This is a genomic window from Halomarina pelagica (assembly GCF_024228315.1).
In the GTDB taxonomy this organism is placed as follows: Archaea; Halobacteriota; Halobacteria; order Halobacteriales; family Haloarculaceae; genus Halomarina; species Halomarina pelagica.
In genome coordinates this window covers 1-57518 of the sequence record NZ_CP100455.1, presented here as the reverse complement: position 1 = coordinate 57518, position 57518 = coordinate 1, and the positions used below count along the sequence as shown (strand labels likewise).

The window sequence follows — 57518 nt, the reverse complement described above, 5'->3', positions numbered from 1 at the left end:
GGCGTGGCCGTCGTCGACGAGGTGAAGTACCCGCTCGCAGACGTCTACCGGCTGGCGCGGGCGACCGGCGGGACCGTGGTCGACGACCTCTCGGAACTCTCACCCGACCGGCTCGGGGTGGCCGGGTCGGTGACCGAACGCCGCGTCGGCGACGAGAAGTGGACCTTCTTCGACGACTGCGAGGGTGGCGTCTACACCCTCGTCGTCGACGTGGAGACGGAGACGGCGAGCGCCGAACACGAGCGACTGCTCGAGGACGCCCTCGAAGTGACCGCGACGGCCGCCACCGACCGACAGGTGCTCCCGGGAGCGGGCGCGCCCGCGATGGCCGTCGCGACCGACCTCCGCGAGTACGCCACCACCGTCGCCGACGTCGAACAGCTGGCCGTCGAGGCGTTCGCCGACGCGGTCGAGTCGGTGCCGACGGCGCTGGCGGAGAACGCGGGCGTCGACCCCCTCGACGCGGTGCCGGCGCTCCGGGCCGAACACGCCACCGGCGAGGGACCGCTCGACGTGGGGATCTCCGCCGCCGGCGAACCGTTCGACGCGTGGGACGCCGGCGTCGTCGAACCCCGCCGGCTGTTCTCGCAGGCGCTGGAGACGGCCAACGCCGTCACCGAACAGTTGCTGACCGTCGACGCGGTGGTCCACCCCGGCGTCGACCTCGGCCGCTTCAGCCCGAACCCCGAACGGGAGTGACGCCGGTCCCCGCCAACGCTGTCCCCGTCGACGCCGTCCTCGTCGACGCTGTCCCCGTCGACGCTGTCCCCGTCGACGCCGTCCCCGTCAACGCCGCTCCTCGCGACCTGCCGGTTCGTCGTCGCTCAGGTCCGACGCCGGGAGTTCGGCGTCCATGCGGACGAGGTGGACGGCGAGGTCCGTCGCCGCCGACCACACCTCCCGCTTGAGCCCCGTCGGTTCGGCGATGGGGTCCTCCGCGAGGACGTCCCGCGTCTCCCCGAACAGGCAGTCGACGCCCACCGCGTCGCGTCCCTCGTGGTGGGCGACCCGGAGGCGGACGAGGCCGCGCCAGCCGTCGATGCCGGCGTTGACCGCCAGTGCCCGCGGGACGACCGCGAGCGCGTCGCCGAACGCCTCGATCGCGAGCTGTTCGGTTCCCGGGACCGACCGGGCGTGCTCGCGGACCGCGAGCGTCGCCCCGGTCTCGGCCGCACCGCCGCCGGGGACGACGGTCCGCGTCCGGCAGGCGTGGTCGACGGCGGCAAGCGCGCTCTCGACGGAGCGCTCGAACGCCTCCACCGACCGCGCGTCCGGAGCCCGACAGAACAGCGTGTACACGGGCGCTCGCTCCTCGCCGACGGACTCGAAGGACGTCACGTCGCGGCCTGCCCGCCTGGTCACGCGGACGTTCGCGCGCCCCACCGCCTCCGTCGTCACCTGATCGAGTCCGGGGACGACCGTCGCGCCGGTGGCGCGGGCGATCCGCCGCAGGTCCCCCTCGTCGACGCGCTGGAGCGCGAGGATGCCCGCGTTCGCCAGCGTCCGCTCGACGCGCTCGTTGATGGAGCGACCGGTCACGACGACGCGACACCCGGCGTCGAGGGCGGCGTCGAGCCGTTCGCGGAAGCGCTCGCGCTCGGTCTCGCCGAGGGCGGCGCGGTCCTCGAAGGTCTCGGGCGTGATGCGGATTCCGGCGTTCAGCCGGCCGGTCGCGCCGCCGAGCCGCGGCACGTCCACCGTCGTCGAGAGCACCGCCACGCCGGCGTCGTCGAGCGTCCGCGGCATGTCGTCGGTCACCGGGTCGCGATCGAGGACGACGCCCGCGACGAGTTCCGTCTCGGCCTCGGCCCCGCCGAGCCGCGAGCGGACCGCCACCCGGTCGGCGTCGAAGCCGTCGTCGGCGTCGAGCGTCGCGGCGACGCGCTCGACGTACCCGCCCACCTGCGCGCGCGTGTTCGGGTTGCGCGTCCCCGTGAGCGCCGTTCGCGCGACGGCGTCGACGCCGACCGCCTCGAGCGGACGGGCGCTCCGTTCCAGTCGGTCGACGGCGACGCCGAGCGCCTCGCGGTACCCCCGCTCGATCGTCGTCGGGTGCAGTCCCAGTTCCGAGAGGCGGTCCGCCTCGTCGAGGAGCGCGCCCGTCAGCGCGACGACCGTGCTCGACCCGTCGCCGTGCGCGTTCCTGAAGTCGCTCGCGGCCCCCTTCAACAGCCGCACCGCCGGATTGTCGAGTTCGAGCGAGTCGAGAACGAGCGACCCAGACGCCGTCGTCGTCACCGTTCCGTCCGTGCCGATCACGAGTTTGTTCGCGCCGAACGGCCCGAGCGTGGTCCGGACGAGGTCACAGACGGTACGGGCGTCGGCCGTCAGGGTGGCGCGCGCGTTCTCGGCCATGCCGTCCGATGGTGCACAGGGCGTTATAGGTGTGTTGGACCGCGGGAGCCCCGTAAGGTTATACGCTCACCGCGTGCGTGCACCCACCGATGATCGAATACACCGTGGTCGCGACCGACCAGCGCTACGGGGAGTTCAGCGTCGAGCGGGAGATACTGGGGGACGTCGCGGAGATACGACGCCTCGACGAGGACGGGGTCTCGCTCGCGGACGCCGACGCCCTCATCAACCACGTCGACGTCGTCTCCGCCGCCGACGTCGACCGACTGGAGCGCTGTCGGGTCATCGCCCGCTACGGAATCGGCGTCGACAACATCGACGTCGAGGCGGCGACGGAGCGCGGCATCTACGTGGCGAACGTTCCCGACTACTGCACGGAGGAGGTGCCGACCCACGCGATCGCCCTGATCCTCGCGCTCGACCGCCAGCTCAAGCAGTACGGTACCGGGATGGCCGCCGGCGAGTGGAAGACCGACCGCGCCGCGGAGATACGTCGCTTCTCCGAGGAGACGGTGAGCGTCGTCGGCTTCGGGAGGCTCGGTCGCGGCGTCGGCGACCGGGCGGCGGCGCTCGGCGCGACGGTGCTCGCGGCCGACCCGTACCTCGGACCCGACGACGTCGCCGACCACGACGCCGAACTCGTCTCGTTCGAGGAGGCCGTCGAGCGCGCCGACTACCTCTCGGTCCACTCGCCGCTGACGCCGGAGACCGAGGGGATGATAGACGCCGACGTCTTCGCCCGCATGAAGGGGACGGCGTCCCTGATAAACGTCGCGCGCGGCCCCGTCGTCGACGAGGCGGCGCTGATCGAGGCGCTCTCCGCCGGCGAGATCGCCGGCGCGGGGCTCGACGTGTTCGAGACGGAACCGCCGGCGGTCGACAACCCCCTCCGGGACCACCCGCGGGTCGTCGCCACGCCCCACCAGGCGTGGTACTCCGAGGAGTCGGAGCGCGAGTGCCGCGAGGGCGTCGCGCGGGCGATCCGGCAGGCGCTCGAGGGCGAGCGCCCCGAGACGGCGGTGAACGACCCGTGACGCTCGTCGACTGCGAGACGTTCGCGGTCCCGCCGCGGTGGCTGCTCGTCCGCCTCGAGACCGACGAGGGCACCGTCGGGTGGGGCGAGCACGTGACCGGCGGCGGCGGGCCGGCTCCCGTCGCGTCGGCCGTCGACGTGCTCTTCGAGCAGCGACTGCGCGGGGCCGACGCCGCCCGGATCGAGGACCACTGGCAGACGATGTACCGCGGGGGGTTCTACCGCGGCGGCCCCGTCCTCATGAGCGCCATATCCGGCATCGACCAGGCGCTCTGGGACCTGAAGGGCAAACGCGCCGGTCTGCCCGTCCACGAGTTGCTCGGCGGGCGCGCGCGCGACCGCGTCAGAGTGTACCAGTGGATCGGCGGCGACCGGCCCTCGGACGTGGGCGAGGCGGCGAGCGAGAAGGTCGAGGAGGGCTTTACCGCGCTGAAGATGAACGCGACCGGGGAGTTCCGCCGCGTCGAATCGCCCGCCGCGGTCGCCGCCGCCGTCGCGCGCCTCCGGGAGGTCCGGGAGGCGGTCGGGCCGGACGTCGACGTCGCGGTCGACTTCCACGGGCGGGTGGCGAAGCCGATGGCGAAGAAGCTGGCGGCGGCGCTCGACCCCTACGACCCGATGTTCGTCGAGGAACCCGTCCTGTCCGAACAGGTCGAGGCGTTCGCGGAGGTCGCGGCGCACACCGACTCGCCCGTCGCCACGGGCGAGCGGCTGTTCACCCGCTGGGACTTCAAGCCGCTCCTCGAGTCCGGCGCGGTCGACGTCGTGCAACCGGACCTCTCGCACGCGGGCGGCATCACGGAGGTGCGAAAGATCGCGGCGATGGCGGAGGCGTACGACGTCGCGCTCGCGCCGCACTGCCCGCTGGGGCCGGTCGCGCTGGCGGCCTGCCTGCAGGTCGACGCCGCCACGCCGAACGCGCTCATCCAGGAACAGAGCCTCGACATCCACTACAACCGCGAGGCCGACCTGCTCGACTACCTCGCGGACTCGTCGATATTCGAGTACGAGGACGGCTACGTCGACGTTCCGGACGCCCCCGGCCTCGGCGTCGAACTCGACGAGTCGGCGGTTCGGGAGGCGGCGGAGGACCCCGCGGCCGTCGACTGGGGGGACGCGCTCTCCGTCTACCGCGACGTCTGGCGGCACGAGGACGGCAGCGTCGCCGAGTGGTGAGCGACGCGGGAACCTTTTTGAGGCCGCCCGACGACGAGCGCACCGATGCGAATCACTGGCACGATTCCGCCGATGGTGACGCCGACGCTCGGTCGAGACGGCGGCGTCGACGTTCCGACGCTCCGATCGTTCACCGCCTCGCTCGTCGCGGACGGCGTCCACGCGCTGTTTCCGAACGGGTCGACCGGCGAGTTCTCCAGCCTCACGCGGGCGGAGCGACGAACCGTCGTCGAGACGGTGGTCGAGTCGGCCGACGGGACGCCCGTCATCGCCGGCTGCGGGGGGACGAGCGTCGGATACGTGCTCGCCGCCGTCGACGACGCCGCGGGTGCGGGTGCCGACGCGGCGGTCGTCGTGACGCCCTACTACCTCTCGACGACGCAGGCGGGACTGCTCGAGTTCTACGAGACCGTGGCGGACCGCTCGCCGCTCCCGGTGGTGCTCTACACCATCCCCCAGTTGACCGGCGTCACCCTCGACGTCGAGACGGTGGCGACGCTGGCGGACCACGACAACGTCGTCGGCATCAAGGACTCCTCCGGACGGGCGAGCTACCACTTCCGACTCGTCGATGGCACGCCGGACGACTTCGCCGTCGTCCAGGGCATCACGGCGCTCGGGGCCGCATCGCTCGATGCGGGGGCCGACGGTATCGTCGCGGGGGCGGCAAACGTCTTCCCGGCGGCGATGGCCGAACTGTACGACGCCCACGTCGACGGCGACCGGGAGCGCGTCGCACGGCTGTGCAACGACGTGGCGATACCGATCAGCACCGCCCACGACGGCCTCCCGACGACGGCGGCGCTCAAGTTCCTCGTCCGGTGGAGCGGCGTCGAGGTGGGGCCGCCGCTGCTGCCGCTACCGGAGCTGTCGCCCGAGGAGGAACGGCGACTCGCCGACGCCTACGACGCCGTCGCCGCCCGTTCCGAGTCGACCTGATCCGAGTCGACCCGATGAACGGTCGACCGCTCCGCAGGTTTATGTGAGTCGGGGAGGCATACCGACCGAGTCATGCGAGACGACGAAGGAGACTACCGGATACCGCCGGGCGGCGGCGTCCCCTGGCGAGACCTGAGCGTCGAGGAGGCCCGCCGACCGCCGGAGCGCGACCTCGAGATCACCGACGTGAAGACGATGGCGGTCGCGGGGAACTTCACCTGGGGGCTCGTCAAGGTCGAGACGAACACCGAGCACTACGGCCTCGGCGAGACGTTCCGCGCCGAGGCGGCCCTCGACATGGCCGAGCGCCTCGTCGTCGACCTGAAGGGCGAGAACCCCCTCGACGTCGATCGCCTGCTCGAACTGATGAACCAGCGGTACACAGGGTGCGGTCGCGTGGGGCAGTCGGCCTTCACCGGCGTCGAGACGGCGCTGTGGGACATCAAGGGAAAGGTGCTGGACGTTCCCGTCTACGAACTCCTCGGCGGGAAGTACCGCGACGAGATAACGATCTACTGCGACACCCACGGCGGGGAGTCGCTCGGACAGGCCGCCTCCCGCGACCCGACGGACGTCTACACGCCGGAGTCGTACGCGCGGGCGGCCCGCGAGGTGGTCGACGAGGGGTTCGAGGCGCTGAAGTTCGACCTCGACGTGTTGACGAGCCGGGACGTGGACACGGCGGCGCGCCGACTCGACAACGAGTCGATCGAGCACAAGGTGTCGCTGGTGGAGGCGGTCCGCGACGAGATCGGCTACGACGTCGACCTCGGGATGGACCTCCACTGGAACTTCACGGTGGAGACGGCCCGGCGCATCGGGAAGAGACTCGAACCGTACGACCTCGCGTGGCTCGAGGACCCCGTCCCGCCCGAACAGGTGGAGGCGCACGCCCGGCTCGCCGAGGAGTTGCACCTCCCGATCCTGACCGGCGAGAACGTCGTGACGGCCGCCCGGTTCGACGACTACGCGCGGGCCGGGGCGATGGACATCGCCGCGCCCGACGTCAACAAGTGCGGCGGCCTCTGGGAACTCAGGAAGATCGCGACCGTCTGTGACCTCCGCGGGATCCCGCTGGCGCCGCACAACATCTCCAGCCCGGTCGGTACGATCGCGGGCGTGCACGTCTGCGCCGCGATCCCGAACTTCCTCGCGCTGGAGTGGCACGCCCGGGACGTACCGTGGTGGGGTGACCTGGTGCGTCGAACCGACGCCCCCGACGAACCGATCCTCGAAGACGGGTACGTCGAACTGCCCGAGGGACCGGGCCTCGGCGTCGAACTCGATCCCGACGTCGCGGCGGAACACCTCGTCGAGGGGTCGGAACTGTTCGTTTGAGGCTGTCGATGCAGTACCGCTTCGATCCCAGTACCGACGTGATTGAATTCTGACGCTGGTCCGATGGCTCTAACGAGGCCGACATCCTCGGGTTCTAAACAAGAACCATATATGAAATCAATCTGGTACTCACCCAAACTGTTATTACAGACTCGTCACAAGGCGGAAGCGGTATGTCAAAGCGTGACATCAGGGCAACCGATACCTCCGAAGACACGTCTCGACGTGACTTCCTGAAAGCGACCGCTGCCACGGGTGCGACCGGGGCGCTCGGAGCGCTCGCCGGCTGTGCCGGCGGCGGCGGTGGCGGTGGCGGCGGCAACGGCGGCGGTGGTGGCTCCGCGGACGTCACCATCAGTTACCTCTCGGCGGAGGCCGCCGAGAACTCCCTCACCAAACCGCACTTCCAGGAGTCGGTCAACCGATTCGGCGAACAGGCGGGAGTGAAGGTCAACCTGCAGACGACCTCCTACTCCGACGTCCGGCAGAAGATCGCGTCGACCGTCTCGGCGGGCAATCCGCCGACGCTGGCGGAGTCCGGCGGCGCGGGCATCGACTTCTGGCAGGACGGCAAGGTACCCGACCACGGCCAGTGGGTCGAGGGGAGCGACTACCCCGACCGCTGGAGCGTCGCGTCGAAGGCGACGGCCGATTTCCGCGGTAACTGGTGGAGCGGCGGCCCGCTCCGCCACAGCGTAAGTCACACGGGCATCCGGCCGAAGATGTTCAGCCAGGCCGGCGTCTCCAGCCCCGACGAACTCCAGACGTGGAGCGGGTTCCTCGACGCGCTCAACAAGGTACAGAAGGAGTTCCCCAACGCCAACGCGTTCGAGCAGACGGGTGCCGCAGCCGACCTCGAGGCCTACTGGGGCGAGGCCCGCACCGCTCACACCGAGGGGAAGGACCCGTGGATCCGGGGCGACCCGAAGGACCCCGACGTCATCATCAACGCCGACAGCGAGGACGGCAAGCGGACCGACGGGATGATGAAGAACACCGTCATGCTGGCGAGCAAGTTCTCCAGCGACAGCACCGCCCAGCGCAGCGACGAGGAGATCCCGTCGCTGATGCTGACCGACCGCGTCGGGTCGTTCAACTACATGACCCAGAACTTCACCCGCTGGACGACGGTCAAGGAGGACGTCAAATTCGGCTGGAACGGCGGCGACGGCGACGTGATGGCGATCCCGCACCCGAAGCTCGACGCCGACTACGGTGCCAAGATGGGCATCAGCGAACTCGAAGGGCTGGAGGGCGAACACGGCGGTCACGTGTGGGCGCTCGAGCAGGCCCACTCCATCTACGACGTCGGCGACCAGAAGAAGATGGACGCCGCGTGGGACCTCAACACCTTCCTCCACCAGGACGACCAGCACGTCCTCACGCTCTACGGCGAACTGTACCCCGCCATCCCGGCGGACACGCCGATGCAGGACAAACTGCTCGAGGAGTACCCAGATCTGCCCCAGAACTTCAAGATGGTCCTCCAGGACCTCAAGAAATACGGCACCCAGTACAACAACACGGGTGGCCCGTGGGACGTCAACGGCACCGACCAGATCCGCTGGACCGACATGAACGAGACGATCAGCAAGGCCATCGCGGGTCAGGTCGGCGTCGACCAGCTACCCCAGCAGGTCAGACAGAAGGTCGACAAGACGCTGAAGGAGCGGAACAGCTAACGGTTCGATAGCGCTCGAACGACCTCTCGAAGACACAAAAATGCCCACCGTTCAGATACTACTCGTATGACCCACAACGTTTTATGTACTGTGTTCGTGAAACGCCGTACGATGCTTGGAGGTGACTGGTAACGTGGCACAGGAACAACGGTCCGCAGAGGCCATCAGACAGCGATACGGGCTCGAAGAGGAGACGCTCGTAGACAGGATCAAGGAGAACTACGCCGGGTACCTGTTCATCCTCCCGACGTTCGTCATGTTCATCCTCCTGTTCTACATCCCCATCATCCAGGGGATCTACCTCACGTTCACGAACGCGACGCTCGGCGGGGCCAGCGCCCAGTTCGTCGGACTCGACAACTACGCGTGGCTGATCTCGAACGACCTGTTCGTGTTCGCGCTGGGGTGGACCATGGTGTTCGTCTTCAGCGTGACGACGCTACAGTTGGTGGTCGGCCTCCTGGTGGCGCTGCTGTTGAACGAGATCCGATCCGGTCTGAAGGGGACGTTCGCCGCCATCCTGATGTCGCCGTACTTCTCGGCCCCGCTGGCCGGCGGTGTCATCTGGTTCTGGTTCCTCGACAGCAACTTCGGGCTCATCGTCAAGGTTGCTTCCGACTTCGGGACGACCGTCCCGTCGTTCCTGGCGGAGGGGTTCTGGCCCTACGTCTCGCTCATCGTCGCCCAGGTGTGGCACGACTTCGCGTACGCGGCCATCATCTACGGGGCCGCGCTGGCGTCCGTCCCGAGCGAGCAGTACGAGGCCGCGGCCCTCGACGGTGCCGGACGGATCCGGCGGTTCCGCGACGTGACGCTCCCGCACCTGATGATCCCCACGGTGGTCATCCTTGCGCTCCGGACGGCGTGGAACGTCGCCGAGTTCGCACAACCGTTCGAACTGACCGCCGGAGGCCCGGGAACCCGGACGATGCTCCTGTCCATCCTGACGTACCGTACCGCGTTCGTGAACCTCTCGTTCGCGCGCGCGTTCACCATCGGCGTCGTGATGATTATCCTGGCGATGGCCGCCGGTATCATCTACGTCAACGCGATCAGACAGGAGGAGGAACTCTACGTATAACCCATGTTGAACGAAAACAGACGCTCGAAAGCGTTGCTGTGGGGTGGTATCGCCGTCTTCACGCTGTGGGCACTGCTCCCGTACCTGTGGGTCCTCAGGACGTCCGTGTTGACGAACTTCGCGGCCGTCGATCCGAACGCCCCGTACCTCCCGCTAGGGGAGGTATTCACCATCGAGCCGTTCCTCCGCATCTGGGGCCGCGCCGACTTCCCGATGTTCTTCCGCAACAGCATCATCGTCTCGCTGTCGGCGATGGTCATCTCGGTGCTGTTCTCCATCCCGGGCGCGTACGCGTTCGCCCGGCTCGACTTCCCGGGGCGACAGGTGCTGTTCTACACCGCCGTGTTCACCATCATGTTCCCCTGGATCGTCATCACCATCCCGGTGTACGAGATCTTCTACAATCTCGGTCTCGTGAACACGCTCGTCGGCGTCATCATCGCCATCGCGATCTTCACGCTGCCGCAGAACATCTGGCTGCTCCAGGGGTTCTTCCGACAGGGCATCCCGCCCAACATCGAGGAGGCGGCGCTGCTCGACGGGAACACGGAGATCACCGCGTTCCTCCGCATCGTGCTCCCGCTGAGCGCGCCCGCCATCGGCGCCGCCGCGCTGTTCTCGTTCCTCTCCGGGTGGAACAACTTCCTGTGGGTGTTCATCCTCACGAGCGACGAGGACGTCCGGACGGCGACGGTCGCCATCCACTACATCCTCGGGAGCGACGTGCTCCGGGAGTGGAACCTCCTGATGGCCGCGGTGGTGATCCTGGTGGCACCGCCGGTCATCTTCTACGGCCTCTCCCAGCGCTACGTCGGCGAAGGACTCGGCGGCAGCGGCGGATAGTTCCCATGACCAGACCCACCTTCGAGGACGACGTTCGCCCCGGCGCGCGCTCCACCGGCCGTCGACGGTCGGTCCGAGAGCGCCGCGTCCGAGCGGGGATCGTTCGACTCGTACCGTTAAATAGGCGTGAGCCGACAGTAACCCAACAATACGACACACCATGGCACAATTAGAACTCGACAACCTGACCAAAGTGTTCGATGGCGGTTCCGGCCCCATCGTGGCGGTCGAAGAGCTAGATCTCGAGATCCCCGACGGCGAGTTCATCGTCGTCGTCGGACCGTCCGGGTGCGGGAAGTCGACCACGCTGCGGATGGTCGCCGGCCTCGAGACGGTCACCGACGGCGAGATCCGCCTCGGCGGCGAGGTCATCAACGACCGCGCGCCGAAGGACCGGGACATCGCGATGGTCTTCCAGAGCTACGCGCTCTACCCGCACAAGACCGTCGCGGAGAACATGGCCTACGGGCTCCGCCTCTCGACCGACCTCACGGACGAGGAGATAGACAAGCGCGTCAGGGAGGCGGCGACGATGATGGGCATCGACGACCTCCTGGACAAGAAGCCGGGGTCGCTCTCGGGCGGCCAGCAGCAGCGCGTGGCGACCGGCCGCGCCATCGTCCGCGAGCCGGCGGTGTTCCTGTTCGACGAGCCGCTGTCGAACCTCGACGCGAAGCTCCGCCAGCACATGCGGACGGAACTCGCCCGGCTCCACACCGAACTCGGCATCACGACGCTGTACGTGACCCACGACCAGGAGGAGGCGATGACGATGGCCGACCGGATCGTCGTGCTCAACGACGGCCGACTCCAGCAGGTCGGGCCGCCGAAGGACGTCTACTACCGGCCGAACAACGTCTTCGTCGCCGACTTCATCGGTTCACCGAGCATGAACTTCTTCGACGTCGAGCTAGCGACGAACGCCGACGGCACCGGCGAACTCCGAAACGAGGCGTTCACCTACGAGGTGTCCGAACACATCGTCGGCAACCTCGACGACCGCGAGAGCGACGAGTTGGTGCTCGGCATCCGTCCCGAGGCCATCACGAAGGCCGACGAGACGACGCCCGAGGGGAAGATCGTCCGCGGCCGCGTCGACGTCGTCGAGGTCGTCGGGTCGGACAACTTCATCTACCTCGACCTCGATGGACAGGAGTGCCGGGTACGCACGCCGTCGTCCATCGAGCCCGAACTCGGCACCACCTTCGCGTTCACGTTCGCCGAGGACGACATCCACCTCTTCGACGCCCGCACCGAACAGGCGCTCACGCACGGTACGGAGAAACCCGGGGTCGAGCAGGAGGCCGAGGAGGCCACCATCGAGGGGTAGCGGGTCGAACGCGCCCGACCTCGTCTTCGTTCGTCGTCGACTACAAGGGGGGCGTCCCGGCGACGATCCCTCCGGCGTGTCGCTCACTCGTGACCGGAGACGCGGACCGGTTCGTACGGCTCTTCGAGGTAGTCCATATCGCGTCTCGACAGCGAGATATCGAGCGCCTCGACGGCGTCTTCGAGGTGTTCGACGCTCGTCGTTCCGACGATGGGTGCCGTCACCCAGTCCTTGTGGAGCAACCACGCGAGGGCGATCTGCGCCATCTTCACGCCCTTCTCGTCCGCGAGCGCTTCGACGCGTTCGTTCACCTCCCTCCCGCCGCCCTCCCGGTAGGGGTGTTCGTACATTCGCCGCTCCGATCCCCCGCGGGTCGTGGCGTCGATGGCCTCGGCCGGGCGCGTGAGGTATCCCCGGGCGAGCGGCGACCACGGAATGACGCCGACGTCCTCCTTCGCGCACAGCGGGAGCATCTCGCGTTCCTCCTCCCGGTACGCGAGGTTGTAGTGGTTCTGCATCGTCAGGAATCGGTCGAGACCCAGTCGGTCGCTCGTGGCGAGCGCCTCCGCGAACTGGTGGGCCCACATCGAACTCGCTCCCAGGTAGCGGACCTTCCCGCGTCGGACCGCGTCGTCGAGCGCCCGCAGGGTCTGCTCGATGGGCGTGTCGTCGTCCCAGCGGTGCGTCTGATAGAGATCGACAGTCTCCATCCCGAGGCGATCGAGCGAGGCGTCCAGTTCCTGCTCGATGGCCTTCCGCGACAGCCCCTTCGCGTTCGGGTCGTCCTCCCGCATCGGGTTGAACACCTTCGTCGCGACGACCGACTCCTCGCGTCGCCCCTCGAGTGCCTTCCCGAGGACGCGCTCTGACTCGCCCAGCGAGTACATGTTCGCCGTATCGAAGAAGTTGATACCGAGGTCGACCGCCCGGTCGATGATCTCGACGCTCTCGTCCTCGTCGAGCACCCACTCGCGCCAGTCGCTGGTTCCGAAGCTCATACAGCCGAGACAGATCCTCGATACTTCGAGTCCCGTGGTACCGAGCGTCGCGTACTCCATGGAGGACGCCTCGGCCGACGCGCTCAAAAAGGTATGCGTCGGAGCCAGCGACGACTACTCGTAGACGCGCCCGCCGAGCGCGTTCTCCTCGACGTAATCCCAGTCGTAGGTGACGCCGAGACCGGGACCGTCGGGCACTTCGACCGTCCCGTCGCCGTCGATCGCGTCGAGCATGTCGGCGTACCCGTCGAGGTACACCGGAGGTTGCGTGTTCGGGACGTCCGGGTGGACGAGGGCCATCTCGTAGTAGTTGGTGTTGCGGATGGCGGCGATACACTGGCGCTGGGCGGGCCCCGGCGCGTGAAACTCACAGTCCAGCCCGAACCCCTCCGCGATCCGGGCGCGCTTGATCGCGCCGGTGATGCCGCCGTCGTACTCGGGGTCCGCCCGCACGAAGTCGGTCGCCTCCGTCGCGACGAAGTCGGTGAACGGCTCCAGCCCTCGGACGTGTTCGGTCTGGAGGATGGGGGTGTCGAGGTGCTGTCTGAGTTTGCGGTGGGCGTGCTGGGAGATGCCGCCGTCGCGGTAGGGGTCCTCGTACCAGAGGAACCCCGCCTCGTCGCAGGCCTTCCCCACCCGCAACGCGTCGGCGAACGTCTCCAGTTCGCACGCGGGGTCGAGCATCAGGTCCATCTCGTCGCCGACGCGCTCGCCGACCGCGCGGACGGCCTCGACGAGTTCGTCGGCGTCGCGCCACTCGCCGCCCCAGACGTGCATCTTGTACGCGGGATACCCCATGTCGCGACACGTCTCGGCGAAGTCGGCGAACGCCGCCGGCGAGTCCAGCCCGCCGTTGCGGTCGCCCTGGTACGTCGAGGCGTAGGTCGGAATGCGCCGGCGGTAGGTGCCGAGCAGCTCGTGGATCGGCGCGTCGTAGTACTTCCCCGCGAAGTCCCACAGCGCGATGTCGAGCGGGCCGATCCCCATCCGGTCGTACTTGCGGAGGGCGCGTTTCATCTCCGACCAGTGTTTCTCGCGGTGGAGCGGGTTCTTCCCGACGAGGTAGTCCGCGACCAGGTTCACCTGCGCGAACGCGGGGGAGTTACCGCCGACGTACTCGCCGGTCACCCCCGCGTCGGTGTGCACCCGCAGCCCGAACAGCTTGCGCTCCAGCGTGTTCCCCGGTTCGTACACGAGGCTGAACCCGTTCGGCGAGTAGCCGAGGTCCTCGACGGGGTAGCTGAACTCCGTCGACTCGATTCGCGTGATGGTCGGCACCATTCTGCACGCCAGACGGAGGGCGAGGGTAAATAGGTCGCGGTCGCCCGACCGGACGGCGTCGACTCGCCCCGTCGCCGTCCGAACGGGTTCGCCCGGAGACGACGGCCAGTTCGCCCCGGCGATCACTCCCGGTCCAGCCAGAAGTCGAACGACCGCCCCGGCGCGAAGACGTCGACGCCGACGGCCCGCTCGTCGCCGGTGTTCTCGACGCGGTGGCGCTCCCACGGTTCGAGCCACACCGAGTCGTAGGGACCGAGCGTCACCTCGTCGTCCTCGGTGTGGATGGTGAGTTCGCCCGCGAGCACCATGCAGACCTGTTCGTTCTCGTGGTCGTGCATGGGAGAGGAGTGTCCCGGCGGCTTCTCGAACCACTCGAACGAGAACGCCTCGGAGCCGGCCATCTCGACGCGTCGCCAGCCCTCCTCGGGTTCGTAGGTCTCCGCCCGGTCGAAGTGCACTGATTCCATGACACCTCCGCCCACGTCGCACGGCGGTATGAATCTTGGCGTGCGGGCGATTTCTCTACAGGTTGCCCCGGCTCTGCCCGCCGTCGACGAGGACGGCCTCGCCGTTGATGTAGCCCGACCTGGGCGACGAGAGGAAGGCCACGGTGTCGCCCAGTTCCATCGGGTCGCCGATGCGCCCGAGCGGGTTGGCCTGCCCGCGCTCCCGCAGACCGGCCTCGTAGCTCTCGTACTCGCCGCGTTCGACGCCCTGCTCGACCAGTTCCCGGATGCGGGCCGTCTCGTGTGCCCCCGGCAGGACGGCGTTCGCGCGCACCTCGGGCGCGAGTTCCGTAGAGAGCGTCTTCTCCAGGCCGATGACGCCCATGCGGACCGAGTTCGACAGCACGAGCGAGTCGATGGCCTCCTTGACGCTCCGGGAGGTGATGGTGACGACGGTGCCGCCCTCGCCCGCACGGAGGTGCGGAGCCGCCTCGCGGACGAGTCGGACGACGCTCATCACGAGCAGGTCGTAGGCGTCGTACCAGTCCTCGTCGTCCGTCTCGAGGAACGGACCGCTCGGCGGGCCGCCCGCGGACGTGACGAGGTGATCGAGACCGCCGAACTCCTCGACCGTCCGCTCGACGAGGGTCGTGACGTCCGCCCCGCTGGTCAGGTCGCCGGCGACGCCGACGACGTCGCCCGTCGCCTCCGCCTCCACCTCCGCGACGGCGTCGGCGAGTCGATCCTCGTCGCGGCCGTTGAGGACGACGTTCGCCCCCTCCCGCGCGAGCGCGATGGCGGACGCCTTTCCGAGACCGCTGCTCGACGCCGACACGAGCGCCGCGTCACCTTCGATTTCGAGATCCATGTCGTTCGGTTCGTCGTCCGACGGGGCTAAAAGCGTTCGCTCGAGGCGACGCGAGTTCGCCCGGGCGACACGAGTTCGGAGGAACGTGACGCCGTCCCGCGCGGACGCGTCGGCCGCCACCCGTGACGGCGACGTCGAGCCCCCGGACCCGTTCGACCGTCCGAGGCCGTCGGTGCGGTACGACCGTCGCGCGGGATCGCTCAGTCGAACTGCGCACTGCCGCCGGGGAAGGACAGCGGCGCGGGGCCGACCACCTCGACGTGGTCCGGTTCCTCGGCCGCGAGCGCGGCCGACACCCGGAACGACGAGAGGTGTGACGTGTCGCGGATCCAGGCGATGCGGACCGTCTCGGGGTCGTACGGGCCGATCGTCGACACCGCCGCCAGCAGCGCGAGGCGGTCGTTCGGGAGCACGACCGGCAGTCGCGCCTTCGAGAGCGACCCGCTCGTGAGCGCGTTCGTGTAGACCTGGTGGAGGTCCAGTTCCTCGACGGCGGCGGCCGTCGTGACGTCCGCGAGGCCGATGCCGTTGCCGTTGCCGTGCGTCGCCTCGGTCAGCCCGCGGACGACGATGCGCTTCACGTCGGGCGACTCGGGTTCGTCGGCGTTGAGCACCCGGTAGCGACCGATGACGTTCGTGTCCATCCCGGCACCCGAGACGTCCTTGCCGATCTCGTCGACGACGAGCACGTCGAGTTCGTCGTACGGGAGCGTCGGCATGTACTCGTAGGCGCGTTCGAGCAGTCCCGTCTCCCGGTCCGGCAGCGCCGAGACGGGGACCCCCTCGACGAGCGCCGTCTCGTCGAAGAAGTTCTCGACGATGGCGACGCCGCCGACGACGGGCGAGTGCTCGGTGACGACGTCCAGCGCCGCCTCGATGGCCGCCTCGTAGCCCTCGACGAGCGCCGTCTCGTGGAACTCCTTCGCGCCGACCTGTTTGCCGAGACCGACGGTCAGCATCTTGCAGAGACCGCTCTCGAATCGGCCGTCGAAGTTCGTGTGGGCCTTCACGCGGTTGATCACGAGCACCGCGTCCGCGTCCAGGGCGGCCGTCGAGTGGTGGACCTCCCCGCCGACCGCCGAGGTTCCGAGGTGCTCGGTGTCCATCCGCGGGTCGATCGGACAGCCGAGCGACTCCTCGGTGAGGCCGATGCCCGCGAGCGTCCGCCGCTGGCCCTCGGCGGTCGCACCGCCGTGGCTCCCCATCGCCGGGACGACGATCGGTTCGAGGGCGCGCGCCCGCAGTTCCGCGACGACCGCCCGCGCGACGGGGACGACGTCCGTGATGCCGCGACTGCCGAGGCCGACGGCGACCGTCGCCCCCGCGTCGAGGCCCTCGAGCGGCAGGGCGTCGAGTTCGCGCCGGGCGGCCGCACCGACGTCGTCGAGCGTCGGCGCGGGCGGATCGTACCGCACCTCGTGGAACGACGGGAACGCCACGTCCGGAAGTGCCGCCTCGGCCGTGTCCGCGTCCGGAAATTCCATGTGGGGCGTCGCGCGCCGGAGGGCAAAACTGTTCGGTCGCGGCGACGCTGTTCGGTCGCGGCGACGACGGGGTTATTAAGAGGGCCGGGCGACAACCGACGGCCGAATGCCGATTCGAATCACCACCGTCGAGGGAGGCATCGATGGCTGACTCGCCGGACGTCGCGGTTCTGCGTCGGGCGGCCCACGGGCTGTCGACGGAGTCGCTGGCCGACGAACTCCGCGAACGGTTGCCCGGGTACGAGGTGGCCAGGGCGGCGACGCCCGCGGCGGAACGCGAACTCGTCGCCGGGGCACCGGTCGTCGTCGGTCACGGGCTGCGCGACGACCTGCTCGAGGCCGCCGAGGCGCTGGAGCTGTTCGCCTGCTGTTCGGCGGGCGTCGACCACCTCCCGCTCGCCGAACTCGAGGCGCGCGGCGTCGTCGTCACGAACGCCTCGGGGGTCCACGGCCCGAACATCGCCGAACACGTCGTCGGCACCGTCCTCGTCTTCGTGCGCAACCTCCACGTCGGCTGGGAGCGGCAGCGAAACCGCGAGTGGCGACACTACCAGGGGTTTCACCGCGAACTGAGCCAGAGCACCGTCACCGTCGTCGGTCTCGGTGCCATCGGGCGGGCCGTCGCCGAACGGCTCGAGCCGTTCGGCGCTCACACCATCGGGATCCGGTACACGCCGGAGAAGGGCGGGCCGACCGACGAGGTGCTCGGCTTCGGCGAGGAGGACTTCCACGACGCGCTGTCCCGCACGGACTACCTCGTCCTCGCCTGCCCGCTGACCGAGACGACCCGCGGCCTCGTCGACGACGCGGCGTTCGAGACGCTCCCCTCGGAGGCCGTCGTCGTCAACGTCGGCCGCGGCCCGATCGTCGACACGGAGGCGCTGACGGACGCGATCAAGGGCAACGCGCTCCGCGGGGCGGCGCTCGACGTGACCGACCCCGAACCGCTCCCGGCGGACCACGACCTCTGGCGGATGGGGAACGTCCACATCACGCCGCACAACTCCGGCTACACGCCGCAGTACTACCCCCGCGTCGCCGACATCCTCGCTCGAAACCTCGAGACGGTCGAGGAGACCGGGTCGTACGACGACGTCGAGAACCGGGTCGCGTAGGCGGCGACTCGGCGCCCGTACAACATTTATACCGTCGGGCTAACTACCTCGGATATGACCCACGGCGCGGACGCCATCCACGAACTCGTCGAAGACGCCGGGTGGAGCTACCCGGTGACGGCAAACCGGTTAGAGCGTCAGTACGCCCTCACGAACGTCCAGCTCGACGAGGACGGCAAGTACATGATAATGGTCTCCGAGCTGTTCCTCGACGCCGAGGTCGACCGCTTCGAGAGCCGCGAGGACCTCGAACGGAAGCTCGAACCGGTGATCGAAGCCGAGATCGAGTCGCGACGCGTCGGGATCGTCGGCCGGCTCAAACGGACGTTCTTCGGCGGCCGCTGACGATGGTGAACACGCTTCGCGCCGTCTCGTGGTCGTCCGGCACGCTGCTGATCGCGCTGAGCGTCTGGGCGGCCGTCGAGTACGGCGACCCCCTCCGGTTCCTCCCGGGCGTCGTCGTCGCGGCGACGATACTGGGGCTCCCGCCGGCGCTGGCGTACGCGAAGCTCTGGTCGCGCCGCGGGAGCAGGTACCTCAAGGCCCGCCGCCGCGGCAGCGTCGAGATGGACGCGACGTTCGTCTCGGACGACCCGGACCCGAATCCGGACGACGCGCTTGCGAGCATCGCCGAGGCGGTCGGTGCCGGCGACGGCTCCGACGCCGTCCGCTGGGAGCCGTTCCCGGAGGGCGAGGGCCTCATGGTCACCCACGGCGGCTTCCACAACTCGTTCGTCAGGCTCACCGAGGGGGGGCGACTCGTCGTCACCGGCGCGTCGAAGCGGACGCGGACGCTGGCGCAGTTCGTCGGCGACCTCCGGGAGGTGTCGATGCGGAACCGCTCGAACAACCCCCTGCTGGGGCCGATACCCGTCCGCGGCGCGCCGCGGTGGTTCCTCGCGCTCGCGCTCGTGGCGCTCCTCGGCGTCGGCGTCGGCGGCGTCGCGAACGCGGCGTACCCGACCGACGCCTACAACACGCCCGAGAAGACCGTCCTCGTCTCCTACGACGCCCGCGCCGACGTCGATCCCACGACCTCCCCCACCGAGGCCACCCTCGGGAAGGCCGCGTTCATGACCGGCGCGCTCTCCGAGGAGGCGGTCGAGGTCGCCTGGGAGAAGGACGGCTCGCCGTACGTCGTCCACGACGCCCGCCAGGCCATCGAGATAAGCCGTGACGTCCGGGCACAGCTTCGGACGGCTCGCGAGGGGTCGCTGACGCCCGCACAGGTCGACAGGGCCGCGCGCATCGAGGCCGACCTCCACGCGGCCGAGCGGGACGTGGCGGCCGCCCTCCGGGAACGGCTCGAGAACGACACCGCCGGACGGTACGCAGACGAGATCCGGCCGCTCAGACGGCACCTGCTGCGACTCGCCGAGCGACCGGTCCGAGGGTGAGGACGATCGGTGCCGGCCCCAGCCGGCGACTTTCGCAGCCATGCGAGCGTTTAAGCGACCGCGACGCCCCACACCAGCCACCCAATGCGAGACTATTCCAACCACGCCACGAACCGCGTGCCGGAGCGCGACGTACGGATAACCGACATCGAGACCTGCGTCGTCAAGGGTAACTTCGAGTGGAACCTCGTCAGAGTCCACACCGACGCCGGCGTCACCGGCATCGGCGAGTCCTACCGCGGCGGCGGGGTCACCGCCGTCGTGGAGTATATGAAGCGGTTCCTCGTCGGCGAGAACCCCCTGGACGTCGAGCGGCTCTTCCGGCGGATGGTCCAGGAGACCTCCGGCCACAGCGGCACCACGGGCAAGGTCGTCACCGCGGCGACCGGCATCGAGATCGCGCTGTGGGACATCGCCGGCAAGGTGCTCGACGTCCCCGTCTACCAGTTGCTCGGCGGCAAGTACCGCGACGAGGTCCGCATCTACTGCGACTGCCACGCCGGGGAGGCCTTCGCGACCGACGCCGGATACCACTCGCCGGCCTCCGAGGACGCCTACTCGGTCGAGGCGTACGCCGAGGAGGCCGCCCGGGTCGCCGACATGGGCTTTTCCGCCCTGAAGTTCGACCTCGACCAGCCGTTCGACAACCACCCCGACCCGTACAACGGGCGCGTCTCGAACGCCGCCGTCCAGCGGAAGGTCGACACCGTCGAGGCCATCCGCGACGAGATCGGCTACGAGATCGACCTCGCCTTCGACATCCACTGGGACTACTCGATGGACAGCGCGAAACGGATGTGCCGGAAGCTCGAACCGTTCGATCTGATGTGGCTCGAGGACCCCGTGCCGCCGGAGAACATGGAGGCTCAGCGCGAGATAACGCGGGCCTCCCGGGTCCCCATCGCCACGGGCGAGAACCGCTTCCGCGTCCACGAGTTCAAGCACCTGCTGTACGACTTCGGGGTCGACGTCATCACGCCCGACCCGTCGACGTGCGGCGGCCTCGCCGAGTCGAAGGCCATCGCCAACCGCGCCGAGGAGAACTACATCGTGTTCTCGCCGCACAACGTCTGCGGTCCCATCGGTACGATGGCGTGCGTCCACCTCGGCGCGTGCGTCCCCAACTTCGACGTCCTCGAGTACCACGCGCTCGAGGTCGACTGGTGGGACGACCTCCACGACCGCGAGGACCCCCTCATCGAGGACGGCTACATCGAGGTTCCCGAGGCCCCGGGCCTCGGTATCGAACTGAACGAGGAGGTCGCACGGGAACACCTCCACGACCCGGGCACGATGTTCGCGTAGGCGACACGACCACTCTCCACTCGCGTGAGCGACGCGAATCGACACCACCCCACAGGGTCATATGACCCTCGACCGAAGGGGGAACGTACACCGACGAACGAAACCATGTTCACGTTACCGGATAGCGACAGACTGGCGGACGTCAACGACGTATCGATAGACGACTTCCCGGGGTTCGTCCTCCTCGAACAGGAGCGGGACCAGCCGCGGGTGGCGGACGTGGCGGCGGCGACCGTCGAGGCGCTCGACGACATCCCCGGCCTCGACGACCTGGACGAGGGAGCCGAGGTCGGCGTCACCGGCGGCAGTCGCGGCATTCACGACATGCCGACCGTGCTCCGGGCCGTCGTCGAGACGCTCTCCGACCGCGGGTTCGAGCCGTTCGTCTTCCCGGCGATGGGGAGCCACGGCGGCGCGACCGCCGAGGGGCAGCGCCAGATGCTCGCCTCGCTCGGCATCACGGAGGAGACGATGGGCTGTGAGATACGCTCCTCGCTCGACGTCGAGCGGGTGGCGACCGACGCGGAGGGCCGGCCGATCTTCGCCGCGACGGACGTCCTGAACGCGGACGCCGTCGTGCTGGCGAACCGGGTGAAGGCGCACACCGACTTCAGGGGAGACATCGAGAGCGGGCTCTCGAAGATCGCCGTCATCGGCATCGGCAAACAGCGCGGGGCCGAGGTGACGCACAACGCCGGGCTCGCAAAGGGGCTCGACGAGGCGATCCCGGAACGCGCGGCCGCCCTGTTCGAGACCGTGCCGATCGTCGGCGGGGTCGCTCTCATCGAGAACGCAGACGATCGCGCCGCCCACATCGAGGGACTCCCCGTGGACGAGATCCTCGACAGGGAGCCGGAGCTACTCGCCCGCTCGAAGGAACTCCTCCCCACGCTCCCCGTCGACGACCTCGATCTGCTCGTCGTCGACGAGATCGGGAAGAACATCTCCGGGACGGGGATGGACACGAACGTCGTCGGGCGGATGCTCTATCACGGGCAGCCGGAGCCGGAGCGGCCCTCCTACAGCCGCATCTACATGCGCTCGCTCACGGAGGAGTCACACCACAACGGCATCGGGATGGGGCTTGCGGATTTCATCCACGCGGACGCGGTCGGCGGCCTCGACCTCACGGACACCTACATCAACGGCATCACCGGCGGGGAGCCCGCCCGCGCCCGGCTCCCGGTCGTCGCCCCGACGGACGAGGTCGCGTTCCTGCTCGCGTTCTCCTCGACGGGCACGCGCGACCCCGGCGACATGCGCGTCGCCCGCATCCGAAACACCCTCGAACTGGGTCGCTTCCTCGTCTCCGAACCCGTCGCCGCCGAACTCGAGGAACGCGACGACATCACCGTCGTCGAACGACGACCGCTCTCGCTCTCCGACGGAGACCTCCCCGAGGAGCCCTACGAGATCGAAGGATGAACGACGGACGAGACGCGGCCGGGGACGAGCCGTCCGCCATCGCGACGCGCGTCGTCGTCTCGTATCCGGCGGACCTCCCGCCGCACGGGCGGCGACGGATCGGCCAGGAGTACTACCGGAACTACCTCCGGAAGGTCAACGACGAGGTCCGCGAGGGCGACGAGTGGAACGAATTCACCGACGTCGGCTGCTGCGGCAGTCGAATGGACGTTCCGCTCAGGGTCGAACGGGTCGAGGGCGGCCCGACGATGGGTCCGGGGACGGAGATCGAGTACGTGACGCGGGAGGCCCGCGGCGGGGACCCCGGGTGGGCCGCGCAGCACGACGAACCGGTCTGATCCGGGGGACCGCGAACGAGCGTCGAGTCCGTCGAGCGGGAGCGAACGGACGCCGGAGCGAGCGGACGGCCCGGTCGGCGACGCTCAGTAGTTGAGGTAGACCGTCTTGGAGATCGTGTAGAAGTCGATGGCCGCGTCGCCCTGCTCGCGGTAGGTCTCGCTCGAAGAGCCCTTGAAGCCGCCGAAGGGGACGTGTAGCTCGAGCCCCGTCGTCTTCTCGTTGACCTTCACCACGCCGGCCTCGACGTCGTCGACGAAGCGGTTCGCCTCGGCGAGGTCGGTCGTGATCACGCTCGCGGAGAGCCCGTATTCGACGTCGTTGGCGACCCGGATCGCCTCCTCGAGGTCGCTCACCTTCACCACCGAGAGCACCGGCCCGAAGATCTCCTCCTGGGCGATGCGCATGTCGGGATCGACGTCCGCGAACACCGTCGGCTGGACGAAGTAACCGTTCGCCCGCGGCCCGTCGTCGAGCGCCTCGCCGCCGGTCACGAGCCGCGCGCCTTCCTCCCGTCCGACCTCGACGTAGTCGAGGGTGCTCTGCAGTTCGCTCTCGCTCACCTGCGGGCCCACGTCCGCGCCGTCGAGCCCGGGACCGACCTCGAGGGACTCGGCGTAATCGACGATGCGATCGACGAACTCGTCGTAGACCGCCTCGTGAACGACGGCGCGCGAGCACGCGGTGCACGCCTGCCCCGTCACGCCGAACGCGCCAGCGCCGACGGCCCGGACCGCCACGTCCACGTCGCCGCTCGGCATCACGACGGTCGGGTTCTTCCCGCCCATCTCCGTCTGCGCCCGCTTCTGGGCGTCCGTGGCGTCGGAGTAGACCGCGCTACCGACGACGGTGCTGCCGGTGAACGAGACCGCGTCCACGTCCTCGTGGGTGGTGAAGGCGTCGCCCACCTCGCTTCCGGGACCCGTCACGTAGTTGAGGACGCCGGCCGGCAGGCCGCTCTCGTCCAGGCACTCGACCAGCTTTCGGGCGACGTTCGGCGCGAGCGACGCGGGCTTGAAGAGGACCGCGTTCCCCGTCGCCAGGGCGGGGGCGATCTTCCACGCTGGGATCGCGATCGGGTAGTTCCACGGCGTGATGAGGCTGGCGACTCCGAGCGGCTCGCGCACGGTGTAGAGGTTCCTGTTCTGACCGCTCGCGGATTTCACCGTGCCGCCGAGGTCCCGCGCCTTCTCGGCGTAGTAGTAGAAGATGTCGACGGCCCGCCCCACCTCCGGTGCGGCTTCGGCGGTCGTCTTCCCCTCCTCGCGAACCAGCGTCTCGATCAACTCGTCCTCGCGCTCCGCGAGGCGCTCGGCCGTCCGGCGGAGGACCTTCCCGCGCTCCGGACCGGGCGTCTTGCCCCACGACTCCGAGGCGGCCTTCGCGGCCTCGACCGCCCGCCGTGCGTCCCCGCGTCCGGACCGCTGGAACCGGCCGACGACCTCCCCGGTGTTCGCCGGGTTGCGAACCTCGAACGTCTCGCCCGTCTCCGATGCGACCCACTCGCCGTCGATGTAGTTCTGGAACGTCTCTGGCATCACCGGTAGATTCGACGGCATCCTTACCGGCTTTTCGGTCGGGACGGGCGGGCGGCCTGGAACGAGCTTCGACGCCGCGCTCGCGATGGAACCCGCCGGAGTGGCGCGACGACCGACCGTCTCGGTACGTACCACAAATCCTTCACGACACGGGCACGAGGGTACCGGAACCGCGGTCGTCGAACGAACGCGTCGCGTCGGTCGTTTTTCTGATAGAGATGTTAGAGATATATTTATACAAATCTGTGGGAAAGCTCAGGTAACAGGCGTACGTGTATTATTCGAGAGAGGTTGTCACCCGTGACGGCTCGTCCCACGGCCCACTGGCGGACGGGCTATCGATGGCCCGTCACTCCCGTGGACCGGACACCACGGTAGTGGCAGCGTGTAGTGGTCCAGCACCGCCGGAGTCACCGCTCGGTCCGCGGCGTTCTAGCGGCGTTCGAGACGGCTTCGTACCGCCGTGAGGTCCCGGTAGAGCGAGACGGTGACGGTGAGCACGGGATACGTCCAGTCGCCCGGACCGGCCGCGTACAGGTAGGTGCAGAGGTCGTGGCCGTCGAGATACCGGGCGATCGACCGCTCCTGGACGTGCCGTTGGCGCGCGTCGATCAGTCGGCGACACCGCTCGAGCAGGTCGTCGACCGCCTCCGCGACCGCAACGCGCTCCGTCGACGTCGCGGTCTCCGAGTCGCCCAGCCGAGCGAGTCCGGCGGTGAGTTCGCGGCCTTCGTGGTGAGCCCCGGCGAGCGAGTCGCGCTCGGCCTCGAGGGCGTCGAGGAACGCCCGGCGATCGCGGATCGCGCGGTCTGCACCCGCGACGATCGCTCGTTGCACGGTCACGGTGAGCGGTCCGTCCTCGCGGACGACCGCCGCGAGTTCCGATCCCACCTCCGCAGCGAGGTTCGTCGCCAGCGACTCGTCGTACACGCGGTCGTAGTGCTCGACGCCCATCACCGTCTCCCGGTACGCCGTTCGAACCTCTCGCGTCGTAGACGCCGAACCGAGATCGGCCAGCGACCGATCGCGAGGAGACGGGACGGTACACAGCGCCCGTGACCGCTCCGGCTCGGGGTCGAGGGCGCGAATCCGCCCCGCGAAGGTCTCGAAGGCGGCCTGCTCGACGCGCACCTGCTCGTACTCCTCGTCGAGGAGGGTGCGTGCGGTCTCGATCGGCGCGAGCAGGTGGCGGTGCATGTACGGTCGTCGAACGGGGCGGAGCGACTTCGGGACGTACCGAGCGCTCGAAAGGCGTCCCACGCCCCACCCGACGATTGGTATACGTTATCCAGCGTCACGAACGTCAAGGTTTCCATACCATTAAATATCTCCTCGATCGGCGTGGACGAGTTCACACCTCGAATGGTGGTATCACCGAAGTGTCGGTGACGCTCGAACCGAGAGTCGCGAAGCACTTCGACGTCGGTCACGTCATCTGGAAGGAGGGCGACCCGGTCCAGCCCGGCACCGCGGCGGGGGAGTGAGTCCCGACCGGGTCGGTTATCCGATCACCGAATGAGCCACCGACCGCCGTCTTCGGACGCGACGATACCGTCGCGGGCGCTCGAATGGACGTCAACCTTTATGCGCCGCCGTGTGAAGGTACGCGTGACGTCTACGCCGTCAGCGAGTGACAGCGGTAGAGCGCGGTTCACCGAGAGATCACCGACAGAAGGACTCCACACATGGCCCAGACGCGAACCGAATCCGAGCTGACCGAACTGATCGCGGCCCTCGTCGCCATCGAGACCGAGAACCCGCCGGGGAACGAGGCGGCCTGCACCGACTACATCGTCGACTGGTTCGACGAACGCGGCATCGACGCCGATCGCGTCGAGCGGCCGTATCCCGATCGACCGCAGGTCGGGGCGCGGGTGGGCGACGGCGATCCGACGGTCGTGCTGAACGGTCACGTCGACGTCGTCCCGGCCGGCGACCTCGACCAGTGGTCGGTCGGCCCGTACGACGCCGTCGTCGAGGACGGCACTCTTTACGGCCGCGGAAGCGCCGACATGAAGACGGGCGTCGCCCTGGGCATGCTCGCGATGGCCGAGTTCGATCGAGCGTTCGAGGGCGCGGAGCTGGACGGCTCGCTCGTGTTCCACGCCGCCATCGGGGAGGAGACGGCGGAGCCGGGAACGAGGTCCCTGCTCGAGTCCGGGTACGACGGCGACTACGGCGTCGTCCTCGAACCGACGGGGCTGCGAACCGCAACTAGTGAGAAGGGACTCGCCTGGTACGAGATCGGCGTCGGGGGGGATCCGTCCCACGCGAGCCGACCGGATCAGGGAACGAACGCCATCCAGCACGCGCGCCCGGTGCTCGATGCCCTCGCCGACTACGACGCGGAGGTCCGCGAGCGCGAGGACGACCTCGTGGGGCGGGCGTACGCCACCGTCACGAAGTTCGAGGCGGGGACGAAGGAGAACGTCGTCCCGGAGCGCGCCGCGATCACGGTCGACCGCCGGTTTCTCCCCTCCGAGTCCGCCGACGAGATCGACGGCGAGATCGACGACCTGCTCGCCGAGGTCGCGGCCGACCACGGCGTCGAGATCACCTGGGAGCGCACCCGAACCTACGAGTCCGCCTCCGTTCCGAGCGACAGCGACCTCGCCGCGGTGTTCCGCGAGCACTCCGCCGCCGTCGCCGACGTCCCGACCGAACCGTGGGGTATCCAGGCCTCGACGGACGTCCGGAACTTCGTCAACGACGCCGGGATCGAGGCGATCACCTGGGGCCCGGGCGACATCTCGCAGGCGCACACGTACGACGAACACGTCGACCTCGCGCACGCCGCGGACGGCTACGAGGCGCTCGTCCGCGCGCTGACGGACCTCTTCGGCGGGGATCCGTGAGCGACGTCTCGGGACGCCCGTCCCCCTCGTCGACCGACGGTCGACCGCCGCCCACGTTCGAACGACGTGCCAGGTACCGAAACGATCGTGGACGGTGTCCGTATCGCGTCCGCTCACCCGGAACATTTATTATCCGTGGTGTGCCATAGCACCACACTGAGTTTTACCTATCTCCTCACAGGGGTACGAGCGTTACGCACCCTGTCGTACTCAGTCGTCGGTCGCAAGCGTCACCGCCGCCCGCGCGAGCGCGTTCGCGGCGTTGTAGCAGTCCTCCCAGCTCGTGAACTCCCGCTCGGTGTGGCTCTTGCCGTTCTCGCTGACGGCGAACACCATGCCCGTGTCGCAGAATGCCGCCAGGTGGGCGGCGTCGTGGCCGGCACCGCTGACGATCCGCCGGCTCTCGAGCCCGAGCGAATCGGCGGCAGACTGGACCGCTCCGACGCACGCCTCGGAGAACCGGACGGCCGGCGATCGCATGCGCCGCTCCCACTCCCACTCGACGCCCTCGCGCTCGGCGGCGGCCTCGGCTTCGAGCAACACCCGGTCGAGCGCCTCGTCGACGATCTCGTCGGAGGGGTCGCGGAAGTCGAAGGTGAACGTCACCTCCTCGGGGACGACGTTGATCGAGTTCGGTTCGACGTCGAGGTGACCGACGGTGCCGACGGTCCGCTCGCCGAGCGTGCTCGGGATGCGGCGCGCCCCGGTGACGACGTCCGCGGCGGCGACGAGCGCGTCCCTGCGGTAGTGCATCGGCGTCGGCCCGGAGTGGTCGGCCTCGCCGCGGTACGTGATCGCACCCCAGACGAACCCGACGACGCCCGTGACGACGCCCACCTCGTAGCCGCCGTCCTCCAGATACGGCCCCTGTTCGACGTGGAGTTCGAGGTACGCCTCGTACTCCTCCGGGGGTTCGGCCGGGCGGTCGCCACGGTAGCCGATCCGTTCGAGTTCGTCGACCAGACGCTCGCCGTTCGCGTCCGTCTTCTCGTACTCCTCCTCGACGTCGTGTTCGCCGACCCACACGCCGCTACCCTGCATCGCCGGCTGGAAGCGCGACCCCTCCTCGTTCGTCCAGTTCACGATCTCGATGGGGCGTGTCGTCTCCGCGTCGGCGTCGTTCAGCGCCCGGACGAGTTCGAGCGCGGCGACGACGCCGAGCGCGCCGTCGTAGATGCCGCCGTACGGCTGTGAGTCGAGGTGCGAGCCGACCAACACCGGCGCGGCGGCCGGATCGGTCCCCCCTCGTCGGCCGAACACGTTGCCGAACTCGTCGATTCGCACCGCGAGACCCGCCCGCTCCATCCGGTCGCGGAACCAGTCCCTGACGTCCCCGTCGGCGTCCGAGAGGGCGAGCCGATGGAGACCGCCGCCGGCGGTCGCACCGAACTCGGCCTGCTCTCTCATCGTCGCGACGAACCGGTCCCTGTCTATCGATACCTCCATACGCGCCTCTCACGCCCCCGGCCCGAGTAGGTTTCGTCTCGCGTGCGACGGTTCGATGCCCCGCGCCGGGGCGCTCGGGGGGTTCATTACGATCCCGGCAAAACGGAGGACATGGAGATCGACGTTCGACCGTTCGCGTCGTTCCGGGATGCGCTCGGGCGCGACGGCGTCGTCCGGGAACTCGAGGAGGGCGCGACCGTCGGGGACCTGCTCGCGTCGCTGGAGGCGACCCACCCCGGTCTGGAGGGACGGCTGCTCGCCCCCGACGGGTCGTTCCATCCGGCCGTGACGGTGCTCCTGAACGGCAGGCACGTCTCGCACTTCGAGGGCGTCGAGACGGCGCTCGCGCCGGGCGACCGCGTCACCCTCAGCCCGCCGGTCACCGGCGGATGAGCGAGCACCGATCCGTCGTCGCCGGCGGGCGTCTTCAGCAGGCCCGCCCGATCGTCCGCGTGGGTCGGGGTGGTAGTTATATATGACCGCGAATCGTCCCTCGCATTCATGCGAGGAGCACACACTGCACTCCGGAGTCCGGACCGCGAGGGCGACGCCGTCGAGTTCGCCCGAACGGTGGCGTGACCATGTCGGAGGACCTGCCGCCCGTGTACGGCGGCGAGATCCTGCACGTCCACCTCGACGCGGGCGAGTCAACCGTCGAGCCCGTCGATCCGGCGGACGCCCGCCGGTTCCTCGGCGGCAACGGGTTCGCGGCGAAGCTCGTCGCCGAACACGTTCCGACGGACGCTGACCCCTTCGACCCGGCGAACGTCGTCGTCTTCGCCGTCGGGCCGATGACCGCCACGCCGTTCCAGAGCACGAGCCGCGGCGTCGTCGGCTTCGTGAGCCCCATGACGAACGGCTTCTTCGACAGCACGTTCGGCGGCACCTTCCCGCGGGCGCAGAAGTCCACCGGCTTCGAGGCCATCGCGATCCACGGCGCGGCTGGGGAGGACTGCTACGTCCGCGTCGACGCGGACGGCGCGACGGTCGTCCCGGCGGACGACCTGGCCGGACTGGACACCTACGAGACCTGTGCGGCGATCCGGGAGCGCGAGGGGGAGGGGTACGACACGCACGTGATCGCGACCGGCCCCGCCGGCGAGAACCTGGTTCGGTACGCCTGCCTGCTCCACGAGGGGAAGCTTCGGGAGGGCGTCGCCGGTCGCGGCGGCGCGGGCGCGGTGCTCGGGTCGAAGAACGTGAAGGCGGTCGCGATCCGCGAGGGCGACTTCCAGCCGGAACCCGTCGACGAGGCCGACCTTCGCGACCTCGCCGTCGGCCGGATGGGGACGCTGATGGAGGAAACCGAGATGCTCACGGACTACGGCACGAGCGGTCTCGTCAACCCGATCAACGAGATGGGAAAGCTCGGCCGGCGCAACTACGCCGCCGAACGGACGAGCGAGGCGAACGCCGACGCGGTCAGCGGGGAGACGCTGGCGGCGTACGTCACCGAGGACACGACCTGCGCGAACTGCGCCGTGAAGTGCGGCAAGCACGTCTCGGTCGAGGCGGAGGGGGTGACGGAGGCGAAGATCCCCGAGTTCGAGAGCCTCTTCGCCACCGCGACGATGCAGGAAGTGTACGACGTGAAACGCGTGATGGCGGCCAACGATCGCTGCGATCGCCTCGGCATGGACACGATCAGCTGGGGCGTGACCGTGGCGTTCGCCCGGGAGTGCTACGCCGAGGGCCTGCTCCCCGAGGACGCGTCGCCGCACCTGGCGTTCGGGGACGCGGAGGGGCTGGTCGAACTGGCGAGACGGACCGCCCACCGGGAGGGGATCGGTGACGACCTCGCTGAGGGCTCGTTCCGGATGGCCGCGGGGCTGGGATCGGACGCGGAGCGCTACCTCCACGGAACGAAGGGCCTCGAGTACGCCGCCCACTCCCCCCGCGGGCTGAAGGGGATGAGCATCGGTTACGCCACCTCGACCCGGGGCGGGTCGCACCACGACACCCGCCCGACGCTGCAGTACGCCGGCGAGCACGACGAGACGACCGACGGCACCCCCGAGTTCGCCGCCAGGAGCCAGCACTTCACGGCCCTCGGCGACTCGCTCACCCAGTGTCGGTTCGTGAGCGAGGCCGGGTGGGGCAAACGCGTCGACGACCGCTACCGGGACGCGATCAACCTCGCGACCGGGTGGGATCTCACGACCGCGGAGGTGGAGGCCGTCGGCGAGCGGATCTACAACCTCGAACGGCTCGTCAACGTCGCCCGCGGGGTGGCGAACCGCGAGACGGACGCGCTCTCCTACCGCGTCACCCACGAGCCGATCCCCGACGGTCCCGCCGCCGGGATGTACTGTCCCCCCGACGAACTCGACGCGATGCTCGAGGAGTACTACGCGTTCCGGGGCTGGGACGACGACGGCCGTCCGACCGAGGCGACCGTCGAGCGCCTTGACCTGACGGCTCTCGCGGACGCCGTGAACTGACAGGGAGTATCGTAGTGTCCGATGTTACCCGCGAGGTTTCGAAGCCGGGCGGTAGAGGGAGTAATAGTAAGTACTCGGTCGATCGCTCTAACCGATAGACACCGAAGCCATCTCGTTCAGCCCGTCCAGTGCAACAGAGCCGTTTCGGACGTCAGCAACGGACGAGTAACGACTCGAAACCGGAATGCCAAGGGTTAACCCGAAGAGACGCACGACCGCGTTCATGCCGCCCGATGAGAGTCCCACTGTAGAGGACGCATACGATAGATTGGCGAAGACGTACGAGACGCGAGAGGAGGACCCGTACTGCGCGGACCTGGAATTCCCCGCGATGACAGAACTCATTCCGGACGTAGAGGGCAAACGGGTCCTCGATGCGGGGTGTGGACACGGTCGGTACGCAGAGTGGTTGATCGAGCGGGGAGCGGATGTCCTCGCTGTCGACGAGAACGCCGAGATGCTCGAACGGGCGAGACGACGGATCGGCGACCGAGCAGAGATTCGCCGGGCCGATATGACGGAGCCGCTCGCGTTCGTCGACGACGGTGCGTTCGACGGCGTCGTTTGCGGCCTCTCGCTCCACTACGTCGAAGACTGGCGACAGCCCTTCACGGAGTTCGCTCGTATCCTCCGGCCGGGGGGATTCCTCGCGTTTTCGGCCCAACATCCGGTCGATGAGTACATCGCGTTCGAGGCCGAGAACTACTTCGAAATCGAGCGGCAACGGATGACGTGGTCGGCCTCCGGCGAGGAGATCGACGTCCCGTTCTATCGCCGGCCGTTTTCTGCGGTCATCAACCCACTCATCGAAGCGGGATTTCAACTGGACGAACTGGTCGAACCGAAGCCGAGGGAGACGTTCAAAGAGAAGAAGCCGGAGTCCTACGAGAAGCGATCGAAATACCCGACGTTCCTGTGTGTCAAAGCGTCGAAATCCGGATAGCGACCGAGTGTGGAGGTACATCGGGTGAAGCGTTTGTGAACTACCCTACCCTACTCGCTCACGGCTGACGCCGTTCGCTCCTTGAGGGTAGGGCTTCCTGTTTCCACGACGCGCTTTGCAGATACAGGTGCATCCACAGGGAGCGCAGTCTCCACACGCGTTGATTCGGAGTGTCCCACTCCTATTTGATCGAGGCCGCGAGAAAGAATATTCCACGCCGCGTTCGCGTCCCTGTCAGCCTCGAACCCGCAGGCAGGACAGGAGTGCTCACGGACCCACAATGGCTTGTCCGTCGAAACGCCACACGCCGCGCATTCCTTGGTCGTCCCTCTCGGGCTGACCGCCACGAAGTGCGTTCCCTCCTGTTTGCACTTGTATTCGAGCAACGAAAGGAACGTCCGCCACGCGGCAGACGCCGTATTTCGGCTGTTCGACGGTGATTCGAGCATTCCCTTCACGTTCAGGTCTTCGACCGCCACGAGGTCGTACTCCCGAGCGTAGTAGTTCGAGAGCTTGTGCAAGAAGTCACGGCGCTTTCGCTTCAGGTCAGCGTAGCACTCGGCCACGCGCTTTCGCTGGCGCTCATAGTTGTTCGACCCGTGCTCCCGACGCGACAGTCGTCGTTGCTCACGTTCAAGCCGCCTGCGCTCGACCGACAAGTCAAGCGATCCGACCGCGTGACCGTCAGTATCGTGGGCGTACGTGAGAATCCCCACGTCGATACCGACACACCGATCGGGATTCTCGGGTGACTCAGGTGGTTCACAGTCCATTTGGACGCCGAAGGTGGCGAGCCACTCGCCGGTCGGTTCCTTCTTGAGCGTGACCTGCTTGAGTGTCGCGTCGTCGGGGATCGCGCGGTGGAGCCGAATCGGTATGTCCGCGAGTTTCGAGAGTGACAGGACAGTCTGGCCGCTCTTCTTGTCGAGCTTGAAGCCAGACTGACTGTACGTGAAACTGCGGAACTCCCGTGGTGGCTTCCACTTGAGTTGACCGACGCCGTAGCCGTTCTCCTTGAGTTTGGAGAGTCCTTTGAGGTTGTCAAACAGGCGTTCTACGACGGTTTGGAGAACCTTCGAGTACACGTCCGAGAGGCCGTCCCACCACGTCTTGAGGTTAGGTAGCTCTGACCGGAGGGTGGTCATAGACGGCAGTTCGTCGTGCTCGTCTTGGTACTCGTTGAGGCGGTAGAGCGTGTGGTTGTACAGTTGCCTGCAAATATCGCGGTGGCGGTCCAACTCCTCGCGGTGGGCGTCGGACGGCTTGAGTCGATACTTGTAGGCGTAGTACATAACGCTACTCGCGTTCCCCGATGAGTTCGTCCAATTTGTCTTGGACGAAACGAGAGAGATTCAGGTGGTTCTCCTGAATCCACTCCTCTTGGTCGTCGCGGACGGTGATGTTCTTGCGCGTTACCACACAAGTATGATACACACGATACTCGATAAAGATACCGATAGAATGTTGTGGGCCAGTGGGCCTGCCATCGTAGAGTGTATGAGAACCGTGCGGCGTTGACGAGACGTTCCGCGTCTCGTCCGCACACCAGAACGCGAAGCGTTCTGGGGACGCTGTATCCCCTCCCTGCTCGCGCCTCCCGTTCGGTCGGCGCTCGCTGAGGAAGGGGGCTTAGCGCCTCAATTCAGCTAATTGCCCACGTTCTCATCCGAGTCGTGTGACGTACGTGCTCGAAGTTCATCCCCGCGTGTTCGATAGATTCGCACACCGACGTAACGGCTGTTCCAGCGACGAGGCGTCGACTGATAGGGTTTCAACAGCGCCTCAAGAATTACATCCCCCCCGATGAGTCACGGTTCACCGTCGATCCTTCCAGGGTAACGGACACCACGTCGCTCGACTTCGCGTACACAGCGAGTAGTTACTTCTGACACTCGTGTACTACTAACGCGGCTCGAGGGCGAAACAGGAACCAGGCGGACACTGAGACGGGCCGCCACGGGTTACCTGTCGCTCGACGAGAGTCGGTAGCCAGGTCCGTGTCGAGGTCGTCGCCTCGCGCTCCACGGAGTCTCTCCCCGAGAAGTCGCCTCTCGGAGCGAGATGGGCGAAGAGTTATCCGTCCGCTCCGAGCGATACCAGCATGGAAACGCGCCCGCTCGGGAACACCGGTCACGACAGTTCCGTCCTCACGTTCGGCGCTATCGCGCTGAACTACGTCGAACAGGACGAGGCGAACGCGATGGTCGAGGACCTCCTCGACGAGGGCGTCAACCACGTCGACGTCGCGCCCACGTACGGCGACGCGGAACTGAAGCTCGCGCCGTCGCTCGACGCGCATCGCGACGAGATCTTCCTCGGCTGTAAGACCCAGGAGCGTACGTACAACGGTGCCTGGGGCGAACTCCACCGGTCGCTCGATCGTCTCGGGACCGACTCGATCGATCTCTACCAGTTCCACGCGGTCACGCGATACGACGAACTGGAGACCATCGTCGGCGAGGGCGAGGGTGCGAACGGACCCGATCCGGGTGCCCTCGCGGCGTTCAGGGACGCCAAGCGGGAGGGGCTCATCGACCACATCGGCCTCACCAGTCACGGCGATCCGAGCCTCATCCGGACCGCGATGAAACGCATCGACGAACTCGAGACGGTGATGTTCCCGCTGAACTACACCCTGCTGAGCAAGGACGGTCCCGAGTACGATTACGGGGCCGTCCTCGACCTCGCCCGGGAGCAGGGGGTCGGTACGCTCGGCATCAAGGCGTTCGCGAAAGCGCCGTGGCCCGCGAATCTCCCCGAATCCGAACGGCCCTACGACACGTGGTACGAACCCTACGACACGCGCGAGGAGATCGAGGCGTGCCTGCGGTTCGCGCTCTCGCGGGGGCTGACCACCGTCACGAACGCGGGCGACCCCGAACTGGTGCCCGCGATCGCGGCGGCCGCGTCGAACTACGAGGAGATGAGCGACGAAGAGCAGCGGGCGCTCGTCGAGGCGGCTCGCGAGCGGGACACGCCGGTCCCGAGCCCCTGAGGCGGCTCCGACCGGAACGTCGACGCCTAACGATCAGCCGTCGACCTCTTCGACACCGGTCCCCGCGCGCGAGCGAGACCCCCTCGAGAAGACGTACAGGCCGACGCCGAGGACGGTCCAGAGGAGGACGATGCCCCACTCGAAGGGCCACGAGAGCGCCGACGGCGCGCCGGGGAGATAGAGTCCGACGAAGAACAGCGTCAACGCGAGCGCGAGCGCGCCGAGAGCGCGGCCGAAGGGGAGTTCGAGCGGCCGGTCCATGTCGGGTTCGCGCCGGCGGAGCACGAAGAACGAGACGACGACCAGGACCCAGGCGGAGACGAGCCCGAACCCGCCCGCGTTCACGATCCAGATCAACATCTGTTCGCCGAACATCGGCGAGAACACCGAGATCCCCCCGATGAGGAGGAGGGCGTTCGCGGGCGTGTTGTACTCGGGGTGGAGTTCGCTCAGCGGCCGGGGCAGCATCTCCGACTCGGCGAGCGCGTACACGGCGCGGCTCGCGCCGAGCATGAACGAGTTCCAGCTCGTGAGGATCCCCGCGATGCCCGCAATCGCCATGACGCGGCCGACGAGCCGACTGCCGAACAGGCTCTCCATCGCCGCGGCGGCCGGCAGTGGGCTCTCGACGAGTTGCGAGCCCGTCATCGACTGGCCGGACGCCCAGATGACGCCGATGTAAAACAGCGCGGCGAAGCCGACCGCGATCGGGATCAGGAGTCCGAGCGTCCGCGGCGAGACGTCGGCCTCGCCCGCCGCCTGCGGGATCACGTCGAAGCCGACGAACATGAACGGCGTCATGATGGCGACCGTGAACACGCCGGCCATCCCGGCCCCGCCGAACGGCGGCCCGGACGGCGAGGTACCGTTCAGGACCGCGCCGGCGACCAGCGTGACCCCCGCCAGCCCGATCACGACCGCGAGTAGCGTCTGGAACTGCGCCGCAGGGCGAACGCCGCGATAGTTCAGATACGTCATCACGATCGCCCCGACGCCTCCGACGAGCACCCAGGTCGCGTAGACGGGGTTCCCGGCGACGGTCCAGAGGTGGACCGCGTTGAAACCCGGGACGACGTACGCGAGCGCGGACGGCAACGCGACGACCTCGAAGACGACGACCCCGACGTACCCCAGTACGAGCGCCCAGGTACACGCGAACGAGCCGATCGGCCCGAGCGCCCGCAGGCTGTAGACGTGTTCGCCGCCGACGTACGGCATCGCGGACGCCAGTTCGCCGTAGATGAGGCCGACCACGGACACCATCACCCCGCCCAGGACGAAGGCGAGTATCGATCCGCCGACGCCCCCCTCGTCGATCCAGTAGCCGGACTGGATGATCCATCCCCAACCGATCATCGCTCCGAACGCCAGGACGAAGACGTCCCGTTTCGTCAGTACCCGTTCCAGGTTGCCACGTGATCCCTCACCACTCATACGTACGGAACCAACCCCCGTGCAATATAAATTTAATCAAGTTCGACTGGTTCGATAAAAGTTGGACGTGGTCCGAACCGTTTCGTACCGGTTCCTCGGAATCAGAGACGAGGACGGCGGAATCCCGTTCAGCGGGAGGTTCTCTTCCGGCGTCCTGACCGGTGTACGTAACAGCAACAACGCTTTTCTACCGGAGAACGAACGACACGAGGAGGATCGAACTGTGTCCATCGACGAGAAAGATATCCGGATTCTGAGCGCGATCGCGAAGCAGAAAACGGGGAGTCCGGACGCGATCGCCGAGGTGTCCGGCATTCCGAAATCGACGGTTCACTACCGGATACAGCGGCTCGAGGAGAAGGGGGTAATAACGAACGACCTGCTCGACGTCGATCTGGATAAGATCGGGCTCTCGATAACGCTCATCTCGGAGGTGTGGGCCGAGTTTAAGGAGGGGTATCACGAGTCAGTCGGCGAAAAGCTCAGCGAGATCGAAGGGGTGAACCAGGTGTACTTCACGCTCGGCGATACCGACTTCGTCGTCGTCTCCCACCTCTCCTCGCGACAGCAAGTGGAACGCTTGGTCGAACGGTTCGAGGCGACCGACGAGATCCAGCGAACTAGCTCCACGTTCGTCATCAGTACCGTGAAGAGCGAGTCGAACGCGGTGGCCGACTACGAGCTAGAGACGCTCCTCGACCTGCTACTCTGAGCGGTTCATCGACCATCGTCGTTCCCCGAACGCGGGAACGACGTCCGCCCGCGCTGACTCCGGACGGCGTCCCCCTGGACTAAATCGAAGGACTTCGAGGAGACTTGGACACAGTCCAATCAACACTTATGTGCTCGGAGGCGGACTATCGCCCCATGTCACGACAGGAACCGACGGCGCGGGCCGAGGTGACGAGCATTCCCCACTGGTACGACCCGAAGAGCGACGGTATGACCGTGACGGAGGGTGAGGGCGTGCGGGTGTGGGACGACGAGGGGCGCGAATACCTCGACTTCTGCTCGCAGTTGTACTGTGCGAACCTCGGCCACGACAACGAGGCCGTGATCGAGGCGATGGCCGAGCAGGCGCGGCGAATCCCCTACGTCTCCTCCGCCAAACAGTCGCCCATCCGCGAGAAACTCGCCGACCGATTGGCCGACATTACGCCGGGGGACCTCTCTCACACCTTCTTCTCCGTCTCGGGGAGCGAAGCCAACGAGATCGCGATCCAACTCGCCCGGGCCTACCAGGACGCCCCGAAAGTACTCACCCGGTGGCGCTCCTACCACGGCGGCACCTACGGCGCGGGGAGCCTGACGGGCGATCCGGCGACGCGCGCGACGCTCGAGCGCCACGCGGCGACCTCCGGCGTGGGCAAGTTCCTCCCCCCGCTCCCGCGGGCGTTCGACACCGACGACCCGGAGGAACTCGCCCGTCGGGCGGGCGAACACCTCGAGTTCGTCGTCCGCAACGAGGGCCCGGAGTCGATCGCCGCGATCCTCACCGAACCGATCGCCGGGACCAGCGGGGCGTTTCCCGCCCCGCCGGGGTACTTCGAGCGCGTCCGGGACCTCTGCGACGAGTACGAGATCCTGCTGATCTCGGATGAGGTCATCACCGGCTTCGGTCGGTGCGGCGACTGGTTCGGCATCGGCACCGAGGGCGTCGAACCGGACCTGCTGACGTTCGCGAAGGGCGTTACGGGCGCGTACTCGCCGCTGGCCGGCGTAGCCATCAGTCCCGAACTGGCGGCGTTCGTCGAGCGGGAGGGGTTCGACCTCGGCCAGACCTTCGCCGGCCACCCGATCGCCTGTGCTGCGGGCGTCGCCGCCATCGACGAGTACGCCGACGGCGTCATCGAGAACGTCCGGGCGCTCGAGCCGGTCCTGCGCGACGGCCTCCGAACCATCGAAGCCGACCACGAGGTGGTGAGTGCGGTCCGGGGGCGCGGGTTCCTCTGGGGCGTCGAGTTCGCCGACCCCGACACCGGCGAGCCGTTTCACGATCCGCGCGTCGAGGAGGGGGAGAACCCGGTCAGCGACGTGATCGCGGCCGCTCGCGAACGGGGGGTGCTCGTCGGCGGCGGGCGGCCGGCGTTCCAGCTCATCCTCTCGCCGCCCCTGATCGCGGGGCGGGACGACCTCGAACGGGGGCTGGCGGTCCTCGACGACGCCATCACCGAAACCTTCGACGATTGAGAAGCGACTAATCCGTCGCCCTCCGTAGATCGTCTTTCGACTCGCTCGAGAAGGGATTCCGAGATACCGGGGAGTGAGAGATCTACGAACTCGCCGACCAGTTCCCACCCGCGCTGATGCTCCTGAACTCGAAGTCCGGCGAACGATCGCCGAACCGGTCGAGTCGAAACGGATCGAGGGAGAACAGGGAGTACTCGTTTGCGACTATAGTATCCGTTAGAACTTTTTGCTCGTAGACTGTTACAAGAGATAGTGAATCATCTCGACGAGATCTCCGTTGAGGAATTGCAAGACGCTCTCGACAACGTGGACGGAAAGAAGCCGACACAACGGCTCTTAGCAGCCATCGCGTGCAAGAACGGTGTAACGCAGACCGAGCTAGCCGAGTGGTACGACGTTCAACGGCGGACGATCTACAGTTGGCTCAAGCGACTCGACACCGACGAGTCGCGTGAGCAAGCCGTTTCTGACGATAAACAAACTGGAAGGAAGAGAAAACCCTCAGAAACACAGCAAGAAGAATTCGAAGAAATCGTTCACGAACCACCTGAAGAGGTCGGGACCGACGCGCCGGCGTGGACGCCGGCGCTCGTCCAAGAGTATCTCGAAGAAACGTACGGCGTCGAGTATTCAATCCCAAGTTGTCGGCGGCTGCTGAAAGAAGCGGGATTGAGCTATCAGAAACCGCGCCGGTCAGCCGACGAAGCCGACGAAGACGAGCAAGAAGCGTTCCACGACGAGCTCAAAAAAAAGCGGCGGGAGATGGACGCCACCGTAGTCTGTATCGATCAGACCAAGAAACCCGTGCAAGTCAAGCCGCGTACCGCGTGGTTTCTGCGCGGCACGCGACCCTCCGTCGAACTTTCAGACCAACGCGACTGGACGTGTTTACTGGGCGCGATCACCGAGGACGGTGATCGCTTTTTCTCTCGATTCACCGAGGACGTCACGACCGAACACGCGAAACATTTCATTTTAGCATTATGCGAAGAATTCGAAAATGACTTGATCGTCGTGTTGGATGGAGCGCCATATTTTCAGGCGTCGGTCGTCACGGACCTGGCGGCCCATGACGACCTCGCCTTCGTGACGTTACCAGCGTATTCGCCGGAGCTGAACCCTGTCGAGGAATGCTGGAGACAGCTGCAAGCGGCTCTCAGCAATCGTTTCTTTGACTCGCTCGACGAGCTTACAACAGTGATCGATACCGCTCTCGACCAACTCTCAATCCAAAAATGAGCAATTATCTCTGATCACTACTATAGGGTCAGCATGATTTTCCGTCGAGTACGCCGGTTGGGGGTTCAAGCGCGGTTCACGAGACAGCAGATCTACCGGAACCACACGATCCCGGCTACGAGCGCGAGGAGGAGGACTCCAGCGGTCGTATTCAGAACTGCCTGCCCCACCCCCGCGTGCTGTAAACTCTGTTGGGCATTTGCCAGTCCATTGATCCCTGCAATCGTTAGGATGATGACTAGACCGTAGATAGCCCAATCGTCACTAATATACTCCATTACGGGATGCAATGATATCCCTCCGGGGTTAAATATTGCACAGATTCTGTTTGGGCGTATCGCCATCGTTTTGCGCCCGGCATCGTCCGAAGGACCGTTTCCCCCGTCAACGGACGCTGGGACACCGACCGGGGGTAGCGAACCGGTGAATCGATACATGGTTGATTTCCGAATCGTTCGATTCGATTGTGGATAGAACCGCATCACAAAATGCGGTCTTCGTATCGCCGATATGGCTTGAGGGGCTGATGTGATACACTGTACCACTTACCGTCGGTAAAGAGTGGCGGATGGCAGACGGCGCTCGGAGCTATCGCTGCGCAGGCGGCAAAGTACCGAACGTCAGTGGCTTCGGGAGCGAACGGTGCTATCCTGGTACGTCACGTTGGAGACCGACGTCCGTCGCCGTGACCACTTATACAGTACTCCAGCAGCTACTCCAAGGTGGGTCATGAGTGATGGAAACTTCGGGCTAACAGAGGCGGTGTCAATCGCACTTGGCGGGATGATCGGCGGTGGGATCTACGCCGTTTTGGGCGTCGTTACCCAGATAACGGGCGCTGCGACATGGTTTGCATTCCTTCTTGCGGGTGTCGTCGCGGTGTGTGCGGGGTATTCGTATATCGGTTTGAACGAACTCGTCACCGACGGTACCGACGATACTGGCGGCGGGTCGGTGACGTTCGTCCAGTCGTTCACGGGCAACTCGACGCTCGCCGGGATGGTCGGCTGGACGTTGCTCGTCGGATATATCGGGTCGATGGCGATGTACGCGTTCGCGTTCGCGGAGTTCGCCATCGCGCTTCCCGTCGTTCCCGTGTCGCTCGCAGGACTTTCCCTGCGGCCGGTCATCTCCGTCCTCGCGATCGCCGGCTTCGTCGGACTAAATTTGCTCGGAGCGCGTGCGACCGGCGAGGCGGAGAACGTCCTTGTCGTGGCGAAGGTACTCGTACTCGTACTGTTCGGTATTGGAGGTATCCTCTACGCATTGGTCGTCTCTCCTGCACCCGTTCAGCTCGGACTTACCCGGCTTACGTCGTTCAGTCCGATCATGGCAGCGGCCATCTCCTTCGTCGCCTTTCAGGGCTGGCAGTTGCTGTTCTACGACCAAGAGAGCATGGCGAATCCTCTCGATGAGATCCCGAGGGCAGTGTATATCGCCATCCCGACCGCCGTGTTCATCTACGTCATCGTCGCATTGACGACCTACAATCTCGCACCGGCGGCGATCCAGAGTCATCCGCATACTGCACTGACCGACGCTGCCGCGACGATCGCGGGCGTCGTCGGACTGGCGAGCACGGGTGCTATTGTCCTCTCGCTGTCGGCGCTGTTTTCGACTGGGAGCGCGATCAACGCGACTCTGTTCTCCGCGGGCTACTTCGCCAAGGGGATGCTCTCGAACGACTTGCTCCCAGATCGTACGGGGGATTCGAGCGCAAGTGGCGTTCCTTCGCAGACGTTGCTCCTCATCGGGGTGATTACCGCGATATTCACCGCTTACGGGAGTCTCTCGGCCATCACTTCCTTCGCGTCACTTTCCTTCATCGTCGTATTCGGCGCGATGAGTCTTCTCGCGTTCACGCAGCGGGATGTCGATCAGATCACCGCCGTCTGGCCGGCCGTCGGCACGGTCGGGGCCACGCTCTTCTTCGTCCTGATGTTCTATCACCTCTACGCCGCTGAACGACGCACGTTCTACTTGGTGCTCATCATCGCCGTCGTGGTGTTTCTCGCAGAACTCCTTTACTTCGAGCGGGAGATCATCGAAGAGGAGATCCCCTTCCTGGACTCGCACACTGGCGAAACAGTCGACTGACTGCGAGTGGTGATCCGCTCTACGGGCTGGCTTTCGGCCATCTTCACTGTCGAGTGACTATCTTTCAGAGCGCCCGTTTCGGTATCAGCCGTTTTCAGTGCGGGCTCTCTACGTCCCCTTCTGAATCGCGAGAACGGGCTGGTCCGTTCGGCGTAGAACCTGCTCCGTGACGCTTCCCTGGAGCAATCGATCGAAGCCAGTCCGTCCGTGGGGGCTGAGAATCAGTAGATCGACGCCCGCTTCGTCCCCGTAGGCTCGGATCTCCCGGGTCGGTATCCCCTCACGGATCTCAGTTACGACCGATATGCCGCGCCGCCGTGCGGCCGTTCTGATCGCCCTCAGTGCTTCTTGACCCTCATCACGAAGCGTTGACCGAGTTGACGTAGCCCGCGTGCGCCCGATGATTCCGGGTCCACTCTGAACGATGTCGATGACGTAGAGTACGTGGACGGTAGCAGCGTGCTGCTCGGCGAGATCCAACGCGTGCCGTATGGCTCGTCGATCCCCGCTTCCGTCTGTCGCGAGGAGCACTGAGTCGTACATGCCATGGTGTTACCGACCCGTCTGGCCTAACCCTTGTGGTCTGTTATCTCGCATCCTCCGCGACTGCCGATAAGCGTTCCCACCGCAGGTTACAGCTCTGTCGGGCGGTGGATCGTAGCTAACGTTATTACTCGCCACGAGCTAGCACCCGGAGGAGTGTCCCAGGGTATGTTCGACCGAATACTCGTTCCAACCGACGGAAGTGACGCGGCCAGGCCAGCGGTGGAGATGGCGCTCGGTCTCGCCAGAACACACGACGCAACGCTTCACGTACTCTTCATCGTCGACCAGCCCGTCTCCGTGTCCGGTACAGCGGAGGGATTCAGTGGGCTGGACAACCTCCTGAACGCACTCGAAGAACAGGGTCACCGGACGACGGATGCGATCGCTGATCGGGCCAGAGAGGGCGATGTCGAGACGGAGACCGCCGTTCGGCGGGGCAACCCCCACGAGGACATCCTCGCGTATGCTAACGATCACGGGATCGACTTGATCGTCATGGGGACTCACGGAAGAACGGGAGTCAAACGGGCACTGTGGGGAAGTGTGACCGAAGACGTAGTTCGACACTCGGAGATCCCGGTTCTGACCGTACATCGAGAACCCGAGAAGTAGGAGCGTCACGTCGATTCCGTCCCCGCCTCCACTCCGAATCGACCATCGGGAGGTGATACGCGACCGCCCCGCAGGGCTCTCAGTGTAGAGCAGTATCGTCGGCGGACGCTTCGGGTTCAGGGACGAACAGTTTCAGCGCGACCGCGACCCCCACGCAGATGACGCTGAGGGCGACGAAGAGGGAGAACCCCCACGCGTAGCCGATTTCGCCATACACGTCCACGAAGAGACCCAGGGCGGGAAGGATGACGAGCGTCCCGGCGCCACCGATACCGCTGATCCACCCCGAGGCTCCTCCGACGGCTTCCGGGACGAATTTCGGGACGAGCTCGAACACCGCCGCGTTGGCGATCCCCATCCCCGTCCCGAGTACCATCATCCCCACGATGGCTGGCCAGAACCCGGTCGCACTCGTCATGATCGCGCCGCCGACCGCCATGATGCCGAAACTGACGATCGTCACGTTCTCACCGCCGAATCGGTCGCTGACGCTTCCTGCCGGCACTCTGATGAGCGACCCATAGACGATGAAGACCCCCGCCAAGAGACCGGCGTTGGCGAGCGTCAACTCGTGGAACAGATCCCAGTACGTGGGAAACCAGGCGGACAGTGAGGTGAATCCACCGCCGAAGGAGACGGTGTACAGGAACACGAGGATCCACGTTCGTCGATTCGACGCGGACGTTCGCAGCGAGTCCCACGTCCCCCCCGAGGGGAAGATATCCTGGCCGAGTTCGGTAGCGGTCTGCCTCGCTTCGGCGTCGTCCTTTCCCTTCTTGCGGAGCTGGAAGAAATACGGATCCACGGCGAACAACGCATACACGACGGTGACGACGATGAGGAACACCAACCACGTCGAGTACGCCATCGTCAAGCCCCAGATTCCGATCAGTACCGGAAGAACGTACACCACCATCCCGGGGCCGATGTTTCCGACGCCGGCGAACGCACCGAGTGCGAAACCCTGCTTGTTACTCGGATACCAGTAGGACGTCTGCGTGATACCGACGGAGAACGTCGCACCGCCAGCTCCGGCGAGAAATCCGAAGAGTACCAGAAGTGGGTAGAGGCTCATGTCGAAGTCCTCAGGGTAGGTTAGAAACAACGTGACGACGAGTCCCCCCGTTCCGACGATCGTCAACGCCAAGAGGATAAGGAGTGGCTTCTTTCCCCCGACCTCGTCCACCCACGCTCCGAACGGAATCCGGAGAACCGCCTTGCTGAGATGGGGCGAACCCAACAACAGTCCGTGGAGTATTCCGGGGAGGGTGAGATGCTCCTCCAGTATCGGTCCGGCCGCACCGTAGAAGACGATCGTAGTGAGTCCGGCAAAGAACCCGAGCGTAGCCATGAGCAGCCCCCGGTTCGGCGTACCTGTGACACCGTGTTTATTCGTTAGCTGACCGTGTTCGTCCATCGTCTAAGGGTGGCGGACGCTCCCGGTATGTATCATGCGAAATCGATCCCGAAACGCTCGTTCTCGACGACGTCTCCGAGACACGCCATGGAGGCGGCTTGATACTCTGGAGGGCAAAACGGGGAACGCCACGCTCGCGCTGTCGCCAGTTCGACGATCGTCTGATCGATAGACTGCGGCGAGGGTCCCGATTCGATCGGTTTAACGTACAGGCTGGAGTACGACCGGTGCCCGATGAGTGACACAGAGACGATCTCACGGCCGGCCGACACGATGCGAGAGCGGGTCGGTGAGACCCGTGTCAAGATCTGGTTCCTGATTAGCGCGAACCGATGGCTCGTTACCGGTATTATACTCGCGGTCACGTATGCGATTCTGCTCCTCGTGCACGTCTTCGGCCCTAGTTCCCCCCAAAAACTCGTGACGAGCAGTGCGATCGGTTCGTTATTCGGATCGATGGTCATCGCGATCGTAACGAGTGTCACGCTCGTCCTCTCGATCTCCCAGTTCGTGCTCGCCGAAGAGATCGGTCCACTCGGCGAACAGCGCGAACGCATGTCGAACGAAACCGGGTTTCGAGAGGAGGTAGAGGAGACCGCGGGCATCGGGGTGAGTCCGGCACAGCCGTCTCGGTTCCTGCGGACGCTCATCGAAACGGCGGATACGTACGCGAGAGCACTCGAAGACGCGGTTGCAGAGAGCTCGAACCCGGGGCAATTGGAAGAAGTCACCGACTATGCACGTGGTCTCGTCGAGCACAGTCAGAAGATCAGTGACGAACTAGAGGACGCGACGTTCGGATCGTTTCAGACGCTGCTTCCCGTACTTGATTATAACTACTCGTGGAAGGTGTTCACCGCTCGGACCCTTCGCGACAAGTACGACGGATCGCTTCCCGAGGAGGCGGACGAGGCGTTCGAGGGGCTGATAACGTCGCTACGGTTCTTCGGCCCTGCACGCGAGCACTTCAAGACGCTCTACGTCCAGTGGGAGATCATCAATATCTCACGAGGAGTGCTCTACGGCGCGCTACCGACCCTCGCGCTCGCGGGCTACATGATGCTCGAGTTCGACGCTGCGAAACTCGCTGGCACGACGTTCGGCGTCAGCACCGCCTACCTCGTCGTCAGTGCGCTGTACGTACTCACGCTCGTTCCGTTCGCCGTACTGCTCGCCTACCTCCTCCGCGTCCTCACCGTCATGAAGCGAACGCTCGCGATCGGACCCTTCATCCTCCGGGAGACCAAGCAGGTTGAGGGCGTCCGAAACGAAGCGTCGAGCGAGATTCAGGCGGAGAAGTGACGCGACGCGGGAGTACAGCGCTCTGCCCACCGATCGTCCCCGAAATTCGACCGGCGGTACGACGCTGATCGAACGCAGAGAGAGACGACCTCGGGGTTCGAGAGGGACGATGGTTCGAGTAATCATACGGAACGTCCCGTGAACGGTCACACAGTGGTCGCACCCCGATAGCGCGGCCGACTGGACACGCGTCGCCGATTTCGAGTGGGATCCGTCCGTTGATAATCGAGAAAGCGAACCTGTACGGTGACCGCCCGGTTCGTGTCCTCGACGATTCGTCGTTGTAGCGTACGAGACAGCCTCGGATACCGCTCGCCGGAGGAACGGCTGACGACGACGGTGATCGATGCGGGTCGTTGATCGCCGACCAACGACGCCCCTCCGTAGGCGGCGTGTGCTCGCTCGAGCTCCAGCCGTGAGTATTCCGACTGTGTCAATACGTCGTTGACGTTCCGATTAACCGTCTGAGTGAAGATGAAATACTGATAGGTGCTGATGAGGACGCCCACGATGAGAATCCCGACCACGGCGGCACCGAGGATCCCAGCGACCGTTCGACGGTCGAACGAAACAGCGTTACGGAGCTCGTTCGAACTGGACGATCGATAGCCGAACGCCCACAGAGCCAGATACGCGGTGAGATTGATCAGGACGACGTTTATGAGGAGCAAAGCGAGTGCGCCGAGCGCCAACAGCGGTTGCCGCCAAACGACGCCGAGACCCACGGCGGCAGCGGCCGGGACGATCGCGGCAGCGACCGCCACGCCGGCGATCGAGACCGGGAGATCAGTCGCCAACGCGAGCGCGCCCGCGCCGCCAGCGAAAACTGCGATCGTGAGCGTGAGTACGGCGGGTGCGCTGAAACTGCTGACCTGTCCGATGTTCTCGACGGCGATCGTCGGTGGCACGAGATACCCCCATCTGAATACGAACCCTGCAACGACCGCCCCGGCGATGGCAACCACGAGTCCGAGTAACTGTGACTCGAAGCTGTCGATTATCGACTCGTAGTCACCGATGACCGCGCCGACACTTGCGGAAAGTGACGACCCGGCAAACGGGGATATCACCATCGCCCCGGTGATCACGATCGCGGAGTTGAGCAGGAGACCGGCAGCCGCGACGATGGAACTGACCGCAGCGAAGAGAACGAACATCGATCGCTGGGGGGTCAGCTCTCGGGCCTTCGTCCGCAGTTCCGCATGCGAGAGGCCGACCTCGTCATCGGGACCCTGGGTGTAGCGCCCTTCGAGTTCGTCGAGGCCGGGCGTCGTCGCAGTCTCGATCTCGGTAACGATGGTGAATGCGTCATCCTCGAGCCCGTCGCTTCGAAGTCGATCCAGCATCTCGTCGACCGCGCCATCCGGGAGTGGAAAGTAGATGATCGACGACTCGTTACCCGCCGCCTCGTCGGCGATAACGTAGTCCGCGTCTGCGTCATCGAGCACGCCGAGGACGCTCTCCTGAGATTCGTTTCTGACCCGTATCTGGACGAGACGCATAGTACATCATGTTCAACTCCGATGATAACACTTTATGACCTATCCTCGGACAGAGGATTCGATTCTCACCTGTGCGCTCAATTCGGCGGGTCGACTGACCGTACGATGGTAACGTATCGGGGGCGGGTTTCCACTTTCAGCCGAGTTCCCCGTGTGGAACTCGGTTACTTACGACCCGCGTTGATACGGGAGGTCCCATACCGAGAGTTGCTTTCCGAACAGTTTGTGAGCCCCAGCTACGATTAGAACCGCCAGGAAGAACGCGACCGCCCCCTTGAGATCATCGACGAACCCGAGAGAGATGATGAGCGTGGTGGCGTACGCTGGAGGGTGGTCGAACCCGGTAGCGAACATCCCTGCGGTCGTGAGTATCGCGGCGAGGAACGTGGCACATACCTGGAGAAGCCCCCGGAGGGAACGCGGCGGAATCGGTTCTCCGACTATCGGTTAGGCGACGAGTAACTGGAATGCGACGATCCCCGAAATCACTCCGATGAACTGGCCCTCGATTATCCGCTGGGGGAAATTCATCTCGTCGTCAGGCAACGTCGCGAACAGAAATATCGACGGTCCGAGGCTCGGAAGCAGAAACCCGAACCCGGTAAACCACGAGAGCACACCGAGAATCGCGAAGTGAAACGCTACGTACGTGCCTATGTCGAAACCGACCGACGGTCGTTTCATCGTGGTCTCGACTCACGAACGACGAAGTAGTAATACCCCTGGCCGTGAGGGCTGGTTGCGACTACGTGGACAACCCACATACGCTCGGACCGCACGTCTCGCTCCTCGAGTAGGGTGATAAAAACGGGGCGTCGTTCCCGCCCGTGCTTATTCGAGTCCGTCGAGTGGACGGATCACTCGCTCGCTTCGATGGCGTTCGTACGGCTGACGACCAACACGGGGCGCTCGGTGGTTCGAAGGACGCGCTCCGTCACGCTTCCGAACAGGGCGCGACTGATACCCGAGTTGCCACGCGAACTCATAACGATGAGATCGACGTCCCGTTCGTCCGCATAGATCCGAATGCCTTCGTGGGGAGTCTGTCGCCGAACAGCGGTCGTGACAGAAACCCCTACATCTCTCGCGTTCTTGGCGATGTCTTCGACTGCCGTTTGGCCCCGTCGCTGGAGTGGTTCGAGCGGATCTGAATCATTGATCCCCATCAGCCCCGAACTGCCACGGTTGTCGTCGACGACGTACAGGGCGTGGACGGTCGCGTCGTAGGTGCTCGCGAGTTCGAACGCTTGGGTGAGTGCTGTCGCTACTTCGTCGCTGCCATCGGTCGGAACGAGGATGTCGTCGTACATGTCGAACCGTAGCCTGCGGAGTCACTTCAACGACGGCCCCACCGTCACGACTCTCGTCGGTAGTCCGTTATCGTGCGTACGTATCCGCTGAGACGTCCCTCCTCGCGTATCTGCTCTTCTTCTAGCTTCCGGAGGGCGGACGTCATCAGATCCTGTGAATCGAGCCATCCGACGAGTGTCGTCTCGTCGTCTCGGGGGACGATCGGCAACTGCTCGATATCGTGATCCGCCATTCTGACGACGGCGTCGAACAACCGTTCGTCGGGATGGCCGACGACGAGGTCACTCGTTCCCAGTTCGCCGACCGTTCGATCCCCGTGATCTCGAGCGATCGCCCTTACGAGGTCGCCGTAGGTGATGATGCTCTCTAACGCACCGCCCGAATCGACGATCGGAAAGCCGTCGTGGATCGTCCGCTCGGGATCTTCCGCCAACTCGAGTGGCTCTGCGTCCGCGATCGCACCGGACTCGTCGACCGCCTGTTCGAGTCCGCCGTTGGCGATCGGCGATTGGGACGTGGCGTTCTCGGTTTCAGCGATGGTTGCCGCTAACTGCGCGACGGTCACGCCCGGATTCAGGATCGCCGGCTTCTCGTCCATCACCTCCCCCGCGTTGAACCGCTTCAGGACGTCGACCTCGTAGTCCTGGTTGACGTCGATCCCCCGGTCTGACAACTCGGCGGTCATCAGGTCCGAATCCATATAGAGCGTGGCAACCGCGTCGGCGACGACCCCGACGAGGAACACGGGGAGGATCGCCTCGTACTGCCCAGTCACCTCGATGGCGAACAGCGTGAAGCCGAACGTGGCGTTGCTCACGACGCCAAACAGCGTTCCGAGTCCCGCCAACGCGAACAGTGTGACGGGGATCGTCACCCCGGGGAGGAGGGCGTTCACGCCGTGGGCGAACACGCTTCCGATGGCTGCCCCTGCGACGAACACCGGCGCGAGGAATCCCCCCGACGTTTTCGAACCGAGGGTGACGTAGACGCCGACCACCTTGAAGAGCATGACGACGAAGACGAGGCCGACGGCCAGCTCGTTGTTGAGGATCTCTTCGGCGACCCCGTAGCCCACGCCGAACGTCCGGGGCACGAGCAGTCCCATCACGCCGAAAATGAGGCCTCCGATCGCCGGCAGGAGGACGTCGTTGACCGGAATCCGATGGATGTACCTCTCGGCGGAGAAGTAGCCGTCCTTGAAGAGGATCGCAGCGCCGCCGATGACGATGCCGAGCGCGACGAGGTAGGGTAGGTTCGGAAAGAGTTCGGCGGTGATCTCATCGACGTGGAACATCGGTCCGACGCCGATGAGCGGGCGGCGAGCACCAGTCGCGATCAGGCTCGCGATGCTGATCGGAACGAAGGACCGGGCCTGAAACTCGAAGACGAGGAGTTCGATCGCGACGAGAATTCCCGCGAGCGGCGTGTTGAACGTCGCCGCCATCCCCGCGGCCGCCCCGCACGCAAGGAGCACCTTACGTTCGGCCACCGTCGTACTGATCCACTGACCGAAGACGGATCCCATCGCGCCCCCACTCTGGATGATCGGCCCCTCGACACCGAACGGCGCGCCGGTACCGATGGCGATCGCGGCGGAGATCGGCTTCAAAACGAGTATCCGTGGACGGACTCTGCTGTCGTTACTCCAGACGGCCTCCATCGCTTCGGGGATACCGTGACCGATGATCCGTCGCGAGCCGTACTGCGCCATCACCCCGGCGATGAGACCACCCAGCGCCGGGACGAGGACGATCCAGAGTGGCGGACCGCTCGGCGGAAACAGAAGCGAGTTCACGGTGCCGTCCGATGCGACGAGGACGCTCCCCGCCGATTCGGTGGGTTCGACGAACTCGAACGCGACCCGCTGGTAGAAGAAGAGGTTGTAGAGAAGACCGATGAAGTGGTAGATGAGGTATGCGATCACGGCCGCAGCCACGCCTATGACGCCGGCGAGGACGGAAACGTACCCTATTCGAAACCCGTCGGGGGAGTCACGCGAGCCTGATTCTGTCGGTCGGAGGTTCGTCGCCGCCATTCTATTACTTCTCCTATCGCGGTGATGGCCCCTTGTCTCTATCGAATTGTATTACCAATGTCAATTAGTCAGAAACGCTAATCAGCTCTCTTAATTCGCTGGGGGTAGTGTTGAACTGACGTCGGGACTCGTATTATCAGATACGTTATCAGTTCTGCGCCCGCCGGATCCGTGCGAACCGGGGGGCCATCCTCTCCGTCCTGAAGCCGATGCTTTGCGCCCAAAACTCCGTACTTCGGTATCTTTCCAGCGCGTAGGAATCCGCAGTTCGTTCACACACCTCCCGTGGAGGTGTCGGATTGGGATCGCCACGCGACCGAAGTCGCTCCTCGAGTAGGCGACGACGAAGGGCCGAGTCCCATCGTCGACCGACGTCTCACCGGTGGCTCGACGTCGAGCGTTCGCCACCCGATGATCGACGGGGGCAACGTGGTGCGTTTCGATACCCTCACCGAGGTCGCTCTCATCCCCTAGCGAGTCGACGTTCGACTCGATCGGGAGATGCCTCGGCGCGATGGCTAGGTCGGGACGCTAGAAGGATGGGATCGCTGGACGAACTCGTCCCGCGGTCGTCGAGGCGGTCCCCGCCACCGGCGCTGCCGCCGAGTGGGTGACCGAGATCCGACGACGGTTTCGCTCGACCGTGCGGACCATGCCGAACACGTTCGTGTGTAGGTTTAACAGCCTGCCGACGCGAGAGGGCACGTATGGTGACCGGCCCGCTCTCGTATCCGTGGTGGCTTCGGATCACACACTGGTTCAACTTCTTCTTCGTCATCCTGCTATTCCGCAGCGGGTACGAGATCCTCATGAGTCATCCCAAGCTCTACTGGTCGGACGACGCCGAGCCGGGGGACGAGTGGCTCCGCACCGGCGACCGGAAGCGCGGGACCGACTTCGACAAGGACGTCATCGAGGACGAGGACCTCTGGGCGGCCGAAGACGAGATCGATCCGCCGTCGGCGCTCATCTCGCTTCCCGGTCGCGATGCCATCGGGATGGGTCGCCACTGGCACTTCTGGGGTGCGCTCGGATGGACCCTCTGCGGACTCCTCTACGTCGGGGGGCTCTTCATCTCGGGCGAGTGGATGCGCCTCGTTCCGACGTCGCTCGACATCTTCCCGCAGGCGTGGAACGCGCTGGTGACGTACGCGCAACTACAGGTCCCCCACGCCGCTGGCTATAACGCGCTCCAGCAACTCACGTACTTCGGTGTCATTTTCGTACTGTCGCCGGTGATGATCGTCACCGGCCTCCTTCAGGCACCGGCCTTCCGGGCGCACTGGCCGGACTGGTTCGGCTGGAACCGACAGCTCAACCGGAGCATCCACTTCATCGGGTTCGTCGCGTTCAACGTCTTCCTGTTCGGTCACGTCGCCCTGGTCGCGGCCCACGGGTTCTGGTCCGAGATGGGGAAGATCGTCCTCGGGAGCGAGGCGGCCTCGACCGACCTGACCATCGCGCTCACCGTGCTGGGTGTCGCGATCGTCTTCGGGTTCGCGGGATTCGCGACGTGGATCACCCTGAAGCGTCCGTACTTCACCCAGAACCTGCTGGAGATCGGCGTCGACCCGCTGTTGAAGGGGCTGTTCCACCACGTCTCGTTCTACGACGGCGACGATCGGCCGGAGGTGTCGAACTTCGCACGGGTCAACGGCAAGCCGCCACGTAACGACGAGTACCGCGCCCACTACGAGAACGACTTCGATGACTGGACGATCACGGTCGACGGGCTCGTCGGGAACGAACTCGACCTGACCAACGAGGAAATCAGGGAGATGGACAAGCAAGAACACGTCACCCGCCACGACTGCATCCAGGGCTGGACGTACTACGCCAAGTGGGGCGGCGTCCCGTTGTCGGCCATCGTGGACCGGTGTGAGCCGACGGAGGACGCGGAGTGGCTCGTCTTCTGGACGCTCGACGAGAAGTGGGAGTACTCCGAGGACGGTCCCTTCGAGGAGAAGGCCGAGGACGTCCCGGAGTTCTACTACGAGGCCATCCGGATGGACAAGGCCCGGGAACCCCGGTCGATCCTCGCCTACGAGATGAACGACGGCGACCTTCCCGTGGCCCACGGCGCTCCCTACCGGCTCCGCATCGAGAGTCAGCTCGGGTACAAGATGGCGAAGTGGGTAACCCGCATCGAGTTCGTCGAGGACTTCGAGGACATCGGCAAGGGGAAGGGCGGGTGGCGCGACGACGTCCTCCACTACTACCCGAACAGCGCGGACATCTGAGACGCCGATGGCCGTCTCCGCTCTCGCGTCGGCGTCGGGCCTCCAGTCTTTCAATGAGCACTGATCCGGACGACCCCGGCGAGTCGCCCGTCGACAGTGCCAGCCGTGTCGGGGACGTACTCGGACTTCTGGAGTACTGGGATCCGCTCTACTTCGCGCTCGTCATGGCGACCGGCATCGTCTCCATCGGTGCGTCTCTCGTCGGGTTCGAGCGGATCGGTCGGGCACTGTTCGTGGTCAATACTGTCGCGTACGTAGGTATCGGCGTCCTCACGGTGGCGCGGATCGGCCGCGCCCTCGGATCGGCGCTTCACGACCTCGTCTCGCCGGACCGGGCGGTCGGATCGTTCACCGCCGTCGCAGCGACCAGCATACTCGGGAGTCAGTTCGTCGTCTTCGAGCAGTCGATTCCCGCCGCGACGGCGCTACTGGTCTTCGCAGGCGGTCTCTGGTTCGTTCTCACGTACACCGTGTTCGTGGGATTGACGATCAGGGACGTCGACGATCCCATCGAGGAGACGCTCGACGGCGGCTGGTTTCTCGCCGTGGTCGCCACGCAGTCCGTGGCCGTGCTCACCGCGTTGCTCGCTCCGCAGTATCCGTCGGTGCTCGAGAATGTCAGCCTGGTGGCACTCGTCCTGTACCTGATCGGCGGCGGGTTCTACCTAGTACTGTTCACGCTGGTGTTCTACCGGATGACGTTCTTCGCGTTCCGCCCGGCGTCCGCGACGCCGCCGTACTGGATCAACATGGGCGCCGTCGCGATCACGACGCTGGCGGGCGCGTTGCTCCTCCAGCTCGGGCCGTCGTGGCCGTTCATCACCGAGATTCGTCCGTTCCTCCTCGGGTTCACGTTCTTCTTCTGGGCGACGGCCACGTGGTGGATCCCGTTGCTCGTCGCACTCGGTATCTGGCGACACGCCGTCAGCGGAATCGCACTGCCGCATCGCCCAGAGGGGTACGACCCACGGTACTGGGGGATGGTCTTCCCGCTCGGGATGTACACAGTGAGTACGTCCCGCCTCGCGAGCGAAGCGGGGATCGGAATACTTCACATACTCCCTCGAGTCTTTGTGTACATCGCACTCGCTGCGTGGGTGGTCGTAGGCGTTGGGCTTCTCCGCAAAGCGTTGGAGTGGTCGCGGGCAAACCTCGGGTGAATCGCAACGCACCGCCCACGTTGGAGAACCCCTCAGTCGGTCGATTCGATGCTCACGCGAGTACCGTATCCGCCACAGGGGCCCGTCCGTGATCCGAGATCTCGACGAACCGATTCACCGATCCACGGTTTGATAGAGGTACGACGACGGTGGCCCGTGTCGTTCGTGCGTGACGATGTCGACGAATCGGCCGGGCGCGTCTGTTCGACTGCGTCCACCGCCTCTGCGATGGTCAATTGTCCAAAGCGTTCAAATGCGGCTCCTCACTGCCAGATAGCATCTATACTCCGCGAAATTTGGCTCAAAAACGGCCTATCCTCCGAACCTGTGTGCCCCCCGAACCCAACACTTGATATAGCGACATAAGATTTATAGTCTCGGAACATTCCGACTTCAGACCGTACAGCGGTCGAACTACGCGTTTTCTCTACCGGACGTCGGCGTTCTCGCACGTTTCCGTGTCGATACGCGGGCTGATCCCCCGGAATGACGATCCTGACGGGGCCTCGATCCGCTTCCGCAGCATCGACGCAGATAATTACCACGATCCGTCCGGTCGGTACTCGAAGCGACCCCCGACGCCGTCCGCGATGGGAGTAGCGTCCTGTGTAGATGGGGACTGCCCTGCCGGATAACAACCTCACCGGTCCACCCTCTGTTATAGCTATATATTATAGCCGTGAGATATGACTGGTAACTACAGCTAGGATTTCTATTCGATCTGCTCTATTGAAAACGACAGACAGCGTCGGGATCACTCCGGAAGAGTTTGAGAAGATGAAGTCGAGAAGGTGGATATGGCAATCGCACTCCTCGACTTCGTCCAGAACGTACTCCGCGTAGCTAAACAAGCGTTAGGGAATCGAGCGGGGAGGCCCGCCTCTGGCGGGCTTCCCCGCGAGGCTCACATCGTCGCCCACTGTCTTCGCAAGGAAGAGGGTCACACCTTCACCGAACTCGTCGATCGCCTCAGTCTTATGCCTGCGGTGTGTGACCTCCTCGGACTACATCCGGACGCGCTCCCCGATCCAACGACATTCTACTACTCACTGGATCGGTATGCGATGTACGTCTGGCGGGCGTTGCTGCGCGCGTCCGCGCAGCAACTCCGCCAGTCTGGCCACGTCGCGCTCGACAGCACGTTCTTCGAACGCAAGCAAGCCTCCCAGTACTACCTCCAGCGACGCGGGCGCACCGTCACGACGATCAAAGCGACGACACTGACCGATACAGCATCGCTCGCGGTGCTGGACGTGCACTGCTGTATCGAGCGTGAACCCGACACACAGGCTGGCCCGCGGGTCGTCCGCCGGAACGCGGACGACCTGCGGGCCGTGGTCGCCGACAACGGCTTTCAAGACTGGCACACCGAATACGAGCTCTCCGCATACGATCTCGAGTACCGTGTTCACCACCGCGGATCGACACCGATGGCTGTCGCACACAACACGCTCAACCAGTTGACCGGGTACACGCAGCGCTGGATGGCAGAAACGTCCTATTCAACGACCAAGCGAACGCAGGACTCCGCCCTGCGTTCGCGGTTCTGGTACCGCCAGTTCCGTGAAATCGTCCTGATGTTTGCGATCCACAACATCAAGAAGATGACCAAGAAGCTATGACCCCACTGCCGTACCGCATTTTCAATAGAGCAATTCGATCCGCGATCTCCTCCCCCCGTCCGATGAGCGTCGGACGACAGTCACGGCGATAGAGTATAGTTGTATAGTATAGCGATACGCTATAGCTGGTGAATGTGGTTCATGTCTCATGACCGGCCGTGAGGGACTGACTCTCTGGCCGAATCGACTGGGACGAGGGCGGAAAGCGTATAATACGTTCGCGGTAGAGCGCCTAGCGGAACGGTCCTTCGAGGAGTGGAAGACGTGATCCGGTTCGGGAGGGGGCGGCGAAATCACGCACGCGGTAGGATCGGGGGTACCGAAAACGGAGTGGCCGGCGTAAGCGAACTCGGAGGCCGACCGCGGGCCCGCAGGAGGGGATCACCGGTGGGGACTTGGTCGCCCCGGGGGACGAACGGCGAAAAGACGGCGAGTTCCGGGCCTGGACGACTCCCCCTCTGGAGCCTTCCAGTGGACCTCGGTCAAGTAGCGTCGAGGTCGTATCCCCACTCGCGGAGGACCTCGGCGATGAGTTCTGGATTACGCTGCGCGACGACCATCGCGGCCTCCCGATAATCCGACTTGTAGACGTCCTCGCCGAGCAGCGCTTCGAGCGTATCCCGAAGATCGGCCTCGGCGTCGATGATCTCCTCTCGAAGGAAGTACGGAACCTGTTCGCGCCCTTCGTTTACCTTCTCGCGGCGGAGTTTGTACGGAATCGAGTCCATCGTGGGGCGCTGCGCCCCGGTTTCGGAACCGGACGCGGGGTTCGCGTCCCCTCCACTCCTACCGGTAGGCGACGACTCGGCGGCCGTCTCTCGTTCCGGCTTTGCCCCGTCCGTCTCCCGTGTGGATCGCTCTGTGTCGTCCGCAGATTCGTCGAAACCGGCGTCCCGCGAACCGGACTTGAGCCCCATTACGCCACCACCTCCGGCGTGTCCAGGCCCGCTTCGCGTTCGAGATGCCGGGCGAGTTCGTCGAACTGGTCGAGCGTCTCGAGTTCGTAGTCGCGTTTTCGCTCGCGGTGGTCCTCGACGTAGGCGTATGGGCTGCACTGTTGCTTCCAGCTACCCTCCATCAGCGAACCGCGCTCGCCGACGACCACCGGTACCGGGAATCCGCTCTCGCGCAGGTTCCCGAGGATCTCTCGCTGATCGCGCGTGTCCCTGTATCCGATCGGCACGATCGCCAGTACGCCGACGTCGACGTCGATACTCTGTTCCAGTCCGTCGACGAGGTCGTCCAGCCCTTCGATCGATTCCTGGCCCTTCGCCGTCGCCTCGAACGGGATGACGACGTTCCTGACCGCGACCAGCGCGTTGTAGAGGATCGGGCCCGCCTTCCCGGCCGAATCGACGATCACCACGTCGTACTCGTCGCGGACGTTCGCCTCGCGGAGGACGCGGTGGAGCTGGTGGTACATGCTGTAGGACTCCCCGAAGTTCTCGGCCTGGTCCTTCTCGTTGAGGAGGAACTCGTGGAGGTCCTCGAGCATGTTGTGCGACGGGATCAGATCGATCCCGCCTTCGACTTCGAGAGCGAGATCGTGAAAGTCACCTTTCGGACGCCCGACCAGGTGACGGACGAGATTATCGACGGTCGGGTCGCCGCGGTCGTAGTCGGGACCGAAGAAATACGTGAGGCTCCCGTTTTGCGTGTCCATGTCGATCGCGAGGACGTCGTGACCCGCGCGCGCGTGACTCGCCGCGAGCGTCGCGGCCGTCGTCGTCTTTCCGACGCCGCCCGCCTCCGAAACGGGGGTGTAGGTGAGCATCACGTGTGACTGTCGAGAAGTAGTGATATAAGCTTAAGTCAGACAATGTCGCTACGAGATACGACTATTGTGCTGAACTATAGTATATATCTATACTATCTAACTATACTCCTCACTGGTAACGTCCGAGTCCCGCCGACCGCTACCGCCTCCGGCGACTGTACACCGTCGATTATGACGTCTCGGGCGGCAGGACCTCGGCGGAGACCCCACCGTCGAGTGCGACGCCCTCGATACGGTACGTGCGCGCCCCGAAGGAGCATAACTGGAGGGTTTCGGATATACTAGATGGCTATAATTGGCGACTATACTAGGTGGCTATACTCATCAACTATACCTAACAGATATATCGCGGGTGATATTCTGCGTCTGTATCGCCTGCTGACG

General features: G+C 65.6%; 50 protein-coding genes (1 of these 50 running past the window's edge). 29 read left to right on the top strand and 21 right to left on the bottom strand.

What is annotated here, in order from left to right:
• On the top strand, positions 1-699 hold the end of the coding sequence (locus tag NKI68_RS18795; RefSeq protein WP_254546832.1) for a TCP-1/cpn60 chaperonin family protein. It extends 993 nt beyond the left edge of the window; only the last 699 of its 1692 coding nucleotides appear in the window; its start codon lies beyond the left edge, outside the window; the stop codon is at positions 697-699.
• 87 nt (positions 700-786) lie between these two features.
• Here the strand turns inward: NKI68_RS18795 and NKI68_RS18790 are convergent, their stop codons facing one another.
• Positions 787-2355: a TCP-1/cpn60 chaperonin family protein gene (locus tag NKI68_RS18790; RefSeq protein WP_254546831.1), complete on the bottom strand. Its 1569-nt coding sequence runs from the start codon at positions 2353-2355 to the stop codon at positions 787-789.
• Positions 2356-2444: 89 nt separating this feature from the next.
• On the opposite strand from NKI68_RS18790, the gene NKI68_RS18785 reads away from it, so the two are divergent.
• From NKI68_RS18785 to NKI68_RS18750, 8 genes are all read left to right on the top strand, one after another.
• Positions 2445-3389, top strand: coding sequence for a C-terminal binding protein (locus NKI68_RS18785; protein WP_254546830.1), 945 nt, complete (start codon positions 2445-2447; stop codon positions 3387-3389).
• Positions 3386-4564, top strand: coding sequence for a galactonate dehydratase (gene dgoD / locus NKI68_RS18780; RefSeq protein WP_254546829.1), 1179 nt, complete (start codon positions 3386-3388; stop codon positions 4562-4564). The genes NKI68_RS18785 and dgoD overlap by 4 nt, the downstream gene beginning before the upstream one ends.
• Before the next feature lie 45 nt (positions 4565-4609).
• Complete coding sequence (locus tag NKI68_RS18775) at positions 4610-5503, top strand: dihydrodipicolinate synthase family protein (RefSeq protein WP_254546828.1); 894 nt, start codon at positions 4610-4612, stop codon at positions 5501-5503.
• Positions 5504-5575: 72 nt separating this feature from the next.
• Complete coding sequence (locus NKI68_RS18770; protein WP_254546827.1) at positions 5576-6841, top strand: mandelate racemase/muconate lactonizing enzyme family protein; 1266 nt, start codon at positions 5576-5578, stop codon at positions 6839-6841.
• Positions 6842-7014: 173 nt separating this feature from the next.
• Complete coding sequence (locus NKI68_RS18765) at positions 7015-8523, top strand: ABC transporter substrate-binding protein (RefSeq protein WP_254546826.1); 1509 nt, start codon at positions 7015-7017, stop codon at positions 8521-8523.
• A gap of 133 nt (positions 8524-8656) precedes the next feature.
• On the top strand, positions 8657-9604 hold the full coding sequence (locus NKI68_RS18760) for a carbohydrate ABC transporter permease (protein WP_254546825.1): 948 nt from the start codon (positions 8657-8659) through the stop codon (positions 9602-9604).
• A 3-nt stretch (positions 9605-9607) separates the two neighbouring features.
• Positions 9608-10447 (top strand): carbohydrate ABC transporter permease, encoded by an 840-nt coding sequence (locus NKI68_RS18755; protein ID WP_254546824.1) that lies wholly within the window; start codon positions 9608-9610, stop codon positions 10445-10447.
• 160 nt (positions 10448-10607) lie between these two features.
• Positions 10608-11777 carry an ABC transporter ATP-binding protein gene (locus NKI68_RS18750; protein WP_254546823.1) on the top strand — a complete coding sequence of 390 codons (1170 nt, stop codon included), beginning with the start codon at positions 10608-10610 and terminating at the stop codon, positions 11775-11777.
• An 83-nt stretch (positions 11778-11860) separates the two neighbouring features.
• On the opposite strand, the gene NKI68_RS18745 is transcribed toward NKI68_RS18750, so the two are convergent.
• The 5 genes from NKI68_RS18745 to NKI68_RS18725 all read right to left on the bottom strand — a co-directional run bounded on the left by NKI68_RS18745 (position 11861) and on the right by NKI68_RS18725 (position 16854).
• Positions 11861-12835 (bottom strand): aldo/keto reductase, encoded by a 975-nt coding sequence (locus NKI68_RS18745; RefSeq protein ID WP_254546822.1) that lies wholly within the window; start codon positions 12833-12835, stop codon positions 11861-11863.
• A gap of 54 nt (positions 12836-12889) precedes the next feature.
• Positions 12890-14056, bottom strand: a complete 1167-nt coding sequence (locus NKI68_RS18740) for an enolase C-terminal domain-like protein (RefSeq protein ID WP_254546821.1) — start codon at positions 14054-14056, stop codon at positions 12890-12892.
• Positions 14057-14178: 122 nt separating this feature from the next.
• Positions 14179-14523, bottom strand: a complete 345-nt coding sequence (locus tag NKI68_RS18735; RefSeq protein WP_254546820.1) for a cupin domain-containing protein — start codon at positions 14521-14523, stop codon at positions 14179-14181.
• Between the two features lie 55 nt (positions 14524-14578).
• Positions 14579-15370 (bottom strand): SDR family oxidoreductase, encoded by a 792-nt coding sequence (locus NKI68_RS18730; RefSeq protein ID WP_254546819.1) that lies wholly within the window; start codon positions 15368-15370, stop codon positions 14579-14581.
• Between the two features lie 200 nt (positions 15371-15570).
• On the bottom strand, positions 15571-16854 hold the full coding sequence (locus tag NKI68_RS18725; protein ID WP_254546818.1) for a nickel pincer cofactor-dependent isomerase, group 22: 1284 nt from the start codon (positions 16852-16854) through the stop codon (positions 15571-15573).
• Positions 16855-16997: 143 nt separating this feature from the next.
• Here NKI68_RS18725 and NKI68_RS18720 point away from each other — a divergent pair, with 143 nt between their 5' ends.
• The 6 genes from NKI68_RS18720 to NKI68_RS18695 all read left to right on the top strand — a co-directional run bounded on the left by NKI68_RS18720 (position 16998) and on the right by NKI68_RS18695 (position 22434).
• Positions 16998-17969 carry a D-2-hydroxyacid dehydrogenase gene (locus NKI68_RS18720; RefSeq protein WP_254546817.1) on the top strand — a complete coding sequence of 324 codons (972 nt, stop codon included), beginning with the start codon at positions 16998-17000 and terminating at the stop codon, positions 17967-17969.
• A gap of 54 nt (positions 17970-18023) precedes the next feature.
• Positions 18024-18314, top strand: a complete 291-nt coding sequence (locus NKI68_RS18715; RefSeq protein WP_254546816.1) for a hypothetical protein — start codon at positions 18024-18026, stop codon at positions 18312-18314.
• A gap of 2 nt (positions 18315-18316) precedes the next feature.
• The gene (locus tag NKI68_RS18710; RefSeq protein ID WP_254546815.1) at positions 18317-19366 is read left to right on the top strand and encodes a hypothetical protein; all 1050 of its coding nucleotides are present in this window, start codon (positions 18317-18319) and stop codon (positions 19364-19366) included.
• An 84-nt stretch (positions 19367-19450) separates the two neighbouring features.
• Entirely contained in the window at positions 19451-20671 is a 1221-nt protein-coding gene (locus tag NKI68_RS18705; protein WP_254546814.1) for a mandelate racemase/muconate lactonizing enzyme family protein, read from the top strand.
• Positions 20672-20776: 105 nt separating this feature from the next.
• A complete protein-coding gene (locus NKI68_RS18700; RefSeq protein ID WP_254546813.1) occupies positions 20777-22096 on the top strand; it encodes a nickel pincer cofactor-dependent isomerase, group 22 in 1320 nt (439 codons plus the stop codon).
• Entirely contained in the window at positions 22093-22434 is a 342-nt protein-coding gene (locus NKI68_RS18695) for a DUF7968 family protein (protein WP_254546812.1), read from the top strand. Before NKI68_RS18700 ends, NKI68_RS18695 begins: the two co-directional genes overlap by 4 nt.
• An 84-nt stretch (positions 22435-22518) precedes the next feature.
• Here the strand turns inward: NKI68_RS18695 and xacF are convergent, their stop codons facing one another.
• Both xacF and NKI68_RS18685 read right to left on the bottom strand, forming a co-directional pair.
• Entirely contained in the window at positions 22519-23970 is a 1452-nt protein-coding gene (gene xacF / locus NKI68_RS18690; RefSeq protein ID WP_254546811.1) for a 2,5-dioxovalerate dehydrogenase, read from the bottom strand.
• A gap of 432 nt (positions 23971-24402) precedes the next feature.
• Positions 24403-25167, bottom strand: a complete 765-nt coding sequence (locus tag NKI68_RS18685; RefSeq protein WP_254546810.1) for a DUF7260 family protein — start codon at positions 25165-25167, stop codon at positions 24403-24405.
• A 488-nt stretch (positions 25168-25655) separates the two neighbouring features.
• Between NKI68_RS18685 and NKI68_RS18680 the strand changes: the two genes are divergently transcribed.
• Positions 25656-26825 carry a M20 family metallopeptidase gene (locus NKI68_RS18680; RefSeq protein WP_254546809.1) on the top strand — a complete coding sequence of 390 codons (1170 nt, stop codon included), beginning with the start codon at positions 25656-25658 and terminating at the stop codon, positions 26823-26825.
• 210 nt (positions 26826-27035) lie between these two features.
• On the opposite strand, the gene NKI68_RS18675 is transcribed toward NKI68_RS18680, so the two are convergent.
• The gene (locus tag NKI68_RS18675; protein WP_254546808.1) at positions 27036-28271 is read right to left on the bottom strand and encodes a Zn-dependent hydrolase; all 1236 of its coding nucleotides are present in this window, start codon (positions 28269-28271) and stop codon (positions 27036-27038) included.
• Positions 28272-28382: 111 nt separating this feature from the next.
• On the opposite strand from NKI68_RS18675, the gene NKI68_RS18670 reads away from it, so the two are divergent.
• The 3 genes from NKI68_RS18670 (at position 28383) to NKI68_RS18660 (ending at position 31655) form a co-directional block, all read left to right on the top strand.
• Complete coding sequence (locus tag NKI68_RS18670) at positions 28383-28664, top strand: ubiquitin-like small modifier protein 1 (protein WP_254546807.1); 282 nt, start codon at positions 28383-28385, stop codon at positions 28662-28664.
• 188 nt (positions 28665-28852) lie between these two features.
• Positions 28853-30712, top strand: coding sequence for an aldehyde ferredoxin oxidoreductase family protein (locus NKI68_RS18665; protein ID WP_254546806.1), 1860 nt, complete (start codon positions 28853-28855; stop codon positions 30710-30712).
• A gap of 223 nt (positions 30713-30935) precedes the next feature.
• Complete coding sequence (locus NKI68_RS18660) at positions 30936-31655, top strand: class I SAM-dependent methyltransferase (protein WP_254546805.1); 720 nt, start codon at positions 30936-30938, stop codon at positions 31653-31655.
• Between the two features lie 50 nt (positions 31656-31705).
• On the opposite strand, the gene NKI68_RS18655 is transcribed toward NKI68_RS18660, so the two are convergent.
• Positions 31706-32947: an RNA-guided endonuclease InsQ/TnpB family protein gene (locus tag NKI68_RS18655; protein ID WP_254546804.1), complete on the bottom strand. Its 1242-nt coding sequence runs from the start codon at positions 32945-32947 to the stop codon at positions 31706-31708.
• A 4-nt stretch (positions 32948-32951) separates the two neighbouring features.
• On the bottom strand, positions 32952-33074 hold the full coding sequence (locus tag NKI68_RS23635) for a hypothetical protein (protein ID WP_256562706.1): 123 nt from the start codon (positions 33072-33074) through the stop codon (positions 32952-32954).
• 682 nt (positions 33075-33756) lie between these two features.
• Here NKI68_RS23635 and NKI68_RS18650 point away from each other — a divergent pair.
• Positions 33757-34650, top strand: a complete 894-nt coding sequence (locus NKI68_RS18650) for an aldo/keto reductase (RefSeq protein WP_254546803.1) — start codon at positions 33757-33759, stop codon at positions 34648-34650.
• Between the two features lie 33 nt (positions 34651-34683).
• Here the strand turns inward: NKI68_RS18650 and NKI68_RS18645 are convergent, their stop codons facing one another.
• Entirely contained in the window at positions 34684-36084 is a 1401-nt protein-coding gene (locus NKI68_RS18645) for an APC family permease (RefSeq protein WP_254546802.1), read from the bottom strand.
• 229 nt (positions 36085-36313) lie between these two features.
• Between NKI68_RS18645 and NKI68_RS18640 the strand changes: the two genes are divergently transcribed.
• From NKI68_RS18640 to NKI68_RS18625, 4 genes are all read left to right on the top strand, one after another.
• On the top strand, positions 36314-36796 hold the full coding sequence (locus NKI68_RS18640) for an Lrp/AsnC family transcriptional regulator (RefSeq protein WP_254547067.1): 483 nt from the start codon (positions 36314-36316) through the stop codon (positions 36794-36796).
• A gap of 155 nt (positions 36797-36951) precedes the next feature.
• Positions 36952-38274 (top strand): aminotransferase family protein, encoded by a 1323-nt coding sequence (locus NKI68_RS18635; protein ID WP_254546801.1) that lies wholly within the window; start codon positions 36952-36954, stop codon positions 38272-38274.
• Positions 38275-38526: 252 nt separating this feature from the next.
• Positions 38527-39527, top strand: a protein-coding gene (locus NKI68_RS18630) for an IS630 family transposase (protein WP_438267817.1) whose coding sequence is annotated in 2 segments (ribosomal slippage) — positions 38527-39502 and positions 39502-39527 — 1002 coding nt in all. Because the reading frame shifts where the segments join, the coding sequence is not laid out codon by codon here.
• A 715-nt stretch (positions 39528-40242) separates the two neighbouring features.
• On the top strand, positions 40243-41610 hold the full coding sequence (locus tag NKI68_RS18625) for an APC family permease (protein ID WP_254546799.1): 1368 nt from the start codon (positions 40243-40245) through the stop codon (positions 41608-41610).
• A gap of 108 nt (positions 41611-41718) precedes the next feature.
• On the opposite strand, the gene NKI68_RS18620 is transcribed toward NKI68_RS18625, so the two are convergent.
• Positions 41719-42153, bottom strand: coding sequence for a universal stress protein (locus NKI68_RS18620; RefSeq protein WP_254546798.1), 435 nt, complete (start codon positions 42151-42153; stop codon positions 41719-41721).
• A gap of 168 nt (positions 42154-42321) precedes the next feature.
• Here NKI68_RS18620 and NKI68_RS18615 point away from each other — a divergent pair, with 168 nt between their 5' ends.
• Positions 42322-42768 (top strand): universal stress protein, encoded by a 447-nt coding sequence (locus tag NKI68_RS18615; protein ID WP_254546797.1) that lies wholly within the window; start codon positions 42322-42324, stop codon positions 42766-42768.
• Positions 42769-42847: 79 nt separating this feature from the next.
• On the opposite strand, the gene NKI68_RS18610 is transcribed toward NKI68_RS18615, so the two are convergent.
• Positions 42848-44185, bottom strand: a complete 1338-nt coding sequence (locus NKI68_RS18610; protein WP_254546796.1) for an MFS transporter — start codon at positions 44183-44185, stop codon at positions 42848-42850.
• Between the two features lie 234 nt (positions 44186-44419).
• Between NKI68_RS18610 and NKI68_RS18605 the strand changes: the two genes are divergently transcribed.
• A complete protein-coding gene (locus NKI68_RS18605; protein WP_254546795.1) occupies positions 44420-45487 on the top strand; it encodes a DUF7972 family membrane protein in 1068 nt (355 codons plus the stop codon).
• A gap of 146 nt (positions 45488-45633) precedes the next feature.
• On the opposite strand, the gene NKI68_RS18600 is transcribed toward NKI68_RS18605, so the two are convergent.
• From NKI68_RS18600 to NKI68_RS18580, 4 genes are all read right to left on the bottom strand, one after another.
• Entirely contained in the window at positions 45634-46989 is a 1356-nt protein-coding gene (locus NKI68_RS18600; RefSeq protein WP_254546794.1) for a TIGR00341 family protein, read from the bottom strand.
• A 447-nt stretch (positions 46990-47436) separates the two neighbouring features.
• A complete protein-coding gene (locus tag NKI68_RS18590) occupies positions 47437-47673 on the bottom strand; it encodes a hypothetical protein (RefSeq protein WP_254546792.1) in 237 nt (78 codons plus the stop codon).
• A 173-nt stretch (positions 47674-47846) separates the two neighbouring features.
• Positions 47847-48299: a universal stress protein gene (locus NKI68_RS18585; protein WP_254546791.1), complete on the bottom strand. Its 453-nt coding sequence runs from the start codon at positions 48297-48299 to the stop codon at positions 47847-47849.
• A 44-nt stretch (positions 48300-48343) separates the two neighbouring features.
• A complete protein-coding gene (locus NKI68_RS18580) occupies positions 48344-50236 on the bottom strand; it encodes a chloride channel protein (RefSeq protein ID WP_254546790.1) in 1893 nt (630 codons plus the stop codon).
• An 806-nt stretch (positions 50237-51042) separates the two neighbouring features.
• Here NKI68_RS18580 and NKI68_RS18575 point away from each other — a divergent pair.
• Both NKI68_RS18575 and NKI68_RS18570 read left to right on the top strand, forming a co-directional pair.
• A complete protein-coding gene (locus NKI68_RS18575; protein ID WP_254546789.1) occupies positions 51043-52575 on the top strand; it encodes a molybdopterin-dependent oxidoreductase in 1533 nt (510 codons plus the stop codon).
• Between the two features lie 53 nt (positions 52576-52628).
• Positions 52629-53735 (top strand): tellurite resistance/C4-dicarboxylate transporter family protein, encoded by a 1107-nt coding sequence (locus NKI68_RS18570; RefSeq protein ID WP_438267821.1) that lies wholly within the window; start codon positions 52629-52631, stop codon positions 53733-53735.
• A gap of 114 nt (positions 53736-53849) precedes the next feature.
• Here the strand turns inward: NKI68_RS18570 and NKI68_RS24045 are convergent, their stop codons facing one another.
• Positions 53850-53912: a hypothetical protein gene (locus NKI68_RS24045; RefSeq protein ID WP_497007290.1), complete on the bottom strand. Its 63-nt coding sequence runs from the start codon at positions 53910-53912 to the stop codon at positions 53850-53852.
• A gap of 620 nt (positions 53913-54532) precedes the next feature.
• On the opposite strand from NKI68_RS24045, the gene NKI68_RS18565 reads away from it, so the two are divergent.
• Complete coding sequence (locus NKI68_RS18565) at positions 54533-55357, top strand: transposase (protein ID WP_254546787.1); 825 nt, start codon at positions 54533-54535, stop codon at positions 55355-55357.
• Positions 55358-55839: 482 nt separating this feature from the next.
• Here NKI68_RS18565 and NKI68_RS18560 read toward each other — a convergent pair whose 3' ends face one another.
• Positions 55840-56274, bottom strand: coding sequence for a DUF7970 domain-containing protein (locus NKI68_RS18560; RefSeq protein WP_254546786.1), 435 nt, complete (start codon positions 56272-56274; stop codon positions 55840-55842).
• A complete protein-coding gene (locus tag NKI68_RS18555; RefSeq protein ID WP_254546785.1) occupies positions 56274-57131 on the bottom strand; it encodes a ParA family protein in 858 nt (285 codons plus the stop codon). Before NKI68_RS18555 ends, NKI68_RS18560 begins: the two co-directional genes overlap by 1 nt.
• Positions 57132-57518 lie beyond the last annotated feature (387 nt).

Excerpts from the sequence above, each read along its gene's own strand:
- NKI68_RS18790 (WP_254546831.1), bottom strand. The coding sequence starts at position 2,355 with ATGGCCGAGAACGCGCGCGCCACCCTGACGGCCGACGCCCGTACCGTC.
- NKI68_RS18785 (WP_254546830.1), top strand. The coding sequence starts at position 2,445 with ATGATCGAATACACCGTGGTCGCGACCGACCAGCGCTACGGGGAGTTC.
- NKI68_RS18775 (WP_254546828.1), top strand. The coding sequence starts at position 4,610 with ATGCGAATCACTGGCACGATTCCGCCGATGGTGACGCCGACGCTCGGT.
- NKI68_RS18770 (WP_254546827.1), top strand. The coding sequence starts at position 5,576 with ATGCGAGACGACGAAGGAGACTACCGGATACCGCCGGGCGGCGGCGTC.
- NKI68_RS18765 (WP_254546826.1), top strand. The coding sequence starts at position 7,015 with ATGTCAAAGCGTGACATCAGGGCAACCGATACCTCCGAAGACACGTCT.
- NKI68_RS18755 (WP_254546824.1), top strand. The coding sequence starts at position 9,608 with ATGTTGAACGAAAACAGACGCTCGAAAGCGTTGCTGTGGGGTGGTATC.
- NKI68_RS18750 (WP_254546823.1), top strand. The coding sequence starts at position 10,608 with ATGGCACAATTAGAACTCGACAACCTGACCAAAGTGTTCGATGGCGGT.
- NKI68_RS18745 (WP_254546822.1), bottom strand. The coding sequence starts at position 12,835 with ATGGAGTACGCGACGCTCGGTACCACGGGACTCGAAGTATCGAGGATC.
- NKI68_RS18740 (WP_254546821.1), bottom strand. The coding sequence starts at position 14,056 with ATGGTGCCGACCATCACGCGAATCGAGTCGACGGAGTTCAGCTACCCC.
- NKI68_RS18735 (WP_254546820.1), bottom strand. The coding sequence starts at position 14,523 with ATGGAATCAGTGCACTTCGACCGGGCGGAGACCTACGAACCCGAGGAG.
- NKI68_RS18730 (WP_254546819.1), bottom strand. The coding sequence starts at position 15,370 with ATGGATCTCGAAATCGAAGGTGACGCGGCGCTCGTGTCGGCGTCGAGC.
- NKI68_RS18725 (WP_254546818.1), bottom strand. The coding sequence starts at position 16,854 with ATGGAATTTCCGGACGCGGACACGGCCGAGGCGGCACTTCCGGACGTG.
- NKI68_RS18720 (WP_254546817.1), top strand. The coding sequence starts at position 16,998 with ATGGCTGACTCGCCGGACGTCGCGGTTCTGCGTCGGGCGGCCCACGGG.
- NKI68_RS18715 (WP_254546816.1), top strand. The coding sequence starts at position 18,024 with ATGACCCACGGCGCGGACGCCATCCACGAACTCGTCGAAGACGCCGGG.
- NKI68_RS18710 (WP_254546815.1), top strand. The coding sequence starts at position 18,317 with ATGGTGAACACGCTTCGCGCCGTCTCGTGGTCGTCCGGCACGCTGCTG.
- NKI68_RS18705 (WP_254546814.1), top strand. The coding sequence starts at position 19,451 with ATGCGAGACTATTCCAACCACGCCACGAACCGCGTGCCGGAGCGCGAC.
- NKI68_RS18700 (WP_254546813.1), top strand. The coding sequence starts at position 20,777 with ATGTTCACGTTACCGGATAGCGACAGACTGGCGGACGTCAACGACGTA.
- NKI68_RS18695 (WP_254546812.1), top strand. The coding sequence starts at position 22,093 with ATGAACGACGGACGAGACGCGGCCGGGGACGAGCCGTCCGCCATCGCG.
- xacF (WP_254546811.1), bottom strand. The coding sequence starts at position 23,970 with ATGCCAGAGACGTTCCAGAACTACATCGACGGCGAGTGGGTCGCATCG.
- NKI68_RS18685 (WP_254546810.1), bottom strand. The coding sequence starts at position 25,167 with ATGCACCGCCACCTGCTCGCGCCGATCGAGACCGCACGCACCCTCCTC.
- NKI68_RS18680 (WP_254546809.1), top strand. The coding sequence starts at position 25,656 with ATGGCCCAGACGCGAACCGAATCCGAGCTGACCGAACTGATCGCGGCC.
- NKI68_RS18675 (WP_254546808.1), bottom strand. The coding sequence starts at position 28,271 with ATGGAGGTATCGATAGACAGGGACCGGTTCGTCGCGACGATGAGAGAG.
- NKI68_RS18670 (WP_254546807.1), top strand. The coding sequence starts at position 28,383 with ATGGAGATCGACGTTCGACCGTTCGCGTCGTTCCGGGATGCGCTCGGG.
- NKI68_RS18665 (WP_254546806.1), top strand. The coding sequence starts at position 28,853 with ATGTCGGAGGACCTGCCGCCCGTGTACGGCGGCGAGATCCTGCACGTC.
- NKI68_RS18660 (WP_254546805.1), top strand. The coding sequence starts at position 30,936 with ATGCCGCCCGATGAGAGTCCCACTGTAGAGGACGCATACGATAGATTG.
- NKI68_RS18655 (WP_254546804.1), bottom strand. The coding sequence starts at position 32,947 with ATGTACTACGCCTACAAGTATCGACTCAAGCCGTCCGACGCCCACCGC.
- NKI68_RS18650 (WP_254546803.1), top strand. The coding sequence starts at position 33,757 with ATGGAAACGCGCCCGCTCGGGAACACCGGTCACGACAGTTCCGTCCTC.
- NKI68_RS18645 (WP_254546802.1), bottom strand. The coding sequence starts at position 36,084 with ATGAGTGGTGAGGGATCACGTGGCAACCTGGAACGGGTACTGACGAAA.
- NKI68_RS18635 (WP_254546801.1), top strand. The coding sequence starts at position 36,952 with ATGTCACGACAGGAACCGACGGCGCGGGCCGAGGTGACGAGCATTCCC.
- NKI68_RS18625 (WP_254546799.1), top strand. The coding sequence starts at position 40,243 with ATGAGTGATGGAAACTTCGGGCTAACAGAGGCGGTGTCAATCGCACTT.
- NKI68_RS18620 (WP_254546798.1), bottom strand. The coding sequence starts at position 42,153 with ATGTACGACTCAGTGCTCCTCGCGACAGACGGAAGCGGGGATCGACGA.
- NKI68_RS18615 (WP_254546797.1), top strand. The coding sequence starts at position 42,322 with ATGTTCGACCGAATACTCGTTCCAACCGACGGAAGTGACGCGGCCAGG.
- NKI68_RS18610 (WP_254546796.1), bottom strand. The coding sequence starts at position 44,185 with ATGGACGAACACGGTCAGCTAACGAATAAACACGGTGTCACAGGTACG.
- NKI68_RS18605 (WP_254546795.1), top strand. The coding sequence starts at position 44,420 with ATGAGTGACACAGAGACGATCTCACGGCCGGCCGACACGATGCGAGAG.
- NKI68_RS18600 (WP_254546794.1), bottom strand. The coding sequence starts at position 46,989 with ATGCGTCTCGTCCAGATACGGGTCAGAAACGAATCTCAGGAGAGCGTC.
- NKI68_RS18590 (WP_254546792.1), bottom strand. The coding sequence starts at position 47,673 with ATGAAACGACCGTCGGTCGGTTTCGACATAGGCACGTACGTAGCGTTT.
- NKI68_RS18585 (WP_254546791.1), bottom strand. The coding sequence starts at position 48,299 with ATGTACGACGACATCCTCGTTCCGACCGATGGCAGCGACGAAGTAGCG.
- NKI68_RS18575 (WP_254546789.1), top strand. The coding sequence starts at position 51,043 with ATGGTGACCGGCCCGCTCTCGTATCCGTGGTGGCTTCGGATCACACAC.
- NKI68_RS18570 (WP_438267821.1), top strand. The coding sequence starts at position 52,629 with ATGAGCACTGATCCGGACGACCCCGGCGAGTCGCCCGTCGACAGTGCC.
- NKI68_RS18565 (WP_254546787.1), top strand. The coding sequence starts at position 54,533 with ATGGCAATCGCACTCCTCGACTTCGTCCAGAACGTACTCCGCGTAGCT.
- NKI68_RS18560 (WP_254546786.1), bottom strand. The coding sequence starts at position 56,274 with ATGGGGCTCAAGTCCGGTTCGCGGGACGCCGGTTTCGACGAATCTGCG.
- NKI68_RS18555 (WP_254546785.1), bottom strand. The coding sequence starts at position 57,131 with ATGCTCACCTACACCCCCGTTTCGGAGGCGGGCGGCGTCGGAAAGACG.